The organism is Bradyrhizobium lablabi (assembly GCF_018131005.1).
GTDB lineage: Bacteria > Pseudomonadota > Alphaproteobacteria > Rhizobiales > Xanthobacteraceae > Bradyrhizobium > Bradyrhizobium lablabi_D.
Genome location: NZ_JAFCJK010000006.1, coordinates 399,056 through 456,044 on the forward strand (window position 1 = coordinate 399,056; position 56,989 = coordinate 456,044).

Sequence of the window (56,989 nt, forward strand, 5' to 3'; positions counted from 1 at the left end):
GCAACGATTTGCCCAAGCCGTTGCGAACGGCATACAAGATGGCCTTACCATCGTTGACGAAGAGGTACCTGATCGGATTCGCGGTTTCCTGAACGAGCGAATCGCGCGCCGGAGTCGGCTATCAATAGCGACCACCATCGCGCTTTTGCTGCGTGATCCATTCCGACAAGGTTTTCGGTGCCGATCCTGAAGTCCGACTTGGTGATGCCTTGGGATTGTCTCGGACGACCTTCGCCGAACGGCTTCGCAGAAGCTGCGCTTCCGTATCCGTGACGCCGCCCAAGGCAGCGGTCGATCGTTCTGCAGCTTCCTTCTCGAGACGCAGCTTTTTCAATCGCGCCATCTTGTCGCGCTCTGCTTGTGCTTCGGGGCTTTCGGACAAGAGCGCTCTTTGGTGAGCAAGCTCGGCCGAGACCAGGATCCCGATAATGGTTGTCTCGCCGAGCGCCTTGCAGGCTTCGAGGCGATGGAGTCCGTCGACCAGAACGAAGCGGCCTTCGTCGGCCCGAACGAGAATGGGAGCTTGCTGTCCGATTTCCAGAATACTTCCCGCGATTTCGTCGACGACTTCGGGCTTGATTGCCTTCTTCCTTTTCACGGGAACGTAGATCTTCTCGATTGGGAAGCTTTCCGGTTTGGGCATAGCCTCTACTCCGTCTTCACAGGGCCCGTCGGAAACGCATGCCGGTGGACGGGATTTTAGGGATGAAGTGCTCGACAGCAAGTAATTTCGGGCCGCCGGTTATTGATCAGCATCCAAGCCGGGACCAAGCTGAGCGACCGCCGACAGCGTGTGTTGGTCCGGCGAGCGGCTGCAATGAGGATGTGCCATGCCCCTTGTTTCCACTGAAGATTGCGGCGCGGTTCGTGTCATCACTTATGCCAATGCCCCGTTCGGCACCATGACGGCCGCCGGCTCGGCGGAGATGTTTGGCGCAGTCATGGCTGCAGGCGAAGACCCGTCGGTGCGGGTCATTGTCATCACAGGGGGTATACCCGGCATCTTCATTCGTCACTACGACGTCCGGGAACTCTCCGACGCCGCAGACGCGATTGAGCGCGGAGCAGCGCCCGCGCCATCGCCGCCTGGTCCTCGACCGCCGGGCTTCCACGCGCTCACGGACATGATTGCAGCCGTCGAGAAGCCGGTCATCGCGGCGATCAATGGCATGTGCATGGGTGGAGGCTTCGAGCTTTCGCTGGCATGCGACCTGCGCATTGCAGGGAACGCCGTCACCGCAATCGGTCTGCCGGAAACGCGTATTGGCATCTTTCCAGGTGGCGGCGGCACGCAGCGCTTGCCCAGGATCATCGGGGAGGCCAGGGCGCTCGAAATAATCCTGCGGGGCCTGACCGTGACGGGACCGCGTGCTCACGAAATCGGGATTGTGCATGAGGTCGTCCCTGACCCGCTCGCGCGTGCCCTGGAGATCGGCGCCGAACTATCGAGCCGAGGGGCCGAGGGCCTGGCATTCGCCAAGCGCCTCACCCGAGCAGCCCTCGACCGTCCTCTGGCCGAAGGGCTCGCCGACGAGCGCAAGAGTTTTGCCGCGGTGATGAGGACGGCCTCGGCCCGTGAGGGCTTGCAGGCCGGCCGCCCGCCGGCCGAAATCCAGAAGCTCTAACGTCGCTGCTCCTGAGGTCGGCGGACGTCGGAATTCGGGGCTAACTTTCGTCGCCCACGGAACACGCAAAACCCTGGAATATTCGCTACTCTCCCCTAGCGAGACCATCTGAGCCGCAGCGTTGGAGCAAATTTCTTCCAGTTTCTCTCCCTCCGCCAACCCGGGCTATCACAAGGACGAATATCTCGAAACGTTCGACTAGTCAGGGGCACACTTGATATTGCTGAGTACGGTTCTTCGCTCCCGCCACCCAACCAGGCTCAATTCTGCAGCCCTTTGCGATGGGCCGACATCCCTGATTGTCGCAAATAATCCTTCCCGCGGCTTGAAGCCTGGGTGGAGCGGTTTCCGTTCTGGCATCTAGTGGAGGTTGCCGCTTCAACTTGAGGCGATCGTGCTTCTCCGGTACGCTTCGTGCGGCAACCCTTGCGCACAAGCCGCTCTCGTTGAGCTGTTGTCCCTTCGGACAGGTAATCTTCAAACAGCCATTGCCTTCAGCGCGATAACCAAAATCGCAGACTAGTGGACAAATTCGGCCGACTTTGCTTTTGACGGCATCAAGAGCAGCGACACTGGCTGTTCGTGTGTCAAGCTGGGCTCCAGTATGTTTATTGAAGAGTTCGATCGCGCGTTGAGATGATGCGCCCCACTCGCCGTCGACGGCACCGGTGTTGCAGCCGACGCGACGAAGCTCGTCCTGAAGAGCGACCGTCAGCTTCGGTTCAATTCCCTGCTCCGAAACGGATGGCAACGCTGCAAGTTGGGTCTTCTTGTCTACCGCCGCCCCGGCGGCTTCGGTCTGCGCCAGGCTTGGGAGCAGAGGTGCCGAGAACTTTGTATCGTCCGTAGCTGTACCAATTGCCTCTTCAGCGGCTCTCCGAAATCGACTTTCAGGAAACTGACGAACGAAACGTTGCAGCTCGCTGATCTTCGTGCGGTCCAAGAAGTTCCAGGCAACTTCGTCCGTCGCGGAGGGCTCTCCGTCGCCATTCAGGTAGATTCGCTCCGATCCCAAGGAGCCATACGTATAAGGCTCTTGCCTCATGTTGGTGCTCCTTAGCACGTCATCCCGAACAGCCCGGAACAGGAAATTGATTTCGAGACCAGGCTGTTCGAGCCGAGTCAGCAAAGACGATGCAAATGGGCTATTCCTGCCCGAACCGTCCTCGGCCAAGGTGCCTTGCTTTGCCGAATAAGCGACTATGGTCGATCCTGCCGGCTGTAGATTATTCAACCCGCGGCCGACCGCTCGGGTCGCAAAGGTTCTCTTCATTCGGGTTTCGAAGGAATTTGCCCGGCAGGCGTCAACAAAGACGAGCCTCAAGCGCTTTGCGTCGCGCACGGCTTGCAAAACCCTCGTAAGGGGAACGGCTTCATCCTCTACATCGATATCCCTCGCGAGATTTGCATCCACAGGAATAAGAAAATTGCTGCCTTCGACTTCTATTCCATGGCCGGCGTAGAATATGACGGCGATATCGGCCGTAGCGACCTTGTCCTCAAATGCTCTGAGTGCTCGCAAAAAGGCTGAACGATCGACGTCAGAGACTCGAGTGACATCAAACCCGATGCGCAAGAAGGTTCGCTCAAGATCGATCGCATCGTTTGGTGGATTGGTCAGGGCAGCCACATGATGGTATGCCCCGTTGCCAATTATAAGCGCCACGCGCTGTAGCGAGTTGACTTGCGCCGAAGCCGTCGTGAACAACAACAGGCATGTCGCGGCGGTCATCAGAGCCGCAAGGTAAGCGAGCTTCCGGTTGGGTGTTATGCGATCGTCCATTGTTGGACCTGTCAAAATGCCGCAGATTACTTCAATCCTCACGGTGGATATAAACCTTCTGTCGCACGATTCAGGGCACGATCTGGACTTCGACACGCCGGAGCAGCTGCTTGATCTGATCGGCGTCGAAGCTCTCTGCATTTTCCAGCTTGATAGGCTCGTGATAGCCTTTGCCAATTGTCTTTATGCGATTGGTGCCATATCCGCGGGCCATCAAGAATGATTTTACGGCGTCGGCTCTTCGCTTGGATAGCGCTAGATTGTAGCTGTTTGGTCCGTCATGATCAGTATGACCAATGATGAGAAGCTTCGGAAGCTCCTTCGCGCGCAAGAACTCGATGAGTTCGTCCGCATACTTCGCGCCGAGCGTGGTCATGGCATCGCTGTCACGAACGAACTGGATCGGCAGGATTGTGGATTGAACTGCGATCCCGCGTGTCATGATACCGAGGCCTGTTCCACGAACGAATACTGGCGAGAAGAACCGGGATTGCTGTGCGAGCCGAAAAATCCTGAGAAGATCCTCATCGCTTGCTTGGGCGTGCTTCTTCTGGGCGTCCAGTAGAGCCTCTTGGAAGAGAAGACCGGCCGCCGAGAAGTCTTGTTCGCCGCCTTCGCGCCTTGTCTGAAGCAGCACGGCCATGGCCTCAAGAAGCTGCCATGGCCGTCCGAAACGAGCCGCTCGCTCATACACCTGTAGGCGTTGATCCAGAGGAAGGCGCGATGCCGCGTCGATATGCGCGAGGATCGCCTCTCGCGAAATCGTCTGGCGTTGCTCTTGCGAGCACGAGGGATTGTCTAGAACTTCGACTACGCGTCGCCGGAAGGATGCGAGGTCGAGGGCGGCTTGCGCGTTGCGAGTTTCATTCCAGGTCTTGTCGCAGTCCTCCGACCCGTATGACGGGCCACCGGTCCAAGCCGTGAGAAGGAAACAAATCAGCAGCGAGTAAACCTTCTGTTTGCCGGGACGCTCATTGGGGAAGAGGCGAGGCATCCCAGCCTCCATCATTTCTTATCTGCTGCCACTGTTACGAGCAGATAGGCAGCCCCCTTTGAATCAGCGGGCACCGCAGCGAGGTCGCGCAATAGCTCGTCGTCCGATCTATTGAGATCGGCGAACTGTTTTCCGTTCCGCCATTGCGCCAGCAATGCATTCTTTTCTTTTTCAGCCAGCGGAGAGCTCGCGGCGTGAATATAAAGAACGTCGGTGCCGGCGGGGCCTCTTACATCAATCGTCCACTGCTCCGAACTTGCTGGAATTTGTGTCTTGCCGGCCTTGATAAACGGCTCCTTATGGAAAGCGTTCGGGAACAGCCACGTGGTGGCCTTGCTCGTGCCTTTGTTCAAAATGTATACGTAAGCATTCTTATCGATGCTCACGGAGAGCTTCATCTTGTCCCCGATTTTGTAGGTCGCATTTGGTCGGTCGGTTTGGAGAGCAACCTTGATCGTTTGCTTTTGTGTTTTGGTGGCCTCGATGAATATCTTTTGAGAGGCGACCAGGTCTCTTTCGAGATCTTTGTCTTCCGCAAGTACCGATGACGAAACCGCTGCAGATGCACAAAGGCCGATGACGGCAGAAGTCATGCGAATAAGATTCATCTAAATCTCCAAAGTCAGCTACTTCACGAGTTCATACGTCAAATATGCGGTTGCTCGATTCGTAGGGGCCGCCGGTTCGACTTTGATCCCCCGTGTCTTCACCTCGCGATCAGCAAGCGAATCGAACAGCGCCTTTGGGTCGGTGATCTCTGCCAAGCCATCGTTAAGCTTCGTGAGATCATCGATCGGCGTATCGGGCGGAAAAACGACAGCGATGATGGTGTTCTTGCCGAGGGGAGGAGTGGCGCGAAGACGAAAGCCATCCGAACCTTCAGGTATCACGAGCGGAGTGCCCGAACGAATTCTGCCAGCTTGAGCGCTCCTGACAAACTTGTTCGGAAAGATCTGGTAGGTGCGGCCGTCCGGATCGCGGTTGAAAACCACCAGGGAGCCGTCGATGGAACTGGTGATTTGCAGCCGGATCAAGTCATCAAGCTGGACTTTGGGGCCTGAAACAATTTCCACCGCCAACTGCGCCAGTGAGCTTGGTTTGGATGCTTGGGCGTTGCCGACAATGTTGGAGAGCGCTTGAGTGATGTAGCTCGGAAGGGCGGAGAGTGCTCCGCCGATGCTGGAAGTCGGATTGTTCGAGGTGTCAACGAATTTAGCTGCTGGCACAAGTTCTCGAATCCAATTTTCTGCGCTCGCGACTGAAGCATATACTCCGTAAGATTGCGGTTGCGCGCACCCGGCGCCCCAACTCACCACGCCAATCTGGATCGTTTCGGCCAGTGGACCTCGGTAGAGCAGAGGACCTCCACTGTCTCCCTGGCACGCATCTGATTGTCCCTCCTCAAATCCGGCGCAGACGTTGGCTGGCGTCACGCGGCTTTCGCCATAGCGATTCTGGCACCTTTCGGTCCCGACGATGGGAACATCAGCCTGAAGCAGGCGATCTGATGAGCTGCCAGCTTGCGCCTGTGGCCCCGTTCTTGCCGGTCGCGCGCGAATTCTTCCAAATCCCACTATTGTGGCGAGCTCGCCTTCCTTTACGGTGGACCCGTCAGTTTGACGCAGCAACGCCTGTCTCGGTGCGAGCGAGCCAGTCTTCAATTTCAGGAGTGCCGTATCGTTGCTCGGAGGGCCGCCGCGGTATCGTGGATTGACAAGGATATCTGCTATCGAGATGCGCCGACCACCATTGTTGAGTTCAATGGTGCCTTCTTCGATCTCGAACTCTGCGATGTCTCTGTTGACGACACAGTGAGCAGCCGTGAGCACCCAATACTTGTCGATAACGGTGCCGCCGCAAATCGGACGGTTCCTGAAAATCAGTGAAACCATGCTTGGCCAGGCTCCGGGACGAGCCGGCTTTCCACCTACGATTCGATAGATAGGATCTCCGCCACGAGTCATGGATTCTGTCGCGGGCAATGAACTTCGATAGCTGGCGTCGAAATCAATCTCGTCGCTTCCTCCCATGGCATTATCGGCCGTGGCAATCGTGACGCCGCTGGCAAGGAAGAAGAGTGTTGAAAGAAAGTATGATCGGCGAAACATAGATCTATCAAAAGCTGAGACCTGCTCCAATGAGCAGGTCTCAGGGTATTGCAACCGGGATGAAAGTCAAAGTCGATACCTTCACTTGGCAGTCACGACAGTGGCTTCGGCAACGGTCCACTCGTTCTTGCCCATGCGGTCCGTTTTGGCTCTGAGCGCCCGCCGGAAAGCGGACTCATCAATGTCCAGTGGGTACTGCTTTCGGATCGAGGCGTCTCCTGCGAAGCCGCTGATCTTGGAATGGGTAGTCACAAAGATCACGCGGTCCTTGCCGAACGATTGGCTTCCGGTAGACGGTCCCGTGACGTTCCACTCAATGCTCTTCTTCGGCGTGATCGGCACGTTTTCCCTCACGACGAACGCCTTGCCCGAGGCGGAAACCAGGTAAAGATGGCCGTAGCCGTTGCGGTCGGCCTTGCCGTGAATCTTGATCTGGTTGTCGACGTTCAGGCTGGTGGAATGCACGGTCGCCTTCGAGTAGGCGGCGCCGGTACCCAGGTACGCGGCACAGAGGGTGAAGACGGCGAGGCCAGCAGCGCCGGTCAGGTTCTTCGCGGTGATATTCATGTCTGTCTCCTGTATGTTTGAATGTCGTCGTTTGACGATGGGTGGATTATGCTTGAGCCGCGCTCGGCAAAAAGAGACGAGCGTTTTGGAGAGCCTCCACCTGATTTTTAGGCTCCAAATGGTTTGGAGGGGGGAGTGCCGTCGGACCGACGCGGAAAAGGGACGGGATCTTCGCTGGACTGGGCGGCGGATCGACAAATCGCGGCCGACCTGGAACTGATCGGTGAATTGCGCAGGGCGCGCCAGGAATTTCAGCAGGAGATCTGTTCGGCCAGCGAAGACCAGAACGAGGACCTGCAGGAACTCCTCCGTAGCGACCCGATGTATGAGTTCAGCGAATTCTTTTATTTGTTGAAGGCGAGGGGGATCGAAACGGCGGACCACATCAAGATACTGGCTGAGGCCCACAACGAGTATCTCGCCGAGCTGACAAACGACGATCTAAAAATGCAGCGTATCGGATTGAAACGGGACCGATTGCTGCTAGCGATCTTCACGTCGGATACCTTGCCGAGGCTTATCCAGAATTGGCGTGACCAACCCGGAGCAATCGACCAATCCAACCTCGGTCGACTGTTGGTCACCATCATGTCGGTGGAGACTACCCGGAAGCTCGTTGTCGGCGCCTCCAGAGCAGGCTTTCTGCATCGTGACAAAACGCCCTATGGCACGTTTGTTGTAAGGTCGACCGGAAAGATGGAAGATGTTTATGGAAGAGTGATGCGAGGTTTACGGCTCAATCTCACAAAGCTGAAAGAAGCATGAGAAAGCTATTTGTCTTATTATCCTTCATAAGCTCCTTGTTATTGCAGGCGCCCTGTGACGCAAAGTCGTCGCTTGGTCCATCATTTTCAAAGGCGGAACTGAGCATCATCAATCGCAATCAGACATTGCGTAGTCTCGTCAAAACGGATCCGAAGACGGTACGGAAGGCCCTCGACCTCATGCAACGCAATCACATTGGATCGCGTTCCGAAGTGCCGGGCGGCGATGGTGATCTTCAGTCACGGGACGAGTTAACCGCCGATCCAGATCTCGACGAACTCGAGCGGTCCAATCCAGAGGCCGCGCGGGATCTCTTTTTGCTCATCAAGCGCGTTGCGACGGAGAAGAACAAGAAATAGCAGGGACCTTCATGCCGTCTGTTCTTCGAGTCGTTGGTTTCGGGCTGCTATTCGCGCTGCAGCTTGTCGTTGAGAGCGCTTGGGCTCAGGGCAGCGCTACAAAGCGGGTTGCACTGATCGTTGGCAACGGCAGCTATAGGTACGTTGCGTCTCTTTCAAATCCACCGAACGACGCTTCGGATATTGGCGACGCCTTCAAGCGTGTGGGCTTTAAGGTTTCGCGGCTCCTGAATGTCGATCGACTGGAGTTCCTCAGGGCTCTTCGCGCGTTTGAAGATGAGGCGCTGGAGGCAGACATTGCGATCGTGTTCTACGCTGGCCACGGCATCGAGATTGATGGCAGCAATTTTCTAATTCCGATCGATGCCAAGCTCGAACGCGATACGCATGTGGAAGATGAGGCCATTCCTCTGAACAGAGTTTTACAGGCAGTTGCCGGCGCGAAAACGCTAAGACTTGTGTTCCTGGACGCCTGCCGCGCCAACAATTTTGAGAGTACGATGAAGCGGACCATTGCATCAAGAGCTGTCGGGCGAGGGCTAAACAACCTTCAACCGGTCGGTTCGACGGTTGTTGCTTATTCCGCCAAGCAAGGCACGCTGGCAGAAGACGGCATTGGGCGAAATAGCCCTTTTGCGAGTTCACTGCTCGCCCACATTGAGCAACAAAACCTGGAGATCAATTTTCTGCTTCGAGCAATTCGCGACGACGTCCTCAAGGCTACGAATCGCCGTCAAGAACCCTATACATACGGCTCTCTCGGAGCCGAGCGCATCTTTCTAAACGGCCAGACGGATACCACCAACACCGCAGACGAGGCCGCCTGGAATTTCCTCGATAAGTCGAGCGTCAAGGACCTTCAGAAATTCATCCGCCAGTTTCCGACGAGTGACTATCGATCCAAAGCAGAGGCTGCGATTAGTGCGCTTGGAGAAGAACGCTGTCCGGACGGCAGCGTTCGCTCCCCGACAGGTGAGTGCAAACCTTCTCCATCGCGGGCGCCGGCAAGCACGGGTTCTCTCATGGTGCCGGGCAAGTGCTTCGAGATGAAAGGGAAACGTTACTGCTGACTTGAGAGGTGGGATTTTGAAGTGCCTTTGCAGAGGGACGGGGCAGTATGCCGTTCTGATATCAATTGCTGTCATCTCGTTCAGTCAGGAAGTCTTCGCCATAACGCGCGAGGAAGCCATTGAAACATGCCGCATGCGTGTCGGGCGGCCGATCGTTACGGCATGCATGAAGCGTGGGCTGGACACCTTTGAGGGTTGCCGTGCCACAGCCTTCCCGTCGGTTAGGCAGTGCGTCATGAATACGATGGGCGTCGGCGGTGCGCCTCCGCAAGAGCGAGCGCCTCCGGCAGAGCGAACGGTGCCGACAAAGAGAAAGCCTCCGCAGGAAATCCCTCAGAAGGAGGTTGCCAAAAGATCGAATTCCGAAGCGGAAATTGCCGCGGCGCGCGGTTCAATTTCCGACATCTCGCCACTCGCGCCGGACGAGAGCCGTCAACCGATTGAACTTCGCGATCTGGGAGACGCCATCGTCACATCGAAATCCAAATACGAGAACACCGTTAAACTGAAGAACGGCTCATTGTTCATCGCCCGCGTTACCGAGGCCTTGAAGATCAAAGTTGTTGCCGACGATGCGATAGAAGTTGAACGCGAGCAGAGACGCTACGACGAGAATGAAAATTTGATTAGCGCGCCGATCAAAGGCACCACGACGATCGAGTTGGGCAAAGAGAGAAAGTTTCGGGACTTCGATCTCGTCTGGAAATTCGAGGGTAGCACCTTGTTCTATCAATTGGCCTTAGTTCAAGGCGGATATCGCACGGTCATTCCACTGTTCCGACAGAACGAAGCTCTCAAATGCGTTGTCATGTCGGGTTTTTCACGAGAGGACGGTGCCGGGCCTGTTAAGACCATCGGCGGTGACGGATCTGTCGTTGAGATCCTTAGCTCCAAAAAAATCAGCAGCAGCTGCGAGGTCGCCAAGCCATGAAAGCGCTCGTTCACCAAGAGCGCGGCCTGGGTTAACTGCTCACTTGAAGCGATTCCGCAGCCTCCAACGGGCTTGGAGGCATGCAAATGGCTGGCGGTTTTACGCCATCGTCAAACTCCCCAGAACGCTGTTGGATCAAGCCATCAGATAGTTCGGCAAATGGCCGGGCTGCAGGGCGGGGAGGGTAAGATGCTTGATCTGTATAGAATGCTGTTCCTGCGCATCAACGTTGCGATCATTCACTTGGTCTGTTCGCTTTCGGGCGCATCGGTCCCGATGACGGGATTGATTACCGTTGCGCTGGTCGCGGCGATTAACTTCCTGTTGCGACGGTTCACTCGATCAACATCGAAACGACTTGTGAAATGACATCCGCGAGGCCGGCAAATTGAAACAAGAATTTTCAAATCCGGCTGTCCGTCAAAAATGCCTGGCGGCAAGAAGCCCGAGCAGAATCGAACCCGAGACGGCGGATACCGCGGCCATGTTAATCAGGTTTTGCGTGGCTACAGACAACGTCGATGCCGCAGAGGCCGACGACAAGTTCGCTTTCGATTTCTTGCGGTTTGGCCGTTGTGGCGTCGTCTTTGCAAGCATTACATTCCCCGAGATGGCGGGTCAGGCCGCCTTGCAGCCTGACCCTGACGCTTTCCCTGTCGAGATTTGTGCCCCGATCTGCAGCCACCATTGCATGCGGGCGGACGAGAAAGCTTAAGGGGTCTGGTAAACCAAAGCTGATCAGAACTGATGGTTTATGAATTCGCCAGCCTATCGTGCGCCCCCGGGGGGATGACCGCCAATGAGCAGAACGGCACTTAACAGGATCTTCAGGCTCCCGAAGAGCTGCAGCCGTCAGCCCCATACTTTCCATCGTACGGCCACGCTTTGGTCAAAACTGCATTGAGTGTTTGGCAGCTCGTGGTCTGGCGCAAATCCGGCCGCCTCCCGCAGGTGACGTTGGACGGGGAAAGGAGCTCCAATGAATTCCACGCCGAATCCCAAAGCAACTGAACCCGACGAACTCTTGGTCACGCGCGCAGACGAACGGCTCGCCCACGCATATGAACAGATCGCGCGCGCGGACGAACAGCTCGCGCGTCTAAATGAAAAGCTTTCGAAGCTGGAGCAGGACGCCACGCGCCATCCTTCGGCTGTCCCGGGCCGCCGGCCACCCCGCGGCAGGCCGCCGCTACGCGGCTTTATCGGCTTGCTGTTGGCAGCTTCAATCTTTGCCGCTGCCTTCGTTTCGCAGTCGTCTGTTGGCGATGCAGCCAAACTGGCTGTCGCCGGGTGGGCGTCGCAGGTCATTTCGGTTTCATCGCGTCCGTCGGGAAAACCGGGGCTTCCCGCGCAGCAGGAGAGTCCGTCTGTTACTCAGGTGGCCGCGGCAGAGCCTGTGGCTCCGCAACCAACGCCTTCGGCGCAGGCCGCACCGCAAGACGTCGCGGCGACTGCCGCCCCGGTGCCTCCCGAGTTAGCGCAGATGCTTCAGACGATGGCGCGCGATCTGGCAAACGTGCAGCAAGGGATCGAGCAACTCAAGGCCAGCCAGGAACAAACCGCCCAAGAAAATGCGAAGGTCGCCGAGCAGCTCAAGGTGAACCAAGAACAAATGACACGTCTTATCGCCAAGGCTTCCGAGCAGGATCTGCCCAGGACATCAGCGCCTCCGCCGCGGCCTGTTGCCACCTCGACACGTAAGCCCGTGTCGACGCTTCCGTCGCCGCAAGCCAGAGCACAGTCTCGGGCCCCACTGCAATTGCGGTCCGAAGAACAGTAATGGTCGTCGGCGCCATGGCCGCCAATGCCCGAGCGTCAGCTGCGCATGCCGGAGCGCAGCGCTAATTCGCGCGGCGCGGCTAAGGGGCCGCCAGCTGGTTGGCGCAAGGCAGACTTCCATCGTGCGGTGTGCGCTCAATGGCGGGTCGCACATTTTGCCGCTCAATGAACGCCATCAGGTCGTGCGGCTGAGGCACGATCGTAGACCACGCCTGTAGGCGACCCCGGCAACAGCAGCCGCGATGGTGCCGAGGCGTGTCTGATTGCCGGCAAAGCCCGAGTTGTGCCGCGGGCGGGCGATCGAGATATCACCCAAAATTGTATCAAAGCGGAATAGGACGCCAACACAACGCATATTGCCGCAGCGCAATAGCCGCTTTAGGTATCTTCGACGGGTTCGATACTCCAGCCGGCGCCCTATAATCTTGCTTGGCGAGTCTTTGGACCATTTGAAGAGCGTTAACCCGGGGCGCTTCGCGCAAGCTTGCTGCTGCCTCAACCGGTCAATGCGTCGCGTATGCGCATGGTCTAACGGCGGCTACGCTCTCCTCATTAGAGCCGTAGCAGCCTTGGGAACGGAAATTGAAGTCCATCGCGCACAATTGGGTTGCCCGCGAAGCCGGGCCACGCAAAGCTGGAATCCTTCGATAGTTGGGATTAGGTTCCGATCATTGCAGAAAAAACAGATCGACCGTCGGGAGGAAGTCATGCTCGATACTACGCTCAACGCGCGCGTCCAGGTCTTTCTTGACAAATTCGAAGCGGCGCTTGCCGCAGGTGATCTCGACGCCGCCTTGGCAATGTTCGCACCGGAATCCTACTGGCGCGACCTCGTTGCCTTCACCTGGAACATCAAGACCATGGAAGGCCGCGATCAGGTTCGCCAGATGCTCACCTCTTGCCTGGCGCGCGCGAGGCCGCGCAACTGGAAAATCGCCGAGGGGGAAAGCGCAACCGAAACCGGTGGTGTGACCGAGTGCTGGATTACGTTCGAGACCGACGTCGGGCGCGGCTACGGCCTGATGCGCCTCCAGAATGGCCTCATCTGGACCCTTCTGACGACGCTGGTCGAACTGAAAGGTCACGAGGAAAAGGCAGGCTTTACCCGACCGCTCGGCGCCCGGCACGGCGTCAACCCCGGCGCCAAAACCTGGAAGGAATTGCGCGACGAGGAAACCGAGCAACTCGGCGTCAAGACGCAGCCCTATGTGCTCATCATCGGCGGTGGCCAGGGCGGCATCGCGCTCGGAGCGCGGCTGCGCCAGCTCGGCGTGCCCACCATTCTCGTCGAGAAGAATAACCGCGCCGGCGATTCCTGGCGCAACCGCTACAAGTCGCTCTGCCTGCACGACCCGGTTTGGTACGATCATTTGCCGTACATCGACTTCCCGAAGAACTGGCCGGTATTTTCGCCCAAGGACAAGATCGGCGACTGGCTGGAGATGTACACCAAGGTCATGGAGTTGAACTACTGGACCGGCACCACGGCCAAACACGCCGACTGGGACGAGGCCAAAAAGCAATGGACTGTCGTCGTCGAGCGCGATGGCAAGGAGATCACGCTGAGGCCGAAGCAGCTGGTGTTTGCGACGGGTATGTCCGCCAAGCCGAACATGCCGCAATTCAGGGGTATGGACAGTTTCAAGGGCGAGCAACACCACTCCTCGCGCCATCCCGGTGCAGACCGCTACAAGGGCAAGAAGGTGGTCGTGATCGGCTCGAACAATTCCGCGCATGATATCTGCGCCGCGCTGTACGAGGCCGGCGTCGACGTGACCATGGTGCAGCGCTCGACCACCCATATCGTGCGCTCGGATTCGCTGATGGAATCGATAGCGGATCTCTATTCCGAGCGCGCCGTCCGCGGCGGCATGACGACGGCGAAGGCCGATCTGATCTTCGCCTCGCTGCCATACAAGATCCTGGCTGGGCTCCAGAAGCCGGTCTACGACAAGATCCGCGAGGACGACGCCGATTTCTACGCGGGGCTGACGAAGGCCGGTTTCCGGCTCGACTTTGGCGACGACGATTCCGGGCTGTTCATGAAGTACCTGCGCCGCGGCTCGGGCTATTACATCGACGTCGGCGCCTCGCAGCTCATCATTGACGGCAAGGTCAAGCTGGTCGCGGGCCAGGTCGAGGAAATTACGCCGAACGGCGTGAGGCTCGACAACGGCAAGGAACTGCCCGCCGATGTGCTCGTTTACGCCACCGGCTACAGTTCGATGAACGGATTTGTCGCCGACCTCATCAGCCCGGAAATGGCCGACAAGGTCGGCAAAGTGTGGGGGCTCGGCTCGGATACGACCAAAGATCCCGGCCCATGGGAAGGCGAACAGCGCAACATGTGGAAGCCGACGCAGCAGGAAGGCCTATGGTTCCACGGCGGCAATCTGCACCAGTCGCGCCACTACTCGCAATTTCTTTCCCTGCAGTTGAAGGCGCGATATGAGGGTATCCCGACGCCGGTCTATGACCTGCAACCCGTCCATCACAAGGCCTAGCTCATGCAGGCTGCTCGCGGGTCAAGGGACGCAGCGTCGAAAGCGCGATGGGGTTTACCTCACTCGATGGTCGCGCCGCATACGATTTCACTGTCGAATGGGGCAAAGTAGCCGGCCTTATGGATGATGCAGCTTTTTAGATGAACAAACTGAATGGAGAGCGCCATGGAAGCCGAAAAGAATCCCCTTGAAGCCGTTCGCGCCATGATGATCGACACTCTCGAGAAATCGAGGAGCGCGACGCAGAGCTACCTCGATCTTGTAGAGAGGACGATGCGAGGTTTTCCTAATATCAAGGAAGAGCAAGTAAACGAGTTCAAGGCGTATGTTGAACGACAGGTTGCCGCTAACCATGCCTTCGTTGACCGGCTATTGCGCGCCAAAGACTTCCAAGAAGCTTTCCGCATCCAGGGCGAGCACTTTCAATCACAGTTGAAGGCCGCGGCCGAGGATGCGGCCAGACTTGGCGCCAAAATGGCTGGCTCCTTCAATCGCCCAACGAGCTGAGATTCGTCGAGACATCCGGCGCCGCAATGGGAGGTCAGGCGACCGCTTTCGTCGCCCTCTAGTCCCGCTGAACCACCTTGCCTGCGCCCGCCAGCCGTGAAAGTCCGACCTGGAGCATGATCGGACAAGCTAAAGCGCGATGATGGTTCGTCCTGACATCATCGCGCTTTAGTGCACCACCAACACCGGGACGCTTCCGTCCACCACGACCTCCGATGTTTGACTCCCCAACAACAGCTTCCTGAGGCCGCGACGCCCATGAGAGGCCATGACGATCAAGTCGCAGCCTCTGGACTTTGCTGTTTCGATAATCGCAGTGGCCGGGTGCGCATTCGGAATATGCAAGAGTTCTGCAGATATCCCGATCTGCGCCGCCATAGCTCGAGCTTCATCGAGGACTTTGCCCGCACGATCCTTGCTGGCTGCGTCAAAGCTATCGACTTCTTCCTGCGAGGGAATCCATCCCGAGGCGTGTCCGCTCCCAAAGTCGATCGGCAGCGGCTCCGTCACGGTGATGACTGTCACTTTCGCATTCAAGGCCTTTGCCAAAGCAACCCCGTGCTTGACGCCTTTTCTCGCGACATCCGATCCATCCGTGCTCAAGAGAATATTGGCGTACATTCGAGGGCTCCGTTGCTCGTTGAACATTTCCTTAAATGAGTGATCCTTGCTTATATGGTCCGATCGTCGCCGTCCGTCCACCGGCGAGTCTCTAAGCTCATTCGTGGATCAACGAGCGTCCTGTGATGGCCTCAAGCCGAAATGGCGACTGGAGCCGCTGCGATTGTCGGTAGTTCGGATGCACCTTGCGGAATTCAGCCGGGCACCATCCGTTCGAATTTCTGCAACGAGGGATCAATCGGGTCCCATGCATAGCCACGGATGCTGTATGTGAGCGCTTGCGGGCTGAATTGGCTTGGGTCGTCAAGGCTGGTCGCGTGGACCGAAATCAATTCCGGCATTGCAGCGAATCTCAGGTAGACCGGTGTTCCGCATGTGGGGCAGAAGGCGTGGATCTTGTCATTCCCGCTATCCGCGGCCACGCTCCATTGTGACGCCTTGCCGGTGATTCTTACGTCGGCTTGCTGCGGGAAGGTCAGATAAGAGCCGTGCCCGGTGCCGCTTCGTTTCTGGCAATCTCTGCATTGGCAGTGGTTCTCGAAGATGGGTTCACTGCTCGTTTCATAGCGGATCGCGCCACATGCGCATCCACCCGTATAAGACTTAGTCATGATTGTGCTTCCTCGGGATTTTCAGGTTTGACGCCGCACTGGATCAGGCCGCCTTTGGCTTGGCGAAGACGTCGAGCCCACGGCCGGTTTCCAGAAAGGATTTCAGGCTGGAGAGAACCACCGGCCAGCCTTTTTTGACGCCGTTTGCCATCCCGCTGTCGGCTTCGAGCTCGTCATGGGTGACGGTCAGCCGGACCATGTTCTCGTATTCTTCGATATCGAACGTTACCCGGCTGCAGCTTGCCGGGTCGGAGGCCTTCGAAGGGCTCGCCCAAGTGATGACCAGGCGGGTCGGCGGCGAGGCCTCGACGACCTTGCCGACAATTTGGACCGTCCGTTTATCGTCGGCACGGACATGTTCCCATTTTGATCCGGGTCTCCAGTCGGAGACGTTCTCATGGCCCCAGTACCGTCTTGCGACGTCCGGTCTCGTTATGGCCTCGAACACCTTTTCCGGCGTCGAGAGAATATAGGTCACATAAAGAAAACTGGTCGTCTCTTTGGTCATGATCACTCTCCTTCGAGCTCTTTCTTCAGATCGTGCAGCAGGCTGAGCCGCTCACGTTCGAACTTCCGCACCCACCGCTCGTAGACTTCGTGGAGTGGCACCGGATTGATGAAATGCAGCTTTTCCCGACCGCGCCAAACGGTGCTCACCAGATTGGCCTCCTCCAATATCCCGAGGTGCTGCGTGGCAGACTGCCGGGCCATTTTCAGGTTCTCGCAGAGCTGGCCGAGAGGCTGCCCGTTCCTCTCACAAAGAAGGTCAAGCAGTTTTCTGCGCGTAGGGTCGGCCAGCGCCTTGAAAACCTTGTCAGCATCCATCGGTCTCACTCGTATGCGAGAACATTATGCAGGCAATTACCTGCATGTCAAGCGCGGGTATTTGCCTGTTGAGCCGCCAGCGCAGAACTGACGGGCCAACCGTGAGCGATACTCATACGGGCGCGGATGTCCTGACGGACAAGCGGAGATCTTGCGATCGGTTAGAGCGCTACGGAAGGAACCCTTACTCTTCCTTTGTGGGACCGGGCTTGGGCCTTGCGGCCAAGGAAAATGTCGGGACAAATTGTGGTCGTGGGAATGACAGGGGCGGGAGCAACGCCCGCGTAGTTCCGAAACCGAGCGTCAGCTTGCCGGACTGGCGGAACGAATAGTGCCGAGCCCGATTGCGGGGGCCACTTTCATGGCCGTCTCGAAACCTGACAGGTGGCCGGAGCAGAACCAATGGACGACAATGCGACTTCGCCGACGGCGGTCACTTCGCGCACTTATCTAGTCCTTAGCGTTGTTGTCATCGCTATCGGGACCTTCATCTTCGACGCAATCACCCCATCCAAGTTCGTGATCGCCGTGTTGTACGTCGGCGTTGTGCTGCTGTCCGCCCGGTTTCTTCAAACGCGTGGGATCGTGCTCGTATCGTTCGGCTGCATGGCGCTGACGTTGCTCGCTCATTTTCTGACGCCATACGGCGACTATTTGGAAACCATCTCCATTTCGAACCGCGTCATCAGTCTTGCGGCGATCGGCGTTGCGGCATTGCTCGCCGTGCAAAGCCGATCACAAGAGATGATATTGCGCGAGCAGGCAGGGCTCCTAGACCTTACCCACGACACAATCTTCGTGCGCGACATGAAGGATGTCATCACCTACTGGAATCGCGGCGCCGAGGAGCTGTACGGGTGGAAGAAGGCGGAGGCCATCGGTAGGATCTCTCACCACCTCATGCATACGATCTTCCCTCAGCCGCTCGAAGCGATCATGGGGGAGTTGCGCCGCATCGGCCGCTGGGAAGGAGAGCTCGTCCACACGAGGAAGGACGGCACGCAGGCAATCGTGGCCAGCCGGTGGTCCCTGCAAAAGGACGCACATGACGTTCCGGTCGCGATCCTGGAGACCAACAATGACATCAGCGATCGCAAGCGCGCGGAGGATGCGCTGCGCGAGAGCGAGAGGCGATACAGGAGCATCTTCCGGACGGCGGGCGTGTCGATCTGGGAGGAGGACTTCTCTCAGATCAAAGCGGCCATCGACGAACTGAGAGCTCAAGGGGTTGAAGACTTCCGCGCGTATTTTGCAGCGCATCCGGAGTTCGTACGAAAGTCCATCTCGTGTGCGAAGGTTGTGGACGTAAACGATGCAACGGTCGAGCTGTTCAAAGCGCAGAGCAAGGACGAGCTCCTGCACTCGCTGGATACCGTATTCACCTCCGAAACATTGGAAGCGTTTGCCGGGGAGTTGATCGCCGTCGCAGAAGAGCGCCCGCACTTTTCAGCCGAAACCAATCTGCAAACCCTGAAGGGGGACAAACTGACAGTCCTGTTTGCGATTACCTTCCCACCCCGACCCTCCAGGCTCGATCGCGTATTGGTGACGATCACTGACATTACCGAGCGCAAGCGGGCCGAGGAGGCGCTGCACGAGGCGCAGGCCGAGCTCGCCCACGTTACGCGCGTCACGACGATGAACGCACTGACCTCCTCCATTGCCCACGAGGTCAGCCAGCCGCTTAGCGCCATTGTCAGCAACGGTTATACGGGCCTGCGCTGGCTTGACCGCCAGCCGCCCAATCTCGAGGGGGCGCGGAGGAAATTCGAGCAAATGGTCGGAGACGGGCATCGGGCTGGGGAGGTCATCGGGCGGGTGCGCGCGCTCCTCAAGAAGACCGCGACCGTCAGGGAATGTGTCGATGTGACCGAACTCATCCGCGATACGGCGGCCGTGGTCCATAATGAAATGCTCCGGAATGGGATCCTGCTGCGAACCGAGTTAGCTCGCGAGCTTCCACCCGTCGTGGGCGACCGGGTACAGGTGCAGCAGGTGCTGCTCAACCTGATGATGAACGGCATCGACGCCATGAAAGAGGTTACGGAGCGGCCGCGCGAGCTGTGGATCCGGTCTTATCTCGATGAATCCGGGGCCGTGGGCGTGGCGGTGCAGGACACCGGGGTCGGGCTGGACCCGAACAATGTGGACCGCCTGTTCGAGGCGTTCTATACGACCAAGCCCGAGGGCATGGGCATGGGCCTGGCGATCTGCCACTCGATTATCAAGGCGCACGGCGGACGATTGGGGGCGTCTCCGAACCAACCCTGTGGGGCTGTGTTTGAATTCAGCCTGCCGCCCCAGCGGGACGAGACCGCTCCCGCTGGGAACACCCGTCCAATGCCGGTGCTGTGAAGGTGCCACATTCTCACTTTTGGTGCCTCAGATGTCCGAAGGCGTGCGGGGCGCTCACGAACTTGACGGCAAACGGACCCTTGCCGCCAGCGTCTTGAGGAATGAATGATGATTGTGCATCCACTCGTGTCGGTTGTTGATGACGACGAATCTGTGCGAGAGTCGTTGCCAGACCTTTTGAGGGAGTTTGGTTATTCCGCTCAGGTATTCTCTTCCGCCGAAGAGTTTCTTTCGTCCGAGTACCTGGATCGAACAAGCTGTCTGATCCTGGATGTTGCGATGCCGGGCATGACTGGCCCCGAACTTCAAGAGGAGTTAACGCGACGGAGCTACCGGATTCCTGTCGTTTTCATCACGGCGCAGGGAACCGAATCGACGCGTCCAAACATGCTGGCCCACGGGGCCGTGGAGTGCCTGTCCAAGCCGTTCAGCGATGTGGCTTTGCTTGGCGCTCTCAATTTGGCGTTCGGCGTGAGTTGAGGAAACGAGTCGCCTCGGCGCTTGAGGCTTAATGACGAAATCAGTGGCGTAAGGGTGATCGTCATGTCGCACGCAACCCCAACCGTATTCGTCGCTGACGACGACATTTCCGTGCGAGAGTCACTCGAGACTGAAGTACTCGCATTGCGTGGCCGGTTCGCGCCGCTCAGCCCCCGTGAATATGGTGATGGCCCTGATCGTTCGCGGGTTCCTAGACAAGCAGATCGGCTTCAAACTCGGCACTGGCGAGATAGCGGTGAAGGCACATCGTGGCCAGGTGATGCGAAAGATGAATGTCACGTTCTCCGCGGAACGGGTCAACGCTGCAGATCTCTTGGATGTTGATCTATCTCAAGGCAGCTATTGAGAGTTGGGCAGACGGTCGATGGTCGATTTTTGCACTCTGGAGCCTCAGGTAGGACAACGACCTGTTGCGGCGGTCTGGCTCGCGCAAGGCAGGACGATCGGGAGGTGAGTAGCCATGGCTGGGACAATCTACCTTCTTATCCTTATCGCTGCATTCATAGGCATCGTAATCTGGGTGTTTGGCCGCAAGCGCAAGGCGCGCTTCGAGGCGAACGCCCGGATTCCCCTCGACGGTGACAAAGGTAGTCATGACGATGGCACACGTCGGTGACTTCGATCCGGGGCAGATTGGCCATCCAGCACTGCTCGGCTATGATCAAACTGATCTGGACGGGCCCTTCTGCCTGAACTTCAGGAACTCAAAATGGAGGAATGGTGATGTCCGTCCCTTGCAAGTTCGAACGCAGCCTCCTCAGCCACGAAGAACATGAGACGATCCGCCTGACCCACCATCCCGCCATCTACGACGTCGAGGTGGCCGATCTAGAAGCGATGCGACCCCGCTTGCGCAAGATGCGCGACAAGGAGCGAACGCTTGGCCGGCACAAGCGACGAGAGGGGCGCGGAAAAGCCGAAGCTCGCGGAACAAGCTTTCCAGGAACCGCCGAGCATGCATCAAAACGGAAGCAGGTGTTCGCCGCGGCGCTGAAGCGGGTGAACACGGAGCTTAGGCGTCTTCATAACCTCGCAACTCGGACCGCACATGTCGAAGCGGCTCGAAAAGCTCTCGCGCTGCATCGAGCAGCGAACTTCATCACTTATCCCCCTGCCGGAGCTACCGCGGACGAAGGCATGGTGCCGAAGGCGAGCAAACGCCGAAGAAAGATCGTTGCAGGCGCAAAAATCGGACGCGTGTCGCAGGCGACGAAAGTCGCGCAGGCGGTCCGTGACGCGCGAGGTGTGGGCTGACCGATGCACCTGCACTGTGGGAGGATGCAGCCGCCATGCCGCGGCGGAAGTAGCTTGACGGCGGTGCCGTCTCGTCGGACTGAACAGGGACACAAGCCCGCTCGATCACCAATCAGATAATAAAGGCGCCGGGAGGAGAATGTTCGCGCTCACCTTCCTGGGGACCTCGGCAAGTGTTCCATCGGCCGAACGCAACCATCCGGGACTTCTCGTTGAGGCAGGAAATCAACGCATTCTGATAGATTGCGGAGAGGGAACGCAACGTCAGCTGCTGCGCGGCGGCGCCGGCTTTCGAAGACTCGACCGGCTGCTGTTGACTCATGGCCATCTTGACCATGTGCTCGGAATTCCAGGTCTCTTTTCGACCCTGAGGCTGCAGCAGAGTGCCGATGTCATGACGATTCACGGCGGCTCAGGCACGCTCGAAGTTGTGGTCAGGATGCTCGCGGGCCTATGGGGTGAGGGAAGGGTACCCATATCATTGCAACTCATTCCGCTGACGGCAGGTCAAGTCATGGAGGCCGGCGAGTTCGCAATCTCCTGCTTTCCGGTGCGCCACCGTGATACTGACAGCTTCGGCTTCTCCTTTGAAAGCCATGCCCGCCGTCATCTTCGCTCAGATCGCCTGGCGTCCCTCGGCGTGCCTGACGGCCCGGTGCGCAAGCGGTTGGCGCAAGGAAGGCGGGTGACACTGGCGGACGGCAGGACGATCGATCCCGAAGACGTCCTCGGGCAGCCAGAGGGCCGCAAGAAGCTGGTGATCGTGGGCGATACCGAAACCACCGATGGCTTGGCCGAGTACGTTCGCGACGCCGACGTACTGGTGATCGAGGCCACGTTCTTGAGTCGCGACGCGGTCATCGCGCGCGACTATGGACATCTCACCGCATCGGAAGCGGCCGCTCTTGCTGCCATGAACAACGTCAAGCTGCTCGTCTTGACTCACATTTCCGGCCGTTACTCAGATGAGGAAATACTGGCCGAGGCAACGAAGACGTTCCCGAATAGTCGGGTTGCGATGGATTTCGACCACATCGCCATTTAAACGGTCGCGCTGCCAGAGTCCTGCACGCTCCTCGTTTGACGCGAGACGCAAAGGACTTGCCACGCTTCAATTCGACAAGATCGTCCTAGTTGCAGCAATGTGCCCAAAGTCATTTCCGCCCAGAATGATATGTGAAGCACCCGCTCGCAGTTGATCTTGCGTCGTATCGTCGTGTGAGCGCAACCCTTGGACTTGGTCGAGATTGAACGATGATGAGCGAGCGTTGGAATATGAGCCGGCGTGACTGCATAGCCGCTACCGGTATCGCACTGGCCGGACTTGGTCGTACGTCGCAGAGCGCGGGCGGCGCGGGTGGATCGCTTCCTCGTGCGCGATTGTCGCTCAACGAAAACCCATTCGGTCCGTCGGACTTCGCCGTCGCGGCGATCCGAAAGGAGCTGCACCAGATTTCGCGATATGCAGATCGGGAAAGCGGTGGACTGGCGCAAGCCCTCGCCATGCGCGAGGGAGTCGCATTGGATCAGATCTTGTTTGGCGAGATCCTCGATGCCTTGGGCTTTCAGCTGGCTCTCAATGGCCCCACCGGAGGAGAGTTCATTTACTCGGAGCCGGGCTATACCGCCCCGGTAGACGCGGCTGTGCTAGCCGGAGCGCGCGCTCTGGGCGTTCCGCTCGACCAACAGCTTGAGAACGATCTTCCCGCCATTGCCGCGAAGGTGAGTGCGAAGACGCAGGCGATCTACCTCGTCAACCCTCATAATCCGAGTGGAACGGTAACCGACGGAGTTCAGTTCCGACGCTTCGTTCAGAAAATGTCAACTCTTGCCACGGTCATTGTGGACGAGGCGTACCTGGAGTTTGAGCCGGATTTCGACGAGAGGACGGTTGTCGGTCTGACGCGGGCCGGCGACAACGTGATCGTATTCCGGACTTTCTCCAAGATGTTTGGCTTGGCTGGCCTTTCATTTGGCTATGCGGTTGCACCGCGAGCGCATGCTGCGTCCCTCAGGCGTGCCGGGGTTGGCACTTCCGAATCAATCAACCGATTGGTGATCGCAGCAGTCACTGGCAGTCTGGGGGATACCGATTATGTCACTACAACTCGATCCAAGGTGGTGGCCGAACGGAAGAAGTGGCATCGCCTGTTCGAGGCGATGAACGTTCGTCACTCGGAGTCCCGGGCAAACTTCGTGTTTTTTGAAACCGGCCGACCACACGCCGAGTTCGCGGCCGCGCTCCGCGCCGAGGGCGTTGACATCGGTCGCGCATTTCCACCGCTCGACAGTTGGGCAAGGATCTCGATTGGTCTACCCGAAGAGAATGATATCGCTCGGAAGACAGTCGCAAAACTGCTCGGCTAGTTCATGGTGTTGTAGTTGCCGCACTCCTAGCAGGAATCTAGCAAACCCGCTTGCCGGTGCTGGCTACCGGCTACCAGTCGGACGCGAATGCCGAGATCGAAGGCCATGATCAGTTTGGCGACAGGCGATTCGCACGGCTTCTCACGTCGACCGCAATGATACGGATAGATAGTTGGCGAAGGCTCTCGCCTTGCTTGATTGCTGGCGGCCGCCAGGAAATACCGCGAAGGCTTCAACGGGATCGAGTGCGTGATCAGTCAGGATCGGCAGAAGTCGCCCGGTCTCCAGCTCAGCCCGACACATCCATATCGAGACCAACGCAATGCCGAGACCCTCGACCGCGCAGGCAACCATCCCGATCGCGGAGCTAACGCGGACGCGGCCGTCGATCTTGACCACGCCTTCCGCTCCCATCTGTCCGTACGACCACTCCACCGCATCAAAGTTCGTTGGACCGCGAATAAAGCTATGTCGAGCAATATCTCCAACCTTGGCTGGATTGCCATGGCGCGCAAGGTAGTCTGGAGAGGCAACCAACAGCCGTTTGGCCCGTCCGAGTTTTCGAGTCAGATAAGTCGAACTTGGCAGTTTTCCCAGGCGAAGTGCGACGTCGACGCCCTTGGCCACGAGGTCCTCAAACTGATCGGCCATGAGCAGGTCGAGCCTAAGCAGAGGATGCTGGTCCAGGAATGGACGCAGCAGAGGAGCAATTTCTCGCACGCCGAACGTGACCGGCAGTGCAACCCGCAAACTCCCAGAAAGGTTGTCTGCTCCACGTGCGGCGCTTTCAGCTTCGTCCAAGCCATCCAAAATGTCTTTGGTGCGTTTGAAGAAAGCACGACCAGCGTCCGTCAGGGCCACCTTCCTGGTCGTTCGCAAAAGCAATTTCACCCCGAGCCGGTTTTCCAACTCGGCGATGTTTCGTGAGACCGAGGGCTGCGAAACGCCAGATTGCCGCGCTGCCTCCGAGAAGTTCCCGGTTTCAACCGCTCGGATAAACAGGGACAATTGCTGAAGACGATCGCTCATACACAGTGCGTATAAATCATATAAGCCCGGGCTGGATACCCCTGCCTGCTAATATCGAGCATTATGGCTCGCGACTGAGGAGCCGCCGAGGAGACCTGCGCGTACTACGCCGCACGCACCCTGTGCGTGGAATAGATTTCGTGCAAAATCTCTGGGTGAAAGGCTCGCAACAACCCTTCCGAAAAACCTCGAACCTCGAATGTTCACTCGTGCCGGGCGCCGAGTGATGCAATGCACATTCGCTCCCGATGACCGCACAAGGGTCCAGGTCATGCAGTTCACATTACCTTGTGACCTGGGTCACTCCCGATGCAGGCGAGTGGTATCCTTGATAGATAAGCACCGCGCTTCTGTGATCTCATGATCAAGAGCCGAAGACCAGAGATTGAATACAATGTCGATGACACGCACTGTGACATTTGGTCAATTTCAACTGGTGCCACGACACAGGGCCCTGCTGCATCAGGGCAAGCCCATTCCACTCGGAAGCCGAGCTCTCGATATTCTGATCGCGCTTGTCGAGAACGCCGGCGAGGTTGTCCCAAAGGATGTGCTTCTAGCCCAAGTCTGGCCGGGACTCTCGGTCGAAGAGAGCAGTCTAAGGGTCCACATTGCCGCCATTAGACGGGCTCTACGCGACGGCGTTGATGGCGCGAGGTTCATATCCAATGTCCCTAACCGCGGTTACTCTTTCATCGCTCCATTGCAGGTTCGCGACGAAAATCCCCATGTTGTAGCGCAGGAGCCTGCCGGCGTAGCTGGGTTCAGCGGACTGCCGCTGCAGACTGGCGCGGTGATCGGACGCGACGAGCTTATCCGAGTCCTTGTTGCACAGCAGAGCGAACGGCGCTTGATCACAATTGCTGGTCCGGGAGGCATCGGGAAGACGACCGTTGCGCTCGCCGCCGCTCGGATGCTGACGTCTACATACGCAGACGGGGTCTTCTTTGTGGATTTCTCCGCCATATCAGACAATTCGTTCGTACCAAGCACGCTGTCCACTGCTGCGGGCATTGCTCTACATCCGGAAGAGCCGGTGGCGCACCTCGTGGCAACACTTCGGGGCAAGCGGATGCTTCTCGTCCTGGACTGCTGCGAGCATGTGATCACTGCCGTCGCCGAAATCGTCAGCGCAATCCTGCGGTACACGCAGAACACCAGTGTCCTGTGCACCAGCCGAGAAGCTTTGCGGATAGACAGCGAATGGGTACAGAGAATTCCGCCATTGAGTGTGCCGCCGGCTCTGAGGACACTTACCGCCAGTGATGCGATGCGATCGCCCGCCGTGCAGCTATTCGTCGAACGCGCGGCGGAGCGGCTGGGTGGATACTCATTGTCCGACGCCGATGCGCCGTTCGTTGCCGCGATTTGCCGCAAACTCGACGGGATCGCGTTGGCCATCGAGCTCGCGGCCGGCCGCCTCGACACGGTCGGAATTCACGATCTGGCATGGCAAATCGACGATCGCCTGAGATTGCTGCGCAACGGACGACGCACCGCGCTGCCGCGGCACCAGACGCTAAGGGCGACGCTCGACTGGAGCTATAATCGGCTCGCCTCCCCCGAACAACTTCTGCTCAATCGGCTCTCCATCTTCAGCGGCGCCTTTTGTTCAACAGCGGCGTCGGCGGTTTGCACCGGCGACGAGCTCGACGAAACGAACATTCCTGAACTCGTTTCGGACTTGGTGGAGAAATCGCTCGTTGCTGCGACCCTGGACAGGCCCCGCGTTTCATACAAACTGCTCGAAACGACACGCAGTTATGCTTCCGAGAAGCTTGCGCAGGGCGGGGAAAGCGCCGCGCTCTCAAGGCGACACGCCGAGTATATCCGTAACGTATTTCAAAAGGCGGCGGACGAGTGGGAAGCTAAGCCCACTGACAGCTGGATTACGAGATATATGCCTCAGATCGAAAACGTCAGGGCCGCGTTGACGTGGGCATTTTCCCCTGACGGCGATCCGGAGCTCGGAATTACCCTCACAATGTCGGCTGCACCGCTGTGGGCCCAACTCTCGCTTGCGGACGAGTTTCTGGAATGGGTGAACATCTCCTTGTCGGAGGTTGACGCTTTCTCCGACGACGACCCGAGACGCAAGATGACGCTTTACGCAGCACTCGGCGGATTGCAGATGTATGCGATTTCCAGCGTGAAGCAATCCAATGATGCTTGGGCAAGGGCGCTCGCCCTGGCAACGGAATTGCAAGACACCGACTACCAACTTCGTTCGTTGCGCGCACTTTGGGCCGAAGGCATCAACAGCGGCCGGTTCAATCAGGCTTTAGTTCGAGCCGAGCAGTTCCGGAATCTCGCGCTCGGTGCAGGGACCATATCCGATCAGGCGATTTCGGACAGGCTGGTCGGTACTGCGCTTCACTTTATGGGAGATCACGACAAGGCGCTTGAGGCAATCGACGGCATGCTGTCAAGGCATGACACGTCGTTTTCGGCATCACAACTGGTCAGATACCAATTCAATCAGAAGGTGTCAGCCAGAATCATTCGCGAGCGCATCCTTTGGCTAAGGGGACACATTGATGCTGCCTTGAGAGATATCGAACAGAACGTCGAGGAAGCTCTCACTCTCGACCACACCATGTCCCTATGCAACGTCCTGACGCAGGCTGCCTGTCCCATCTCAATTCTTGCAAAGGAGTATGAACTCGCTCGGCGTTATGTATCGCTTCTGCACGAACGCACCGCTCCCCGCGCGTTCGATATTTGGCACACGTATGCCATTTGCTTCGACGCCGAAATGCAGATCGACCATGGAGATGTGCAGGTGGGGTTGAGCCAACTGAACTCAAGCATCAAGGATCTCCGCAACAGCGATTTTGGCCATAATCTGACGATGTTCACGATCGCTGCCGCAAGAGGTCTGGCCAAGTTGAACAAGCTTGCCGAGGCTCAAGCCGCTGTCGACGGCGCGATTGATGTTTGCGAGCGCAATGGCGAGCGCTGGAGCCTGCCGGAGCTCTTTCGAGCGAAAGGTGAGCTTCTGGTCCAGCAGGGAACATGTGCGGCTCTGGATGCCGCGCAGAGAATGTTTCTTCAATCATTGGACGTCGCTCGGGCGCAGAATGCGCCAATGCTGGAGCTGCGAACCGCCGTGAGCCTGGCTCGCTCCACCAGTCATCCGGAGGTGAAGACGACGACCATCAATTTGATCGCATCTCTACTCGAGAGGTTCGATGCGGAAAGTCGATGCCCTGCTCTTGCCGAAGCCAACGCCCTGCTCGACGCACATCCGCAATCAAAGAGAAAAAAGCTCAGCGTCAAGGGCGGTAAAGTGCCCCCCTCAGCGCTTCAATAGCCTGCGACAGGGCGCTTCGTGCTGCAGGGGATTCTGCCAGGACGTTGAGAAGCATGAAATCGTGGATTGCGCCATTGTAGCGGACGCAAATCACCGAAACTCCCGCCTCCCGCAACCTTCGGGCATACTCTTCCCCGTCTTCGCAAGCCACGTCGCATTCGGCGACTAGTACCATGGCTTCGGGCAGATCATTCAGCTGAAGGGGCGTTGCGTAGAGTGGACATACAATCGGGTCTTGGTGCGGCATTCCCGGCGGGAACGCCTGATTGACACGCTTGCTGAGGGCGTCGCCGGTGAACCACCAACGATCCTTCGCACCGGAGCCGGCGTTACCAAGCGGAGGTCTTACGACCGGATAAAGAAGAAGCTGGAACGCAAGCTCGGGCCCGCGGCGCCGCTTGGCCAGCAGGGCAAGTGAGGTTGCGGCACCCGCTCCAGTGCAATCACCGGCCAGAGCAATACGCGATGCATCCAGGCCGAGTTGGCCGGCGTTTCCGGCCATGAAGGTCAACGCCGCATACGCTTGTTCCAGCTGCTCGAAGTACGGCAACTCGGGTACAAGGCCGAATTCCGTAAAGACGACGGCGGCTCTCACGCCAGTGGCCAACTCGCGCAAAAGCCGATCGTACGTTCTCGCATCGCCCATCACCCAGCATCCGCCATGGAGATAGAATATGACTGGGAGGCACCCTTCCTCGTCAGCCGGTCTGACGATGTGCATCCCGACTTCCTGCGACGGACCAACATTTATCCTGAGCGTATCGACCCTCGCCGGCTTTACGATCGGCTGTCGGGCTTGGAGCTGGCGTAGAGCCGTTCGACATTGGGGAACGGCGAGGCCATGTGGCGAAAGGTGCCCCGCCCGAGCCTCGCCGTCGAGAAAAAATTGAATGATAGGGTCCAGCACCGCGTTTTCTGTCGATATGTAGTGATTTCGAGAGCGTCTCGGCTTACGGCGGCTTCGTCGTATTGGCTGATCGCCGCGACGTAACGCATTCCATAATGAATCTTGGGCGTTCGCTTGGCATGTTAAGACTTGTGAATCGATGCTGTCGACTGACCGTGGGTGATCTCGAACCAACTCGTACGATACAGAAGCCTCACGATTGTACCGGATGGAGAGGCCGATCGATGACCGGTCTTCGACCTGTGGAACGCTTGCTCATTGCTGGATCTCTCGCCTGTATTCGCTAGGGCTCCATCCCGTTATTCTGCGGAAGGTAAGGCTGAACGAACTCGTCTGTGAATAGCCCAAGGCTAACCCGACGTCCGTAACGGACGCGTCTCGATCCGCCAACAGCAACTTGGCTTGTTCGACACGTCGCATGACCTGATATTGGTGTGGCGGCACACCGAACGACCGCTTGAATGCTCGGCAAAAATGATGCGGGCTCAATCTGACCAACCGCGCGAGTGTCGCGAGACAAAAATGGTCGGCAAGGTGATCCTCGATGTATGATGAGACAACGCGCCTCTGCCAGCTTGCAAGACCACCACGACAGACAATCGCTACGCGGCTGTTTTCAGAATCCGCTCGTGTCAGTTCATGTGCCAGCACGTTGGAAAGAGCATCAAGATAGTGGAGCGGCTTTTGTTGGCCGCTCTCAAGGGCTCGATACAGCTTGGATGCGGTTTCCCAAGCCTGCATGTCCTCGAAGTGGAGCTTGGCGATCAGCTCGTTTGCTCCTTCCGCAAACTGTTCCTTCGGAAGGTACAGGAACGTCATCCTCGTTCGAGAATTCGCTTCGCATACTTCGCTGAAAGGATGACCAGCCGGAACGAAAGTCAGCCTCCCGGCTACACTGCGCATGGTCGAAGGGGAGAGCCCCGAGATCGTGGCTTGCCCTTCTCTCCGAGATCCTTCCTGGTAAAGAATGAGAAGATGCACCGAGCCGGCAAAGGAAACCGTGATCCTTGCACCCGCGGGCAGAAATATTGATTCGACAAAGCGACCGTGGAAGCCCGAGCTGTAGCGTGTAACAGTTCTATCGGGCGCAATGCTTGCGAGTTGGCCAAGCCGACACGATCTGGAAGCGACCTTTACGCGGTGCTGAGCCCGCGGGGCGTTCAGTTCGTCCGAACCGGAACAACCGTCGTCCGTTCGATTCGTGCCTAAAAGCTCCGTCATGACACCATCCGAATCCAATGATGCAACTGGACGCTGCTGGCACTTCGACCCACGTGGCCGACAGCAGCGCGCGGCCCGTCTACGCGGATCGTTGTACCGCAATCCGCTTGAGATCTCGGTGAATCCGGCAAAGTTTCTCGTGAAAAGATGTAAAGCGGAATGCCGATCGCGGTGACGTCTGTGGTCGGTGCTATCTCGCCAATTCCAACAGCCGACGACAATCCGCCGGCAGCCGCCGTTCAATGAGGTTGGTTACGCCGAGCAGCAATCCCTGCTGCCGGGGAGATTGCATATACCACGGTGACAGGGGTGCCGGCGCCAAGCCGAACTGCAGGGCGCGCAAAGCGATGTCGACGTCTGATGCTCGCTCGGGAAGCGAGAGAACCACTGCCAGACCGGCGGTCGCCTGCACCTTTATCGAGTCTGACGCCATCTCTCCCAGGCAACGAATCAGGGTCTCGCGTCGGGCGGCGTAAAGCCGCTTCATGCGGCGCAGATGACGAAGATAACACCCGTCCCGCAGGAATTCCGCCACCGCGCGCTGCACGGCCGCAGCCGGCGCCGGCGCCAAGCAAGCGGCGAGCTCACCGAACCGACGATAAAGTTCCGGCGGCACCACCATGAAACCGAGGCGCAGCGCCGGGCTGATCGTCTTGCTGAAGCTGCCGATGTGCAGCACCCGTCCGCCATGATCGAGGGATGCAAGAGCCGGAGCCGCGCGTCCTTTTAGCTGCAGTTCACTCAGGTAATCGTCCTCAATGATCCAGGCCTCGTTTCGCCGAGCCCAATCGAGCAGTGCAAAACGCCGCGGCAGCGACATTGTCATCCCGAGCGGCGCCTGCTGGCCCGGTGTCACAACGGCCAGCGCCGCTCCCGCGGCCTTTCGCACACCGGTGGCGACATCCAGTCCTTCCGCATCGACCGGGACAGCTGTCACATGCATGCCAGCCAGGTCGAGAGCAGTGCGCGTCAGTGGAAAGCCTGGATCCTCGATCCAAGCTCCCGTCCTTCCAAGTTGAAGCCCTTGGATCGCCAGACCGAGAGCGCCGGAAAATCCGCCTGTTATGAGGACCTGAGAGGGACTGCACCGAATGCCGCGGGCCAGTCCCAAGTGAGCCGCGATCTCCTTTCGCAACTCCGGATCGCCACGCGGATCGGGATACGTTACAGGCACCGCCGCAGCCCGCCTGGTCTCACGCGTCAGGAGGCGTGACCACAGCTTGAACGGGAAGGCCCCTTGAGAGGGCACGCCCATCTGAAAGACCAGCGGCGCGCTTCCGAAATCATAGAAGAGCTCCGGCAGAAGCGGGGCTTCCTGTGACCGGTCGGGCATTGAAGACCGGGGCTGGCGCTCGGCAACGCGAGTTCCTGCCGGCCCGAGACCAATCGCGAATTGCTCCGCGATGAGACGTGCGTAGGCCAGACGCACGGTGCCGCGAGAGACGCCGAGCTGAGCGGCCAGATCTTGCCAAGATGGCAGCCGCGCGCCCGAGGCGAGCCGTCCGGTCTCGATGCCCTCTCGGATCGCGCAATAAATCTGGGCAGCCAGCGGGGTCCTTCTAGCACGATCGAGATCGATGGGGAGTGCAGCCATCACGCGATGGTACAGCCAAAATCGACAATCTTGGTACTGTTTTATGGTCGCGGCGGTCCGATCTATTCGCCAGAGACACAGACACAGGAGTTGACGATGGCCGATATCATTTCTGGCATCAAGATCCCCGATAGCAAGATCGCACGCGAAGCCGCCGAACTCGTGCGGCAACACGAAACTGAGATGTTGTTCAACCACTCGGTTCGGGTGTTTGTGTTCGGTGCGATGCAGGGAATCCGGCAGAACCTGAAATTCGACTCTGAACTGCTTTATGTCGCTGCGCTGTTTCACGATCTGGGCCTTGTCGATCACTACCACACGGAGTCAAAGCGATTTGAAGTAGATGGTGCCGACGCCGCTCGCGAATTTCTCAGGGGTCACGGCATTGCACAGCCACAAGCTGATCTCGTGTGGGAGGCGATTGCCCTACACACCACGCCTGGAATTCCTCGATACATGCGGCCAGAAATCGCTCTCACGAACGCAGGCGTTTTAGTGGACGTCGTCGGCATTGGATATGACGAGTACACGCCAGAGCAACGCGACGAAGTGGTCGCCGCATTTCCGCGCGGTGATTTTAAGAACGAGTTTCTTCAGATGCAGACTTGCTCGGCCCTGAAGAAGCCTCAGACGACGTTTGGGACAGTCAACTTCGATTACATCGAAAATCACGATCCCACATTTCGCAAGCCAAACGCGTGCACTCTCATCCGCGGCACTCCCTGGCGTAGCTGAGCCGTCATGGGCATTTCGTCCGAGTGCGACGGTACGGGACCCGTAATTCGTCGCCACCGCTTCTTGATATTGGCATCATGTCTAGCTCGCTCAGCTCGCTCCGCTGGTTAACCCTCGGCGCCTTTTCGATTGGTACCGAGGGCTTCATGATCGCCGGGCTGTTGCCCGGCCTCGCGCAAGACCTGAACGTCAGCCTGCCCGCCGCCGGTCATCTGGTCACCGCCTTTTCCCTCGCTTACGCCGTCGGAGCTCCCGTCATGGCGGTGGTGACGGCCGGACTGGAGCGCCGCCGCCTGCTGGCCTTCGCGATCGCCGGCATCAGCCTTGCCAATCTGCTCGCAGCGCTCGCGCCGGGCTACGCCGGGCTGTTGGCGGCCCGGCTGCTGTTGGCCTTGTCGGCCGCGAGTTTTATGCCGGCGGCCAGCGGATATGCAGCCGCGTCGGGCGGGCCGGAACGGCGTGGCCGCGCCTTATCCATGGTGACCAACGGGCTGTCGTTCGCAATCACCGCCGGCGTGCCGCTCGGGGTACTGGTTGGTCAGAGGCTCGGCTGGCGCGCCACCTTTCTCGTCGTGGGAGGATTGGCGGCGCTCTCGCTTGTCGGGATCCTTTCCGGAATGCCGAGGCAACCGCCCGGCATCACCGCAGGTTTGGGTGAGCGCCTGGCGTTGGCGAGGCGCCCTGACGTGCTGGCGGTCCTCTCCACTAGCGCGCTGACCGTTGCCGGCACCTTCACGCTGTACACGTATTTGGGTGTCTTCTTGGCCAAGGTCGCCGAGATCGGGCCAGAAGGGCTGGCTATGGTGCTACTCGGATTCGGGATTGCCAGTGCCGTTGGCACCCGGCTTGGAGGCGCCGCCGCGGACCACTGGGGCGCGCGCCACACCGTGATCGTTGGTTGTGGGCTCACCCTTTTGGCGTACCTTGTTCTCTCGCTCGGCGCTTCGCTCGGGCCGGCGCAAGCGCTGCTGGCCCTGCTGCCGGCTATCCTGCTTTGGGGCCTGGCCAGCTGGGGATTGATGACGGCGCAGCAGGCGCGGCTGGTCGCGCTAGCTCCAGCTTTGGCCTCGGTAAGCCTATCCCTGAATTCATCGGCTATCTATCTCGGCAGCGCCATGGGCGCGGCAGTTGGCGCGTTGGTCGTCGCCGATAACGGAGTAAGAGAGCTTGGCTGGGTGGCCGCGGGATTCAGCATGGCCGCGCTGCTGACCGTTCACGTCTGCGCCCGCCGCTTCAGATCGAGGTTGACGCGCCGCGAGGGCGATTGATGTGGACACGCTTTACGCGATCGGCGGATCGATCTCATGAGACGCATAGTCGCGCATTGGACGCATGTCGCTGTCGACGCACGGGAGCAAACGTTCCTCCGCCGGACGAGGGAGTTGAAAGATGATCGACGCTTCCGCGTTGTTGATCATCCAGCGCCGGCCGGCAAAACACGCAGACAGATTTGCGAATTCGTTGCTCAAATCGCATCCTTGGCTGTCAGTCAGCGGTTCGCCCGAAGTTTCGGGGGGCGTCCCTGCAGCAGCTGATCGAGGGTGATGCCCAGCGGTTCCTCGACATAGGTCTTCAGGAGATCGCGCACCTCCTCGGTCAGTGCGGCCTCGATGTCGTTCTCGACCGTTTTCTGCAATACCGGCTCGACCAGTTGGGATCGATGCCCGCGAACGCCGGCCGCCAGCACCGGTGCGAGAATCTCGGGCTGCTGGCGTGCCGCCTCCTGAAGCAACTTCGGATCCGGTACGCGATTTGCCAACGCAAGGAACGCCAGGCCGGCCGCAAGAATCGCCGACAGGGACTGGTCCGCGGCGATGATGTCAATGCCCGCAGCCTGCGCGACCATCTCTTGCAGTTTCGGCGTTAGCGTAATCTGGGAGACGTCCACAGTGCCATCGGGCGTAACGCTGATCCTGCCAAAGGATGCCAGGTGCCCCTCGTCCTTCAGGATCACGTCGAACGTGCCTTCGAGTGTAAGCTGCTTAAGGTGCAGGATTGGGGCGACAGATGTCGCGGCATTCAACAGGGTTGTTTCTCCCGTCTTCACGCGCGGCGCCAGGGCGCTAACTTGGTCAAACAATATCGCAAGACTCGCAGAAAGCTGGGCCGTCGCTGTCAGCGATGAGCCGCCGATGATGCGGAGAGTCTTGGTGCCCTTTTTATTGACTTGGCTGATCTGAGCTCCGAGCTGGAATTTGGCTCCCGCGCCCTGCAGGACGATATCACGCAGCTGGATTCGCGGAGTTGCCGGATTAAGCAGCTCCTGCGTAAGAGCTTCCTCGATCTGCCCGAGCACAAATGTGCTTCCCGCGCGCTCCGGCTCAACGGTGATTTGGGCAAACACATTGGCTAGCGTCGCAGCGGGGTCAGGGTCGAGAAAGAGGGAATAGCGAGGGTCACCAAGCTGGGTTGCACTGATGCGCTCGGCGATTGCTTGCTCGAGCGCGCTTTGTATCTTGTCGGCGAGTTCGGAAGCCGCTTCCCTGTCATCCGGATTGGTCACATCCCGCAGGAACACAGGCCATCTCGCGACGCCACGCTTCAAATCGTATACCAGGTCATTTACCTGGTACGTCGCGCTGACGACGCCGATGATCTTCAGCAGCAGCCCTCTTGCCGGCACAGCGGCGGGATCGATTTTCACCAGCAGCGCCCCGGAGAACGACACGCTCAGTGTCGTATCGTCAATGCCGGCGGTGACTGTGTTGAAGGCCGCGTTCTCGACCGTGCCTAGCGGGAAGCTCACCAAAATCTGTCCCGCCGGCAGAGCGACGCTCAGGCTGATGCCCTTAAGCAACAGCTGATATTCCGGAACCGCGCGCGGTACGAGCGTGCGCAGCGGAAACGGTGATGAAGGGTTGGCCGGCCGCGCACCGGTCACAGACCGAGCGACGGGTTGGGTTACCGCGTCCGGGCGTGAACTCATGGCTGTGTCGCCGGTGGACCGGAATGCGTGGTCATATCAACGCCAATCTGGGGAAGGGCCAAGGGCGAAGGATCGGTGAGGTCGCCGGCGGCAAGCATAGCCTTGCGGCGATCTGACTCGGTTTGCGCCTGCACGCCCTCGCTCTCGAGCTTGGTGACCTCTGCTGTGCGGGCACGCAAGTCGAGGTCGCGATGAGCCATGACAAAGCCGTCGGCTCCCAAACAGCTCCCGAGCAGAGGCTCAACCACGAGGCCGGGCGTCGGCACGAGGATGGTTTTTATGAATTGGTCGTCCTTCTTTGCGGCCGCCTCGGCGACCTTCTCGCGCAGCGCCGCGATATTGATTCCACCCTGCTTCAAGAGCTGAACATTGGTGACCCGACAAGCTCCGAAGTGCCCGCGGAAACAGGCGAAATGCGGATCGACGAGCCCCTCCGGAATGCCGAACTTCTGAAGGAATTCCGAGACGATAACCTCCGGCCATGACGACCAGATCGCCTGATAGTAGAACAGGAGATGGTCGATGACGTGGCTCTTGAGCCTTTGCAGCTCGACCTGGGCCTCTGCGCGCTCCTGTAGCGCATTCTCGGAAAGAAGAAGCTGCTGAAGAAGGTCCGCCGTCGTCGGGGCTGCGGCGGCGCCAGATTGTCCCGACGCAGGCGATGGCGGCGTGGCTGCCTCGGATGGCGCGATCAGCGCCTCGTATTTCTGATTGAGGGTGATGACCCTGGAACGAAGATTTTCGTCGTCCGGCAAGGCATCGATGCCCGCGAGTTCGAGAATTGCGAGTAATCCGATGACAATCGGCTCGACAACGACGCCGAACGGAACGGTCGCCGCAACTGTCCCGGCGGCAATCGCAATTGCGGCGTCAACCTTGAGGAATGCGCCATCGATGTCGCCGATCTTCGTAAAGAATTGCGTGAGCACGTCACTGAGAAATGACAAGTCGCTCTTTTGCTGCGTCGATGCGGCTTTCATACGATCATGCAAGATGCCGAGCGCATCGCGCAGTTCAGGCGCGAGCCGGTCGACGAGCTGCCAATAGAGCCAGCTTCCAGGTCCGCTATCCTGGTCGGATCCAGAGAGCAGCGAATAGCTCTTCAAGACGTTCGCGATTGCGTCGGCGACCTCGGACGAACTTGCGGCGCTGTCGCCGCCTGCGCCCTGACGCTCGGACGCCTTTTCTCTCGCCTTGCGCAATACTGCCATCTTCTGCATGACTGCAACCTTCTTGGCAGCGTCAAAACCGGCCTGCAATTTTTCGCAAGCGATGAGAGGTCGCAATATGCATTCGTATTCGAGCAGCCAGGCGGTTGTCACATTCTTTTCGACCGGGAGGGGGATGAGCAAGTAAAGATCGACACGAGAGAGCCTGGTGAAAATCTCGAGTTCCTCGAGCACCTCGAAATAGAGGTAGTTGAGCGTGTTACAATGGTTTGGATTGGAGATTGTTTCCTTCGTGGTGGTTTCTGTTCCAGTCTCTATCGTCTCCTCCACCGTGCTATTTCGAGCAATCTTCAAGCTCTGCGTCGCCTTGATGGTCGCGTCGTGAACGAAGTCACGTCCGTTTTCCAGCGAACGCGTCACGTGATTGTCGATCTGGCCGGCGATACCGAGCGCTCCGCTTGCGCCAACCGGTATCGGTCCTTTGACGGGTATCGATACCTGATTGATGGTCGCGCTTGGGTTGAAGGAGCTATTGTTCTGGTTCGTGAAGGCTTTTTTTGCGGATAGGGACCACTTCTCCTCATCCGTGAGCTCCGAGGTCATGAGGCTTTCGGATGATTCGGAGACCGTCGATTTTATCGTTTTGCGTGCCCAGGAGCGCACTGAGATTTCCTTGGTGCCGGGATACAGCGTTAGCGGGACGCTACTCACCAGGCGACCGCGCTTGTAACCCCGCGAAGTCCACGTCTGGGCATACTCCAATCCCACAGCCCATTGGGCGTTCTCAACCGCCTTTCCAGTGAGATACCAGGCGCTGCCGAGCGCGCTCGCGCCTTCACGGATCAAGTCGTTGAATTGCTTTCGATTCCGGATCTCGCGGTGGCTCAGGGCCTGACGCACATCATCCAAGTGGCCGGCGATGCCATCCTTCGAGATAATCTCGGCGCCTCGACCTTTGATCCTTGCAGGCAGAATGGCCGCGCGCCCCAGGTCGAACTCGTAGACCATGGGCGCAATCTGCACAAAATACGTGGTCTCGAAATCCTGGACCGGCTCAGGCGCGGCGCACCTGCCATCGGTCTCGTCGCCGGCATCTCCGTTCTCGCCGGCTATGGGCTCGCCGTCGATGGCGGGATCGTTGCTAATGGAATCAATGCTGGCCAAAGCACCCTCCAAGTTTCAGATGAATGTCACAAGGAGTTCGCAGCAAAAAAGCAAAATGCGAGGCAGTCACAGACCTGCAGCTCGGAACGGCGTCGCCGCTGCAATAAAAATGTCTCTAGGAGCGAGCCTCGAGCAAATTGAATGGTGACACGGAACCCGGCAGCGATCAATGAAATAGTGGCGGCAAGTTCAGCGACAGAAGCGGATGTCTTTCCGCAAATCTGCTTTCAGCTTTTGATCAAGCGCTCGTTAGAGAACTGTCACGACAAGTCTGAGGGGCAGGTCGAGCAAGCAAAGAAAGTGACCCGCGAAGTCCGACTGAAACGCGCGCCATCTCATTCGAGCTCTCGTTGAGCCGTTCATCTCACGGTGTCACAATCGCGAGAGGTGTTAGCCATTTCTCTCCGTGAGCAGTCCGAGTGCGGTGCTGAGCAAGTTTGCCAAACACACATCAATTGGGCGGCTTCAACGAGCCCGTCGATAACCGTTATATTACTTTATGGCAGCGCAGCACGCGGTTAGGAGATGTGTGCTGAACTGTCACCGACTGTCGCCGCCCAAGTGAGTTGCTATCGCAAAGCCGCGCCATCCGCGCGCGTACCGGCCTGCCGCATCGGATTGTCTCTCATGCAAATTGACGCGTGAGTCGAAGCAGCCGGTTCAACGCCAGGCCTACCATCCAAGGGAATCACCATGGCTCAATCTGAAACGTTCGACATCGTCATCCTTGGCAGCGGTCAGGGGGGAAAGAAGCTCGCTTGGCATCTGGGCCGATCGGGCAAGAAGGTTGCCGTCGTCGAACGGCAATGGGTTGGCGGTTCGTGTCCTGCTGTTGCATGCCTGCCCTCAAAGAATGAAATTTGGGGCGCCCGGGTGGCGCACCTTGTTCACAATTCGGCTCACTTCGGCATCGTCGCCGACCGCGCAAGAACGGACATGGCCGCGGTGCGACTTCGCAAACAGAGGATGGTCGAGTTCGAGATCGATGCGCACCTGAACCTCTACAAGCAGACCGGCGCAGAACTCATCATGGGAACTGGCCGCTTCATTGGCGCGAAGACGATCGATGTCCGGTTGAACAAGGGCGGCACGCGCGTACTCGCGGGCAACGAGGTCGTAATCAATGTCGGCACGCATGCAGCGATGCCTGACATTCCCGGCCTGCGCGAGGCGCAACCGCTCACCCATATCGAAGCGCTCGAACTCGATATCGCGCCGGAGCATCTGATCATTCTCGGCGGTGGCTATATCGGGGTCGAGATGGCGCAAGCCTACCGCCGCTTCGGCAGCCGCGTCACGATCATTGAGCCTGCGTCGAGGATCATGGGACGCGAGGACAGCGAAGTGGCTACCGAGATCAGCAAAGTCCTGACCGGCGAAGGCATCGATATTATCCTGGGCGGCAAGCCTCTCCGTGTCGACGGGCGCAGCGGCCAATCTGTTTCAGTCACCATTGCGACCGAGCCGGAGCAGCGGACTGTCGAGGGCAGCCATTTGCTCGTGGCGGTCGGGCGGATCGCGAATACGGCTGATATCGGCCTCGACAAGGCCGGCGTTGCATTGACGCCACGCGGATTTATCCAGGTCGACGAACGGCTCCGGACGACCGCTCCGGGCGTCTGGGCGATCGGAGAATGCGCCGGCAGCCCGCACTTCACCCATGTATCGGTCGACGACTTCAGGATCGTCCGGGACAACATGGCCGGCGGCAATCGCAGCACGGATGACAGGCTCATTCCGCACGTGATGTTCACCGACCCGCCTCTCGCTCGCGTCGGCCTGTCCGAGGGCGAAGCGCAACGCCAGGGCATGCCCTTCCGCGCGGCAACGCTGCCGATGCGCAACGTGCTGCGGACATTAGCGACCGACGAGCCCGAGGGATTCATGAAAGTGCTGGTCGGCGCCAAGGATGATCGAATCCTCGGATTCACGATGATCGGCTCCGAGGCCGGCGAAGTCATGACCACGGTGCAGGCGGCGATGCTCGCCGAAATGCCCTACACGAAGCTGCGCGATGCCGTGATCGCGCATCTCACCATTGCCGAGGGCTTGGGCTCTCTGTTTGAGGGCATTCCCGTGAAGTCGGCCTGACCGCGGCCAGAGATGCTTCATGGGGCGCGAGCCCTATGCAGCATCTGTATTCCGGCTACGGCGAAGACCAAGCTCGCAAGAGTGGCTGCAATGCCGGAGACGCTCTGGACAAGTCCACGGGCTGTTGGAGGATGAGTCTCGCAACCGCGCCGGTCGTTGCGTTGGGTATGGTCATGCTGCTGGCCTAATGCTCACCGATGACATCGCGGTTAATCTTCCCGGTCACCTCGAGATTGACTAGATATTCGTCCATGTCGACCACATGAAGCCATGGTCGCCTTGTAATGCCTGATGCCTTGAGTATGCGCCGTGGATCTCATTGCTGCACTTCGGACTTTCCTTCGTGTCGCCGAAGTCGGCTCGTTTTCGGCTGTGGCGGAGGAGCGCGGCGTTACGCAGCCGGCAGTGTCGAGACAAGTGAGCGCGCTTGAAGAGCATTTTGGAACCCGCCTGGTTCAGCGCAGCACACATGCCGTCACCCTCACGGACGAAGGACGCGAGTTTGTCCCAGCGGCTCAGCAGCTGGTCGATTCGGCGGACGCGCTGGAGGAACGAACGGGGCGTCGCCGCACTAAGCCGGTCGGCCGTGTCCGCCTGAGCGTTCCGGTCTCGCTGGGGCTCTATTTCAGCAGCAAGCTCGGTTCGCTGATCAAGAAGTACGACGAATTGTCGATCGAACTCCTCCTGCACGACAGTTTGCGCGATCTCATCGAAGAGGGCATCGATCTCCAGGTGTGTGTCGGCGAGGTCAGCGATTCCGCGCTGATCTCCCGTCGGATCGGTGCGGGCACCTTATTCCTTGTCGCGGCGCCGGCTTATCTGAAGGGCCGCGCGGCGCCGAAAGAGCCTGCCGATCTGCGACAGCACGACTGCATCGTCTATCGAGGCGATGAGTGGTGGTTCGCCGGTCCCCAAGGCGCCGTGTCGGTGTCCGTGCACGGCCGATTTCGCGCCAACAATTCCGAGGCCGTGCGCCTCGCGGCGCTGAATGGCCATGGGGTTGCGCTCCTATCACATCTGTTGGTCGCTGATGATATCGCCACAGGCCGGTTGCGCGCCCTGATGCCGGAGTTTCCGCCCGCGCGCGTGCCTTTGACACTGGTCTATCCTTCACGCCGCAACCTGCCGCCGCGCATCCGTGCCGTGATCGAATTCTTAAGCGAAACAGTTCAAGCGGACCCCGCATTGAGGGATGACGGCAGCGTGGTGACCTTATCCCAAAGTGACGTGTCCGGCCCGCATTGATCTTGCACACGCCGTGCGCGGCGCCGCTTTTTCGCTGCTCATACCAATCGTAACAAGCGATATGAGCACGACCTAAATTCCGGCATCCTGAAGCTCTTGCTATGTCTTGTTGCAACAGGCTGGTCACGGCCTGTGGCCAGGAGAACAGCAATGACCAAGAACCTTGTAGGGCTGCTCGCGGTAGCCGTAATCCTTTCGATGGGCGCTCCGGCGCAGGCAAAAGAAACCAGCGTCAAGCGCATACCGTACGTGACGCCCGCCTGGGGTGCCGACCGCATGACAGTGCGTCGGCCTGGCAACTTCGAGGACACCACCCCGATGCCCTTCGTCGACGAAGCTGCACGCAACCATTCGTCGATCTTTGGGCCGATCAGATGGCATTGATCAGACCTCGATCTGTGTCGCGAACATTCAACGGAGAGCCCTTCATCGTTCGAACGCATTGTGAAACCTTCGACAGTACGACAAAGCTCTTGGTGAAGCTCGGATGCCTCGCAGATAGTCTACAGGACGGATCAGGACGATCGTGCTCCTGGATTGGCGGGAGCTGGCATGGGCGTCGCGCTCATGCTGGCGATGTTCGATGCGCCCAACGTGAAGCGAGTCCCGGTTCGCGATCTCGACATATCGTCCCAAGCCGAAGACTTCGAGACTCCCCACCGGTTAGCCCGCCGCGTCGCCGCCGCAAAATTTGAAGATCAACAAGGCGGGCGCCCTCGGGTGGCCGCTAACATCCGTCCTGCCTTGGCCAGTCGCTGCGGAAATGCCGGCGTCAGGCGCCGTCGCGCTCCGACCTGACCGTATTGCAGCGGTAGCAACGAAAGATGCGAACCGCATGGTGCTTCGGCGTGGACGGCAAGGCGGCCAGCAGCGTCATGTGATTTCCGCAGACATCACACGCACAGGTTGTCTCTTCGGGTGACGACTTGGCGCCCGCTTGCATCACGAAATCCCCACGCTTGTCCCGGGGCAGAGAAGAAGCCGCTCAATGCGGCGCAAGCATGATGCGGGGCTACCGTAGGACTACGGACCGGGAAGGGCACGATGTCGAGCGGGCCATCAGCCGACACGAACTCGCCATGATGGGCAGGCGTGGCGAGCCGGGAACAAGCCCGGCCATGACGAGGTGGAGACGTCGGCGCCGAAGCCCTATTGCCGCTTCCTCGTGCAAATCCGCGAAAACCCCGGCGGCGTTAACCCTCGGTTAACCATGCGTGACGATTGTTAACTATTCAACATGCAAGCCGAGTCAGTGTCGATGGACGCCAGTACGCAAACAGCACGTCAACCGGTCCGCATGCGCGGCCGCTCCTATGTTGCGTTCGTCTTCACCCCTGTCGTGCCGATCGTGACCTGGCTTGCGGATATCGATGCGACGCTGGCCCGTTCCCCCGGCTTCTTTACCGGCAAGCCTGTGGTGCTCGACCTGTCCTCGGTGGACCTCAGCCCGACTGCCATTGCCCATCTGCTCGCAAGCCTCGATCAGCGCAACATCCGCGTCCTCGGCGTCGAAGGCGTGAACGGCGACAAGCTCACCCCCAACATGCCGCCGCTGCTGACCGGAGGACGGCCCTCCGGTTTGACCGCGGCCGAGGCGGAGAACTACCCGCAGACGAAAACGAAGACGAGGACCAGGACCAAGTCGGCGTCCCTGTTGCTCGACAGCCCGGTCCGCTCCGGCCAATCGATCGTGTTTCCCGATGGCGACGTCACCGTGCTCGGCTCGGTCGGTTCCGGCGCCGAGATCGTGGCCGGCGGCTCGATCCATGTCTACGGAACGCTGCGGGGCCGCGCGATGGCCGGAATCAATGGCAATTCGTCGGCGCGAATCTTCTGCCAAAGGATCGAGGCCGAGCTGTTGGCCATCGATGGATACTATCAGACCGCCGAGCAAATCGGCGAAGCCCTGCGCAATCAGCCCGCCCAGGCGTGGCTCGAAGGCGAAGAACTGCGAATCACACCGTTGAACTGATCGACCGCGAGGAGATGAGAATGGCGAAAGTATTGGTCGTGACGTCTGGGAAGGGCGGGGTTGGCAAGACGACGTCGACCGCCGCATTGGGCGCGGCACTCGCGCAAATAGGACAAACCGTTGTCGTCATTGACTTCGATGTCGGCCTGCGCAACCTCGACCTTGTCATGGGCGCGGAGCGGCGGGTCGTATTCGACCTGATCAACGTCACGCAGGGGGTTGCAAAGCTCCAGCAGGCGCTGATTCGCGACAAGCGGCTGGAGAATCTCTGGCTGCTGCCGGCATCGCAGACCCGCGACAAGGATGCGCTGACGGACGACGGAGTCAAGCGGGTGATCGCCGAACTCAAGACCAAGTTCGACTGGATCCTGTGCGACAGCCCGGCCGGCATCGAACGTGGCGCGACGCTCGCGATGCGCTATGCCGACGAGGCCATCATCGTCACCAATCCCGAGGTCTCCTCGGTCCGCGACTCCGACCGCATTATCGGCATGCTGGATTCGAAGACGGTGCGCGCCGAACGCGGGGAGCGGGTCGAGAAGCATCTCCTTATCACCCGATACGACAGCGCTCGCGCCGCGCGCGGCGAGATGTTGTCGATCGACGACGTGCTCGAAATCCTCGCGACGCCGCTGCTTGGCATCGTGCCGGAAAGCCAGGATGTGCTGAAGGCCTCGAACGTAGGAAGTCCGGTGACGCTGAACAATGCGGCAAGCGCGCCGGCCCGGGCCTATATCGACGCCGTGCGCCGCCTGATGGGCGAGACGGTGCCGATGACGGTGCCGGTCGCGCGCAAGAGCCTGATGAACCGACTGCTGCGACGGAGGGCGGCATGATGAACCTGATTCGGCTTTTTGGCAGTCGCGCTGCATCCGCTCCCGTGGCGCGGGAGCGGCTGCAGATCCTGCTTTCGCATGAGCGAGGCCGGAACGGCGCGCCCGATCTCCTGGAACTTCTGCGCTCGGAGATCCTCGGGGTGGTGTCCAGGCATGTCGAACTCGATCCGGAGAAGATCGTGGTCCGGATGGACCGGGGCAAGTTCGTCTCGATGCTGGAAGTCGACATCGAGGTGCCGAACGGCGTGCAACGATCAAAGATGGCGGCTGCCACATGACCGCAGACAGCAACAGTCACATCGCCTGGCAACGCGCGCAGCTCCGCAGGCACCGCGCCGCGCTGAAAGACCTCGAGGCCAGTCAGCAGTCGGGCCCGAATTGCAGCCGCGCGGTGCAGATGACGATCGCCGAATTGCGGCGCAAGATCGGCGAATCCGGCCGATGCATCGCCGAGTATGAGCGGCGGACCCGCCGGCCGCTGGCAACCGATCTCGGCAGCCTTGCGAGCGTGAGCTGGACGCACTGGAACGCCAACACGCCGGTTAAGCCCCAGCGCCGCCGCGCGTGAGCTGTTGTCGGCGCATGCAACCGTCATTGTGAGGAGCGATAGCGACGAAGCAATCCATGCCGCCACACGCGCGGTTGGATGGATTGATTCGCTTCACTCGCACGACAGCGCACAGAGCGAATTGCGGCCCCGTCATCGGCGCGCGGCGCGACCTGCTCGCCCGCGGCGGCCAGCCTTACAGCAGGAACGAAAGCGCCGCCGCGCACTGGTCCTCCACCTTGAGCGTGAGAAGCTCGTCGGCGCGGGTTCGGCCGAGATTGACGGCAGCGATCGGCAGCCCCCTTCGTTCCGCCATCTGCACGAAGCGAAAGCCGGAATAGACCATCAGCGACGATCCGACGACCAGCATGGCGTCGGCCTGCTCCAGATGGCTCCGGGCTGAAGCGACCACATCGCGCGGCACGTTCTCGCCGAAGAACACCACGTCGGGTTTGAGGATGCCGCCGCCACAGGACCGGCAAGCAGGCACGACGAAGCACGAAAAGTCCTGGTGTTCGAGATCGGCGTCGCCGTCGGGCGCATCCGCGGCATCGAGGCCAAGCCAGCAGGGGTTCAGGCGCGCCAGCTCGCCCTGATACGCCTCGCGCGTCGTCGTGGCGGCGCACCCGAGACAGCGGACGACGTCGAGGCGTCCGTGCAGGTCGATAACCCGCCTGCTGCCGGCGGCCTGGTGCAGCCGGTCGACATTCTGGGTCAGGAGCAGCTCGCATCGGCCTCGCTCTTCGAGGCTTGCCAACGCGCGATGCGCGTCATTCGGCGCGGCGCGGCCGAACCGCCGCCAGCCGACCATGCTCCGTGCCCAATAGCGCTGCCTTGTGCCGGCCTCGTTGAGAAACGCCTGGATGGTGACCGGCCGCGTCCGCTTCCAGTTGCCGTCGCTGTCGCGATAATCGGGAATGCCGGAATTCGTACTGCAGCCAGCCCCGGTCAGGACGAACAGGCGTCGGTGCCTGTCGACGAAATCCTCGAGGGCGCGATGTGGCATGGCGCCACATGTAGTGCACTTGCAGCGCTTGCACCAGATGCAGAGGCGTCCGCAGTGGCGGAGGACCCTTCATGCGGTCTCCGCGTTGACGCGTGGTGCAGGTGCGCCGTCGAAGAGGTGATCTCATGCAGCCAAGGTTCGTCGTCATCTGCGGGATGACGTCCCTGATGTTGTCGCCGTCCCATGGACAGGGTGGAGGTTCCACGGCGGAGCAGGCGTTCAACAATTCCTGCCGGACCTGCCACACCATCAAGGAGGGTGACAACCGCGCCGGCCCGAACCTGCACAATATCATCGGCCGCAAGGCCGGATCGGTGGCGAACTTTCGCTATTCCGACGCGATGAAGTCAGCCGACTTCGTCTGGGACGATGACAAGCTTGCGCGCTTTATCGAGAATCCCGATGCCCTGGTGTCCGGCAACGGGATGAAACCGTACACCGGCGTGCGATCGTCCGACGACCGCTCGAAGATCGTGGAGTTCCTGAAATCTCCGGGCAAGTAGCGGTCCGCCTGAGGCGCCGCCTCACCGGGTCGGCATCACGAACACCTGGCCCGGATGAATCAGATTGGGATTACGGATTTGCGTCTTGTTCGCGCGGTAGATCACCACGTAGCGCTGTCCCGCGCCCAAGGCGCGCTGGCTGATGCGCCAGAGGCTGTCGCCGCGGGAAACGGTGGCCGTCATGACTTTCGGGACGATCACGGATGACTGCGAAGGTTTGTTCGGGACAGCGGCCGAGTCGGCGGCCGCCAGTCGCGGCCGCGGGGCAACGGCGGCTTGTGACTCGCTCGAGGTTGAAGTCTGCGGCTGAAGCGAGCCGGCAGCGATGGTGTCGGGAACGTTGAACGGCACTTCGGCGCGACCGCGGACGGCGCCGGAATCCGAATCGACCTCGTCCAGCCTGACGCGATAGCCGCCGGGCTTCACGCCCGCGTTGATCGTCACCGAGAGACGCCCATCGTCGCCGGCGGTCGCCGACGCCACGAAGCTGTCGTTGAGATAGAGCCGCGCGCTGGCGCCCGGGCGGGCCCGGCCACTGACATGGAGTTTTCCGTTCGCCTCGGTCTCGACCGCCTCGACAACCACCTTGCCTGCCACCGGCCCTGACGTGGGAGGCGTGGATAGCACCCGGGTCGGCTTGTCGGGGCTCATCAGCGCCACGATCGGCCGCTCATTCGGCGTGGGCTCGAGCGCGACCGCTACGCTTTGCCGGGACACGACTTCGCTGCCGTCTCCCTTCCGGGCACGCAGGGTCAGGTCATAGTTCCCCGGAGGAAGCGCGCGGGGGATCATTGCGAATTGTCCGGATTGATCGGCGACTACCCGGTCGTGTGGCTCGCCATTGCGCAGCAACTCGACCGTTGCGCCTGGTGCCGCTCGGCCGGCGACCACCGCCTCGCCGTTCGGCTCGATACGGACGACGTCGAACTCGGGTAGCTGGTCGCCGCCCGGTGCCGGCGGCGGCCCTGCAATCGCTGCCGCCAGCTTGCCCGCCTCCGACTGAGCCGCGGAGACGTCGGCCGCGCCCTGATCGCGCGCCTCTGCCGGCGGTGCGGCGGTTGCAACGCCCTTCGCATCGACAGTTGCCGTACCGGCTGACGGAATCTGCAAGGTGCGCGGGACAGCGAACATCAACGCCGCGACTCCGCCGGCGGCAAGTGCGATGAATGGCAAAACCATTCGGTTCATCGATATCGCGCTCATGATGCCTGTTCGTTGACCATCCCGCCTGACTGGCCGAAGCTTTTCGAATCTCTGGGTGGAGCCTGCGCCGATTTGTTTGGTCCATCAAGTGGACTCAATGGGTACGCCGTCGGTCAACCGGGCTGACCGACGCGCCGTCAGCGGCGCTCCTGGCTCGGCACAGCGCTCTCACGGGATCGTCAGATACGCGTTTCGGCTACACGTCAGGATTGACAGCATGGGAACAAAATGGGAACATAGTTTTCAGATCCGAGGGTGTCGTTTACCAACGCAGCCGCGCATGCACACGGCGAAATAGATCATACTGGCTACTTATGGATGTGCCATAAACGTCACCTTTAGTCGGTCGAGGCGGGGGTAAAGTGCGTCATGAGAGTTGCAATGTGGGCGGTCGTTGCGGCCGCGTGGTTGATTCTGTCCGCAACAGCTTCGAGCGCCCGTGGCCCATATGGGTCGATCACCGTCGGCAACTGGAAAGGCGGCGCCTTCACCGACGATAAGAACGGCGGGTTCAGCCATTGCTCGGCGACAACGATCTATCAGAGCGGAATCTACTTCTCGGTCTCGATCGCCGCGAATGGAAACTGGTGGCTGGGGTTCGCTCACGAGGACTGGCGGCTGACGCCGGGGCAAGCATTCCCACTCGCACTGACATTCGACGCCCAGCCTGCGTTCAATGTCTACGGCATGCCGAGGGACGCGCACATCGTCAGCGTCGACCTGCCGGTGAACTCGGCCCTGATCAGCCAGTTCCGCAAGGCGCGGCAGATGACGGCCTTTGCGCAAGGGCAGTTGTTTCAATTCAACCTGAGTCAGACCGCGCAATTGCTGCCCGCGTTGGTCAATTGCGTTGCTTCGATCAAGAAGAACGGCATCGCCAACGCCGGCGAGTTCGCGCTGGTCGCGCGGCCCGCAGCCGCCTCGCCGCCACAGCAAGCCGCACTAAGCGCGGCGCCCGGATCAACCAGGTCCGCGACCCAGACCGGTACCGGCTTTGTCGTCAGCAGCAGCGGGCACGTCGTGACCAACCAGCACGTCGTCGGCGGTTGCGGCGAGATATCGGGCAATTTGAGCGGCGAGGCGCCGGCAAAGCTGCGGCTGGTGTCGAGCGACGAGACCAATGACCTCGCGCTGTTGCAGGCACCAAGTCCCTTCAAGGAGGTCGCCAGCATCCGGCAAAACTCCATTCAGGTCGGCAACGGCGTGGTGGCGATCGGCTTTCCCTATCATGGGCTGCTGACATCCGATTTCACCGTGACCACGGGCATCGTCAGTTCGCTGAGCGGCATCCTCAACGACACCCGTCACCTCCAGATCAGCGCGGCGGTACAGCCGGGCAACAGCGGCGGGCCGCTGTTGGACCTTGGTGGCGCCGTCGTCGGCGTGGTGGCTGCGAAGCTCGACGCGGTCAAGGTTGCCCGGGCGACCGGGACCATTCCCGAAAACATCAATTTCGCCATCAAGACCGGCGCGCTTCGCGACTTCCTCGACAACAGCGCCGTGACATATCGGGCCTCCGAGTGGCGAGACGGGGCCAAGAAGGAAACGGCCGATATCGCCAGGGAGGCGCGTGGCTTCACATTGTTGATCACGTGTACCGTGAACGAGCAGAGCGCTAAAAAGCCGGGCAATTGAGCTGGAGCGTCCTGATCCAATCCGAACCGATAGCGCTCTCGCCGCGTCGCCTTACGCCGCGCGCTTCAGCGTATGCAGCGTGACCTCAGCCGGGCAGTTGAGTCGTACCGGCGAGAGGCTGGTGCCGGCGCCTCGCGAGGTGTAGCCGGCCAGTTGTTCGTGGCGCCAGGCGCCGGCGCCCATCCGGCGCGGCAGTCGCGCCTCGAGCTTGATCGCGATGCCGCCGGGCAGGCAGAGCTGGCCGCCATGGGTGTGGCCGCTCAGCATGAGGTCGAAGCCAGCTTGCGCCGCCGCGTGGTAGGATTCGGGCGTATGGGCGAGCAGGATCGAGAAGGCCTCACGCGGAATCGCTGCCGCGGCCTTCGTGATATCGTCGATGCGATAGAAATGCGCGTCGTCGATGCCGGCGAGATGGATCGTCTCGCCGCCGCGCGCGATCGCCTCGGATTCGTTGAACAGCATGCGAATTCCCATCGCCTCGAGTGCGGGCGCCATGCGGATGCTGTCATGATTGCCGAGGATGCCGTACAGCGGCGGTTTCAGCCGTGTGCACAAATCCTTCATCAGCAACAGGCTCTTGCCGAACGGACCGAACGTGGCGCCGCGATAGTCGCCGGTCAGCACGCAGGCGTCGTAGGCGAGGTCGGCGACGAGGCTCAGGACGTGCTGCATGGCGCCGACGCTGATATCGGTGTGGAGATCGCTGAGGTGGAGGATGGTGAAGCCGTCGAAGGCGTTCGGCAGATGCGCCGACATCACAATATTGCGCTTCACCTCCACATGGTCGGCGTTGCGGCGCGCGCGGCCATAGAGGCCGGCCAGTTTCAGCGCACCCTCGACGATCATCGGGGCGACGCGCCAGTTCTCGAAATTGAAGACCAGCGTCCCCTGGCCGAACAACTGCGCCTCGTGCTCGGTCTCGATCGCGAGCCGGCGTGCGACATGATCGTCGCCGATCCGCGCGATCAGTCGTTCGAGATTTACTTCCGTCATCGCCCGCCGTCGGGACCGCGCGCTCCGGCGGAAGCGCGTGCGGTTCGACGCGAACATAACACGGCCGATGTCTGCGCGGACAGAGTGCGACGGGTCCGCTCAGACCACGGGCACGCGTTTGGCCGCGACCGCCGCCGGCGAGATCACCTCGATGTCGAGCGGCACCTGCCAGCGCCCTGTGAAGCGCACCTGGGGTGGCGCGTTGCTGTTGCGCGCGCCTTTGAGCACGAAGCCGTCGTATCCTGAGTTCATCACCGCGTTGCATTTCTGCACATAGACCGGGAAGCCGCCAATATAAGGCATGAACACGCGCGGACGGCCGGGGATGTTGGCGCCGACATACCAGGAGCTGCAGGTCGAGCGCAGCGACACTGTCGAAACGTCGTTGACATGGCTGACCCAGGCCTCCTCGTCCTCGTGTGTCGGCTCGATCGTGGCGGCGCCGACGTCGCGCATGTGGCCGAGGCAATCCGCCAGCCAGTCCACATGCTGTTCGATTGCCTGGATCATGCTCGCCAGCACCGACGGGCTGCCGGGACCGGTGATCATAAACAGGTTCGGGAAGCCCTCGGAAGCGATCCCGAGATAGGCGCGGGGGCCCGCCCGCCACTTCTCGGCAAGCGTCCGGCCGCCACGGCCGGTGATCGCAATCCTGTCGAACGAGCCGGTCATGGCGGCAAAGCCGGTTGCCGAGACGATCGCATCGAACCCGTGCTCGGTGCCGTCGACCACGATTCCCTCGGCCGTGAAACGTTCGATCGGCGTCGTCGATACGTCGACCAGCTTGACGTGCGGCAGGTTGTAGGTCTCGAAGTAATTGGTATCGACACAGAGCCGCTTGCAGCCGAATACGTTTCGCGGGCACAGCAACTCGGCAGTTCCGGGATCCTTGACGATGCTGCGGATCTTCTTCCGCGCGAATTCGGCGATGGTGTCGTTGGCGGCCTTCTCGAACAGAAGGTCGCCATAGGCGCCGAGGAAGGGAAGGCCGCCGCGCTGCCACGCCGCCTCGTATTGCTCCTCGCGCTCCTCTGCGCTCGCCTGCAAGGCGGGTTGGATGTTGAATGGGAAATAGAAGCCGGTTGGGCGCGCGCGCGCTTTCGCGCGCAGCTCCGGGTAGTGCGCCTTGGCCTCCTTCAGATATTCCTCCGAAAGCGCCGCGTTCCACGCCGGCACCGACCAGGTTGCGGTGCGCTGGAACACCGTGAGCTGCGTGGCCTGCCGTGCGATGATCGGGATCGACTGGATCGCGGACGAGCCGGTGCCGATGACGCCGACGCGCAAGCCGGTGAAGTCGACACCCTCATGCGGCCACTCGCCGGTGTGATAGATCGGTCCCCGGAACTGGTCCGTGCCGGGGAAGGCGGGACGATTCGGTGCCGACAGGCAGCCGACCGCCATGATGCAGAACTTCGCCGTGACCTTGTCGCCGCGGTCAGTCTCGATCAGCCACGCGCCCGCCGTCTCGTCGAAGCTCGCCGCGGTGACGCGGGTGTCGAACGCGATCTGACTGCGCAGGTCGAATCGGTCGGCGACATGGTTGGCATAGGCGAGGATTTCCGGCTGCGGCGAATATTTCTCCGACCAGCTCCACTCCTGGTCGAGGTCTTCGGAGAACGAGAAGGAGTATTGCAGGCTCTCGACGTCGCAGCGCGCGCCGGGATAGCGGTTCCAGTACCAGGTTCCGCCGACGCCGCCGCCCGCCTCATAAACCCGCGCGGTGAGGCCGAGCCCGCGCAGGCGGTGCAGCATGTACATCCCGGCGAAGCCCGCGCCGACCACAACGGCGTCGACCGTTCCGGTTTCGGCAGGGCGCGCAGTCACGCGCGCAGCGCTCTCTTGAACCATAGTTCGTCTCTTCCCCGTCTTTGTCTTGGCCGGCGCCTCGTTGGACGCGGCAACGGAAAGATTAGGGCTGATGCGGCGAGGCCTGCAAGCAAGCGCGTTGCCGCGCCGGGTATGGCTCCTATGCTGCCGTGGCGATCGCCGCGGTATCGGAGCGCCTCTTAACTCGATCGAGCTAGTTCTCGGTCGTCCTCACCAGCCTGATCAGCTCGTCGCCGTAATGTTCGAGTTTCTTGTCGCCGATCCCGGCGATGCAGCGAAGCTCGGTCAGGGTTTCCGGGCGCACGGCGGCGATGCCGTCGATGGTGGAATCATGCAGCACGACATAGGCCGGCACGCCGCGCTGCCGCGCCACCTCCGCGCGCCACGCACGCAAGGCGGCATGCAGCGCGGGGCTTGCGGCCTCCTTGCCATTGGCTGCGGTCGCCAACTCGCCGCGGCGAGACTTGTCGCGGATCGCACGGTTGCGCGCGCCTTCAGGCTGCTCGCGCAGCATCACGGGGGTCTCGCCCCTCAGCACGCCGCGCGCAGCGTCGGTCAGTTTCAGCGCGCCATAGGCATCGCTGTCGGCACGCAGGTGCCCCATCGCCACGAGCTGGCGCAGCACCGCGCGCCACTGCTTCTCATTGAGCTCGCGGCCGATGCCGAACACCGACAACTGGTCGTGGTTGAACTGTTTGACGCGTTCGGTCAGCCGGCCGACCAGCACGTCGATCAAATGCATCGCACCAAAGCGCTGCCCGGTGCGATAGGCGCAGGAGAGTAATTTCTGCGCCAACACCTTGCCGTCGCGGACGCGGGGCGGCGACAGGCAGTTGTCGCAATTGCCGCACCTCTCGGCCCTGTCGGTCTCGCCGAAATAGCCGAGCAGCCGGTGGCGGCGGCAATGCACGGTCTCGGCCAGCGCGACCAGCGCATCGAGCTTGCCGATCGAGACGCGCTTGAAGGCGTCGGAACCGGTCGACTCGTCGATCATGCGGCGCTGCTGCACGATGTCGGAGAGACCGTAGGCCATCCATGCGGTGGACGGCTTGCCGTCCCGGCCGGCGCGGCCGGTTTCCTGGTAATAGGCCTCGATGCTCTTCGGCAGGTCGAGATGCGCGACAAAACGCACGTCCGGCTTGTCGATGCCCATGCCGAAGGCGATCGTGGCGACGATCACGATGCCGTCTTCGTTGATGAAGCGGTCCTGATGCCGCGCACGCACGGCAGCATCGAGCCCGGCGTGATAGGGCAGCGCGGGAATGCCCGCATCCTTGAGCGTGGCCGCGACGTCGTCGACCTTGGCGCGGGACAGACAATAGACGACGCCGGCTTCACCTGAGTGCCGCTTGGCGATGAAGTTCTTCAGTTGCGTGACCGCGTTCTGCTTGTCTACGATCTCGTAGCGGATGTTGGGTCGGTCGAAGCTCGCGACAAAATGCGGCGCGTCAGTCAGCGAAAGACGTTCGGCGATTTCCTGGCGCGTCAACGCATCGGCGGTCGCGGTCAGCGCGATGCGCGGCACGTCGGGAAAGCGCTCGGCGAGCACGGAGAGACCGATATATTCCGGGCGGAAGTCGTGCCCCCATTGCGACACGCAATGCGCTTCGTCGATCGCGAACAGCGCGATCCGCGCCTGGCCGAGCAGACTGAGGCAGCGCGGCGTCAACAGGCGCTCGGGCGCGACATAGAGCAGGTCGAGATTGCCCGCGAGCAGCCGCCGCTCGACCTCGGAGGCCTCCCCATACGACAGCGTCGAGTTCAAGACCGCTGCATTGACGCCGGCCTCGACGAGCCCTGCGACCTGGTCGCGCATCAGCGCGATCAGCGGCGATACCACGATGCCGCAACCGTCGCGCAGCAGTGACGGCAACTGGTAGCACAGAGACTTGCCGCCACCGGTTGGCATCAGCACCAGGCAATTGCCGCCATCGGCGACGTGGCGTACAATCTGTGCTTGCGCGCCGCGGAAGCCTGGTAGCCCGAATATGGAATTGAGGACGGAAAGCGGATCGCGGGTCGGATTCGGAGTGCGATCGAGGGCTGGCTGGGCGGTCATGTTTCGACGGTCAAAAGGCGGTGATTGGGGTCGTGGGGCCGAACGATACCGGAGGCATGGCGTTAACACACGGTCCCATCATCGTTCAATTCACAGGCATGGCTGGTAAGTCGCCGATTATCACAGGCGTTGTCGTTGCCGTGCTGATCGCCGGGGCGGCCGCGGCCTTCGCCGCCACCTGGCGGCCGTCGATTGCCACGGTCGAGCCGCCGCGGCCGGACTCGTTCGATCCGGCGCTCGTCAAGCGCGGCCGCGCTCTCGCCGCGATCGGCAACTGCAACACCTGCCATACTATACGCGGCGGCGGGAATTACGCCGGCGGCGTGCCGGTTCCGACGCCGTTCGGCACGGTTTTCTCATCCAACATCACGCCGGATGCCGAGACCGGCATCGGGCGCTGGCCGGAAGAGGCATTTGTCCGCGCGATGCGCACGGGCGTCAGCCGCGACGGCCATCATCTCTACCCGACCTTTCCATACGACCACTTCACCCATATCTCCGACGCGGACGACCGGGCGCTTTATGCGTTTCTGATGACCCGGCAACCGGTTCACGCGTCGCTGCCGGAAAACCAATTGTCCTTCCCGGTCAGCCAGCGGCCCGCCATCGCCGGATGGAAATTGCTGTACCTTCGACGCGACGGCGTTCACTTGGACGGGACGAAGAGCGCGGAGTGGAACCGCGGCGCCTATCTGGTCAAGGGGCTCGCGCATTGCGGCGCCTGCCATACGCCGCGCAATGCGCTCGGCGCCGAACGCGTCAACGCGCAATTCGCCGGTGGCGACGTCGACAATTGGCACGCCTATGCCCTGAACGACTCATCTCACTCGCCGTTGCCGTGGGATGCGGATGCGCTCTACGCCTATTTGCGCCGCGGCTGGCACCCTGACCACGGCACTGCGCGCGGGCCGATGGCCGATGTCGTCAGCAATTTGTCATCGGTCCCGGACAACGATGTGCGCGCCATTGCCGTCTACATGGCGGACATGTCGGGCGGCGTACCGGCGCCTGACCGCGAACGGCCTGCCAGGGCCTCAGTGGCGCAGGCGCAATCGCCCTCGACGGGGCAGGGCGCAGCCGCGGGCGCGACGATCTACGCCGCCGCCTGCGCGTCCTGCCATGAGACCGGCCGGCCGCTGCCCTATGGCGGCGTCAACCTGGCGCTCAGTACCGCGATCGCAAGTCCCGATCCGCGCAACCTCATCAACATCGTGCTGTCGGGCATCGATGCGGTCGAGGGAGAACGCGGTCCGATCATGCCGGGATTTTCCGACAGCATGGATGACACGCAAATGGTTGCGTTGCTGAGCTTCCTGCGGGCACGCTTCGGCAAACAGCCGGCCTGGAGCGATCTCGACAAGACCGTGCGCGAGGCGCGTTCGACGCAAGCCGCTTCGCTGTCGACATCGCCGCAACTGCGCACGGTCCCCGACGATTCCAAATGATCGAGGCAAGCCATGATGACATTGAAAGTCAATGGTCGCGACCATCAGGTCGACGCCGATCCAGACACACCGTTACTCTACGTGCTGCGCGACGATATCAAGCTCAACGCGGCGAAGTTCGGCTGCGGGCTCGGTCAATGCGGGTCCTGCACCGTGATCGTAGACGGCAGGGCGGTGCTGTCCTGCGTCACGCCAGTGGTCCTGCTTGGGGGTAAACAGGTGACGACCCTCGAAGGGCTCGGCACCGTGGCCGAGCCGGCGCCGATCCAGCGCGCCTTTATGGAGGAGCAGGCGGCGCAGTGCGGTTACTGCATCGCCGGAATGATGATGCGAGCGCAGGCGCTGCTGCTGCGAAACCCGAAACCGACCGACGCGCAAATTCGCGCCGAGCTGGAGCCGAATCTCTGCCGCTGCGGCACCCATATGCGCATCCTCCGCGCAGTGCATCGCGCCGCCCGGTTGATGGATACGGCCGATGCCTCATCCGTGACCGACAGGAGCGTCCCATGAACGCGCCTGTGGTTATCGACCGCCGAACCGTGCTGGCTGGCGCCGGTGCGCTGATTGTCAGTTTTTCGCTGCGCCGCGCCCTGGCGCAGCAGCCGAAGCCGGACCAAGGGCCGAAGCTGCCGGGCAGCCTGGCAAGGTCGCCCTATCTGGATTCCTGGATCCGCATCGATGCCGACGGGACCATCACCGTGTTCACCGGTAAGGTCGAACTCGGCCAGGGATTCAAGACCGCGTTTCGCCAGATCGCCGCGGAGGAGCTTGATGTTGACTTCGACGCGTTGAACGTCGTCACCGCCGATACAAAGCTCACGGCAAACGAGGGCTATACCTCCGGCAGCCATTCGATGCAGGACAGCGGCACCGCGATCCAGCACGCGGCCGCGCAGGCGCGAGCCTTGCTGGTTGCGGAAGCCGCGAAGCGGTTCGAACTGCCGGCGGAAACCCTGCGGACGGAGAACGCCGCGGTCAGCGCGCCAGATGGAAGGCGCTTGACCTATCGCGAGCTCGTCGCCGGCGACCTGCTGCATGTCCAGGCGCAGTCGACGTCCAATTTGAAAGACCCGGCGGCCTTCAGGGTGATGGGCCATAAGGTGCCGCGCGTCGACATCCCCGCCAAGGTCACCGGTGGAGCGGCCTACGTGCAGGACATGCGCCTTCCCGGCATGGTGCATGCGCGCGTGGTGCGGCCGCCGAGTTATGGCGCGCAACTGACCGAATGCGACACCGCCGCGGTCGAGAAAATGCCCGGCGTCGTCAAGATCGTGCGGGACGGCAATTTTCTCGCCGTGGTCGCGGAGAAGGAGTTTCCAGCAGTCAAGGCGATGAACGCGCTTGCCGCCGCGGCGAAGTGGAAGGAAAGCGCGAAGCTGCCGAAACAGGATGATCTGACGAGGGTGCTGACCGGCCTGCCTTCACAGGACTCCACGATCTTCGAGCGCAGCGATCCCTCGGCGACCGGGGCCAAGACGCTCGAGGCAAGCTATTCGCGGCCGTACCAATCACACGGCTCGATCGGGCCATCCTGTGCCGTCGCGCAATTGGTGGATGGTGCCATGACGGTGTGGACGCACACGCAAGGCGTCTATCCCGATCGCCAGGGCATCGCGGAGATGCTGAGCATGCCGCCGGCGAGCGTGCGCCTGATCCATGTCGAAGGCTCCGGCTGCTACGGCCACAACGGCGCCGACGATGCCGCGGCCGACGCCGCACTGATTGCGCGCGCCATTCCCGGACGTCCAGTCCGCGTGCAGTGGATGCGCGAGCAGGAGCACGCCTGGGAACCCTATGGCCCGGCGATGGTGACGAAGCTGAAGGCCTCGCTCGACGCCAACGGCAAGATTGCCGATTGGAGCTTTGCCGTCTGGAGCAACACCCATTCGATGCGGCCGGGCGGAGCCGGCGCGCTGCTCGCGGCCCAGCACATGGCGCAGTCGTTTGCGGTGCCTGCGCCAAAGCCGTTGCCGCTGCCGGAAGGCGGCGGCGATCGCAACGCGATTCCGATCTACACGTTTCCGAACGCGCATGTGGTCCATC

54 protein-coding genes and 1 pseudogene (2 of these 55 cut by a window edge) are annotated in these 56,989 nt (G+C 60.5%); 33 read left to right on the forward strand and 22 right to left on the reverse strand.

Annotated elements, in window-relative coordinates; genetic code table 11:
- Positions 1–85: pseudogene (locus JQ553_RS35295) on the reverse strand (LysR substrate-binding domain-containing protein) (its annotated part extends 197 nt beyond the left edge of the window); the annotation flags it as partial.
- 36 nt (positions 86–121) lie between these two features.
- Entirely contained in the window at positions 122–643 is a 522-nt protein-coding gene (locus JQ553_RS20545) for a ParB N-terminal domain-containing protein (protein WP_212501816.1), read from the reverse strand.
- A gap of 187 nt (positions 644–830) precedes the next feature.
- On the opposite strand from JQ553_RS20545, the gene JQ553_RS20550 reads away from it, so the two are divergent.
- Complete coding sequence (locus tag JQ553_RS20550; protein WP_212501817.1) at positions 831–1,625, forward strand: enoyl-CoA hydratase/isomerase family protein; 795 nt, start codon at positions 831–833, stop codon at positions 1,623–1,625.
- A 202-nt stretch (positions 1,626–1,827) separates the two neighbouring features.
- Here the strand turns inward: JQ553_RS20550 and JQ553_RS20555 are convergent, their stop codons facing one another.
- From JQ553_RS20555 to JQ553_RS20575, 5 genes are all read right to left on the reverse strand, one after another.
- Complete coding sequence (locus tag JQ553_RS20555) at positions 1,828–3,408, reverse strand: caspase family protein (protein ID WP_212501818.1); 1,581 nt, start codon at positions 3,406–3,408, stop codon at positions 1,828–1,830.
- 70 nt (positions 3,409–3,478) lie between these two features.
- Positions 3,479–4,402: an OmpA family protein gene (locus tag JQ553_RS20560; RefSeq protein WP_212501819.1), complete on the reverse strand. Its 924-nt coding sequence runs from the start codon at positions 4,400–4,402 to the stop codon at positions 3,479–3,481.
- An 11-nt stretch (positions 4,403–4,413) separates the two neighbouring features.
- Positions 4,414–5,010, reverse strand: a complete 597-nt coding sequence (locus JQ553_RS20565) for a DUF4384 domain-containing protein (RefSeq protein ID WP_212501820.1) — start codon at positions 5,008–5,010, stop codon at positions 4,414–4,416.
- Between the two features lie 18 nt (positions 5,011–5,028).
- Complete coding sequence (locus JQ553_RS20570) at positions 5,029–6,510, reverse strand: trypsin-like serine protease (protein ID WP_212501821.1); 1,482 nt, start codon at positions 6,508–6,510, stop codon at positions 5,029–5,031.
- Between the two features lie 81 nt (positions 6,511–6,591).
- Positions 6,592–7,077 carry a hypothetical protein gene (locus JQ553_RS20575; protein WP_212501822.1) on the reverse strand — a complete coding sequence of 162 codons (486 nt, stop codon included), beginning with the start codon at positions 7,075–7,077 and terminating at the stop codon, positions 6,592–6,594.
- A gap of 135 nt (positions 7,078–7,212) precedes the next feature.
- On the opposite strand from JQ553_RS20575, the gene JQ553_RS20580 reads away from it, so the two are divergent.
- The 9 genes from JQ553_RS20580 to JQ553_RS20620 all read left to right on the forward strand — a co-directional run bounded on the left by JQ553_RS20580 (position 7,213) and on the right by JQ553_RS20620 (position 14,992).
- On the forward strand, positions 7,213–7,842 hold the full coding sequence (locus JQ553_RS20580; protein WP_212501823.1) for a hypothetical protein: 630 nt from the start codon (positions 7,213–7,215) through the stop codon (positions 7,840–7,842).
- Positions 7,839–8,201 carry a hypothetical protein gene (locus JQ553_RS20585; protein ID WP_212501824.1) on the forward strand — a complete coding sequence of 121 codons (363 nt, stop codon included), beginning with the start codon at positions 7,839–7,841 and terminating at the stop codon, positions 8,199–8,201. Before JQ553_RS20580 ends, JQ553_RS20585 begins: the two co-directional genes overlap by 4 nt.
- 11 nt (positions 8,202–8,212) lie before the next feature.
- Positions 8,213–9,271, forward strand: a complete 1,059-nt coding sequence (locus JQ553_RS20590) for a caspase family protein (protein WP_212501825.1) — start codon at positions 8,213–8,215, stop codon at positions 9,269–9,271.
- 235 nt (positions 9,272–9,506) lie between these two features.
- Complete coding sequence (locus JQ553_RS20595) at positions 9,507–10,202, forward strand: hypothetical protein (protein ID WP_212501826.1); 696 nt, start codon at positions 9,507–9,509, stop codon at positions 10,200–10,202.
- Between the two features lie 189 nt (positions 10,203–10,391).
- Entirely contained in the window at positions 10,392–10,571 is a 180-nt protein-coding gene (locus JQ553_RS20600) for a hypothetical protein (RefSeq protein WP_212501827.1), read from the forward strand.
- A gap of 19 nt (positions 10,572–10,590) precedes the next feature.
- A complete protein-coding gene (locus JQ553_RS20605) occupies positions 10,591–10,917 on the forward strand; it encodes a hypothetical protein (protein WP_212501828.1) in 327 nt (108 codons plus the stop codon).
- A 264-nt stretch (positions 10,918–11,181) separates the two neighbouring features.
- Positions 11,182–11,982 (forward strand): hypothetical protein, encoded by an 801-nt coding sequence (locus tag JQ553_RS20610; protein WP_212501829.1) that lies wholly within the window; start codon positions 11,182–11,184, stop codon positions 11,980–11,982.
- A 706-nt stretch (positions 11,983–12,688) separates the two neighbouring features.
- A complete protein-coding gene (locus JQ553_RS20615) occupies positions 12,689–14,485 on the forward strand; it encodes an NAD(P)/FAD-dependent oxidoreductase (RefSeq protein ID WP_212501830.1) in 1,797 nt (598 codons plus the stop codon).
- 165 nt (positions 14,486–14,650) lie between these two features.
- Positions 14,651–14,992, forward strand: coding sequence for a phasin family protein (locus JQ553_RS20620; protein ID WP_212501831.1), 342 nt, complete (start codon positions 14,651–14,653; stop codon positions 14,990–14,992).
- Between the two features lie 168 nt (positions 14,993–15,160).
- Here the strand turns inward: JQ553_RS20620 and JQ553_RS20625 are convergent, their stop codons facing one another.
- From JQ553_RS20625 to JQ553_RS20640, 4 genes are all read right to left on the reverse strand, one after another.
- Complete coding sequence (locus JQ553_RS20625; protein ID WP_212501832.1) at positions 15,161–15,613, reverse strand: universal stress protein; 453 nt, start codon at positions 15,611–15,613, stop codon at positions 15,161–15,163.
- A 194-nt stretch (positions 15,614–15,807) separates the two neighbouring features.
- Positions 15,808–16,224, reverse strand: coding sequence for a GFA family protein (locus JQ553_RS20630; RefSeq protein ID WP_212501833.1), 417 nt, complete (start codon positions 16,222–16,224; stop codon positions 15,808–15,810).
- A 43-nt stretch (positions 16,225–16,267) separates the two neighbouring features.
- Entirely contained in the window at positions 16,268–16,732 is a 465-nt protein-coding gene (locus tag JQ553_RS20635) for an SRPBCC family protein (RefSeq protein ID WP_212501834.1), read from the reverse strand.
- A gap of 2 nt (positions 16,733–16,734) precedes the next feature.
- Entirely contained in the window at positions 16,735–17,049 is a 315-nt protein-coding gene (locus tag JQ553_RS20640; protein WP_212501835.1) for a helix-turn-helix transcriptional regulator, read from the reverse strand.
- A 402-nt stretch (positions 17,050–17,451) separates the two neighbouring features.
- On the opposite strand from JQ553_RS20640, the gene JQ553_RS20645 reads away from it, so the two are divergent.
- The 7 genes from JQ553_RS20645 to JQ553_RS20675 all read left to right on the forward strand — a co-directional run bounded on the left by JQ553_RS20645 (position 17,452) and on the right by JQ553_RS20675 (position 23,526).
- Positions 17,452–19,404, forward strand: a complete 1,953-nt coding sequence (locus JQ553_RS20645) for a PAS domain-containing sensor histidine kinase (protein WP_212501836.1) — start codon at positions 17,452–17,454, stop codon at positions 19,402–19,404.
- A 105-nt stretch (positions 19,405–19,509) separates the two neighbouring features.
- Positions 19,510–19,884: a response regulator transcription factor gene (locus JQ553_RS20650; protein WP_212501837.1), complete on the forward strand. Its 375-nt coding sequence runs from the start codon at positions 19,510–19,512 to the stop codon at positions 19,882–19,884.
- Between the two features lie 187 nt (positions 19,885–20,071).
- The gene (locus JQ553_RS20655; protein ID WP_249144448.1) at positions 20,072–20,251 is read left to right on the forward strand and encodes a LuxR C-terminal-related transcriptional regulator; all 180 of its coding nucleotides are present in this window, start codon (positions 20,072–20,074) and stop codon (positions 20,249–20,251) included.
- A gap of 114 nt (positions 20,252–20,365) precedes the next feature.
- Positions 20,366–20,521 (forward strand): cbb3-type cytochrome c oxidase subunit 3, encoded by a 156-nt coding sequence (locus JQ553_RS35300; protein ID WP_212501838.1) that lies wholly within the window; start codon positions 20,366–20,368, stop codon positions 20,519–20,521.
- 107 nt (positions 20,522–20,628) lie between these two features.
- A complete protein-coding gene (locus tag JQ553_RS20665; RefSeq protein ID WP_212501985.1) occupies positions 20,629–21,159 on the forward strand; it encodes a hypothetical protein in 531 nt (176 codons plus the stop codon).
- 139 nt (positions 21,160–21,298) lie between these two features.
- Positions 21,299–22,204 carry a ribonuclease Z gene (gene rnz / locus JQ553_RS20670; protein ID WP_212501839.1) on the forward strand — a complete coding sequence of 302 codons (906 nt, stop codon included), beginning with the start codon at positions 21,299–21,301 and terminating at the stop codon, positions 22,202–22,204.
- A gap of 209 nt (positions 22,205–22,413) precedes the next feature.
- On the forward strand, positions 22,414–23,526 hold the full coding sequence (locus JQ553_RS20675) for a histidinol-phosphate transaminase (RefSeq protein WP_249144449.1): 1,113 nt from the start codon (positions 22,414–22,416) through the stop codon (positions 23,524–23,526).
- A gap of 141 nt (positions 23,527–23,667) precedes the next feature.
- Here the strand turns inward: JQ553_RS20675 and JQ553_RS20680 are convergent, their stop codons facing one another.
- A complete protein-coding gene (locus JQ553_RS20680) occupies positions 23,668–24,555 on the reverse strand; it encodes a LysR family transcriptional regulator (RefSeq protein ID WP_212501840.1) in 888 nt (295 codons plus the stop codon).
- Positions 24,556–24,949: 394 nt separating this feature from the next.
- On the opposite strand from JQ553_RS20680, the gene JQ553_RS20685 reads away from it, so the two are divergent.
- Positions 24,950–27,868 carry a winged helix-turn-helix domain-containing protein gene (locus tag JQ553_RS20685; protein WP_212501841.1) on the forward strand — a complete coding sequence of 973 codons (2,919 nt, stop codon included), beginning with the start codon at positions 24,950–24,952 and terminating at the stop codon, positions 27,866–27,868.
- Here the strand turns inward: JQ553_RS20685 and JQ553_RS20690 are convergent.
- The 3 genes from JQ553_RS20690 to JQ553_RS20700 all read right to left on the reverse strand — a co-directional run bounded on the left by JQ553_RS20690 (position 27,831) and on the right by JQ553_RS20700 (position 31,590).
- A complete protein-coding gene (locus tag JQ553_RS20690; protein ID WP_283817271.1) occupies positions 27,831–28,589 on the reverse strand; it encodes an alpha/beta hydrolase in 759 nt (252 codons plus the stop codon). The two genes, JQ553_RS20685 and JQ553_RS20690, sit on opposite strands and share 38 nt — an antisense overlap.
- A gap of 441 nt (positions 28,590–29,030) precedes the next feature.
- Positions 29,031–29,594 (reverse strand): helix-turn-helix transcriptional regulator, encoded by a 564-nt coding sequence (locus JQ553_RS34545; protein WP_249144450.1) that lies wholly within the window; start codon positions 29,592–29,594, stop codon positions 29,031–29,033.
- A gap of 592 nt (positions 29,595–30,186) precedes the next feature.
- The gene (locus JQ553_RS20700; protein ID WP_249144487.1) at positions 30,187–31,590 is read right to left on the reverse strand and encodes a PLP-dependent aminotransferase family protein; all 1,404 of its coding nucleotides are present in this window, start codon (positions 31,588–31,590) and stop codon (positions 30,187–30,189) included.
- A gap of 96 nt (positions 31,591–31,686) precedes the next feature.
- Between JQ553_RS20700 and JQ553_RS20705 the strand changes: the two genes are divergently transcribed.
- Entirely contained in the window at positions 31,687–32,325 is a 639-nt protein-coding gene (locus JQ553_RS20705) for an HD domain-containing protein (RefSeq protein WP_212501844.1), read from the forward strand.
- A 77-nt stretch (positions 32,326–32,402) separates the two neighbouring features.
- The gene (locus JQ553_RS20710) at positions 32,403–33,593 is read left to right on the forward strand and encodes an MFS transporter (RefSeq protein WP_212501845.1); all 1,191 of its coding nucleotides are present in this window, start codon (positions 32,403–32,405) and stop codon (positions 33,591–33,593) included.
- A gap of 221 nt (positions 33,594–33,814) precedes the next feature.
- Here the strand turns inward: JQ553_RS20710 and JQ553_RS20715 are convergent, their stop codons facing one another.
- Both JQ553_RS20715 and JQ553_RS20720 read right to left on the reverse strand, forming a co-directional pair.
- Positions 33,815–35,251, reverse strand: coding sequence for a hypothetical protein (locus JQ553_RS20715; RefSeq protein WP_212501846.1), 1,437 nt, complete (start codon positions 35,249–35,251; stop codon positions 33,815–33,817).
- Positions 35,248–37,023, reverse strand: coding sequence for a hypothetical protein (locus JQ553_RS20720; RefSeq protein ID WP_212501847.1), 1,776 nt, complete (start codon positions 37,021–37,023; stop codon positions 35,248–35,250). Before JQ553_RS20720 ends, JQ553_RS20715 begins: the two co-directional genes overlap by 4 nt.
- A 171-nt stretch (positions 37,024–37,194) precedes the next feature.
- Here JQ553_RS20720 and JQ553_RS20725 point away from each other — a divergent pair, with 171 nt between their 5' ends.
- The 8 genes from JQ553_RS20725 to JQ553_RS20760 all read left to right on the forward strand — a co-directional run bounded on the left by JQ553_RS20725 (position 37,195) and on the right by JQ553_RS20760 (position 44,296).
- Positions 37,195–37,725, forward strand: a complete 531-nt coding sequence (locus JQ553_RS20725) for a hypothetical protein (protein WP_212501848.1) — start codon at positions 37,195–37,197, stop codon at positions 37,723–37,725.
- A 552-nt stretch (positions 37,726–38,277) separates the two neighbouring features.
- Positions 38,278–39,675 carry an NAD(P)/FAD-dependent oxidoreductase gene (locus JQ553_RS20730; RefSeq protein WP_212501849.1) on the forward strand — a complete coding sequence of 466 codons (1,398 nt, stop codon included), beginning with the start codon at positions 38,278–38,280 and terminating at the stop codon, positions 39,673–39,675.
- Positions 39,676–39,984: 309 nt separating this feature from the next.
- Positions 39,985–40,920, forward strand: coding sequence for a LysR family transcriptional regulator (locus tag JQ553_RS20735; RefSeq protein ID WP_212501850.1), 936 nt, complete (start codon positions 39,985–39,987; stop codon positions 40,918–40,920).
- A gap of 150 nt (positions 40,921–41,070) precedes the next feature.
- A complete protein-coding gene (locus JQ553_RS20740; protein ID WP_212501851.1) occupies positions 41,071–41,304 on the forward strand; it encodes a hypothetical protein in 234 nt (77 codons plus the stop codon).
- 874 nt (positions 41,305–42,178) lie between these two features.
- Entirely contained in the window at positions 42,179–42,892 is a 714-nt protein-coding gene (minC, locus tag JQ553_RS20745) for a septum site-determining protein MinC (RefSeq protein ID WP_212501852.1), read from the forward strand.
- 20 nt (positions 42,893–42,912) lie between these two features.
- On the forward strand, positions 42,913–43,728 hold the full coding sequence (minD, locus tag JQ553_RS20750; RefSeq protein ID WP_212501853.1) for a septum site-determining protein MinD: 816 nt from the start codon (positions 42,913–42,915) through the stop codon (positions 43,726–43,728).
- Positions 43,728–44,006 (forward strand): cell division topological specificity factor MinE, encoded by a 279-nt coding sequence (minE, locus tag JQ553_RS20755; RefSeq protein WP_212501988.1) that lies wholly within the window; start codon positions 43,728–43,730, stop codon positions 44,004–44,006. The genes minD and minE overlap by 1 nt, the downstream gene beginning before the upstream one ends.
- A complete protein-coding gene (locus JQ553_RS20760; RefSeq protein ID WP_212501854.1) occupies positions 44,003–44,296 on the forward strand; it encodes a hypothetical protein in 294 nt (97 codons plus the stop codon). The genes minE and JQ553_RS20760 overlap by 4 nt, the downstream gene beginning before the upstream one ends.
- Positions 44,297–44,471: 175 nt before the next feature.
- On the opposite strand, the gene JQ553_RS20765 is transcribed toward JQ553_RS20760, so the two are convergent.
- Complete coding sequence (locus JQ553_RS20765) at positions 44,472–45,281, reverse strand: NAD-dependent protein deacetylase (RefSeq protein WP_212501855.1); 810 nt, start codon at positions 45,279–45,281, stop codon at positions 44,472–44,474.
- A gap of 125 nt (positions 45,282–45,406) precedes the next feature.
- Here JQ553_RS20765 and JQ553_RS20770 point away from each other — a divergent pair, with 125 nt between their 5' ends.
- Positions 45,407–45,784, forward strand: coding sequence for a cytochrome c family protein (locus JQ553_RS20770; RefSeq protein ID WP_212501856.1), 378 nt, complete (start codon positions 45,407–45,409; stop codon positions 45,782–45,784).
- Between the two features lie 21 nt (positions 45,785–45,805).
- Here the strand turns inward: JQ553_RS20770 and JQ553_RS20775 are convergent, their stop codons facing one another.
- Positions 45,806–46,963 carry a LysM peptidoglycan-binding domain-containing protein gene (locus JQ553_RS20775; protein WP_249144451.1) on the reverse strand — a complete coding sequence of 386 codons (1,158 nt, stop codon included), beginning with the start codon at positions 46,961–46,963 and terminating at the stop codon, positions 45,806–45,808.
- Positions 46,964–47,368: 405 nt separating this feature from the next.
- On the opposite strand from JQ553_RS20775, the gene JQ553_RS20780 reads away from it, so the two are divergent.
- On the forward strand, positions 47,369–48,622 hold the full coding sequence (locus tag JQ553_RS20780; RefSeq protein ID WP_249144452.1) for a S1C family serine protease: 1,254 nt from the start codon (positions 47,369–47,371) through the stop codon (positions 48,620–48,622).
- Positions 48,623–48,673: 51 nt separating this feature from the next.
- On the opposite strand, the gene JQ553_RS20785 is transcribed toward JQ553_RS20780, so the two are convergent.
- From JQ553_RS20785 to recQ, 3 genes are all read right to left on the reverse strand, one after another.
- Entirely contained in the window at positions 48,674–49,615 is a 942-nt protein-coding gene (locus tag JQ553_RS20785) for a metallophosphoesterase (RefSeq protein ID WP_212501859.1), read from the reverse strand.
- Positions 49,616–49,714: 99 nt separating this feature from the next.
- A complete protein-coding gene (locus tag JQ553_RS20790; RefSeq protein ID WP_212501860.1) occupies positions 49,715–51,463 on the reverse strand; it encodes an NAD(P)/FAD-dependent oxidoreductase in 1,749 nt (582 codons plus the stop codon).
- A 172-nt stretch (positions 51,464–51,635) separates the two neighbouring features.
- On the reverse strand, positions 51,636–53,501 hold the full coding sequence (recQ, locus tag JQ553_RS20795; RefSeq protein ID WP_212501861.1) for a DNA helicase RecQ: 1,866 nt from the start codon (positions 53,499–53,501) through the stop codon (positions 51,636–51,638).
- 56 nt (positions 53,502–53,557) lie between these two features.
- On the opposite strand from recQ, the gene JQ553_RS20800 reads away from it, so the two are divergent.
- The 3 genes in view from JQ553_RS20800 to JQ553_RS20810 are tightly spaced (at most 12 nt apart) and all read left to right on the forward strand, a layout consistent with a single transcriptional unit that may run on beyond the window.
- Positions 53,558–54,946 (forward strand): cytochrome c, encoded by a 1,389-nt coding sequence (locus JQ553_RS20800; protein ID WP_249144453.1) that lies wholly within the window; start codon positions 53,558–53,560, stop codon positions 54,944–54,946.
- A 12-nt stretch (positions 54,947–54,958) separates the two neighbouring features.
- Complete coding sequence (locus JQ553_RS20805) at positions 54,959–55,456, forward strand: (2Fe-2S)-binding protein (protein ID WP_249144454.1); 498 nt, start codon at positions 54,959–54,961, stop codon at positions 55,454–55,456.
- A protein-coding gene (locus JQ553_RS20810) for a molybdopterin cofactor-binding domain-containing protein (RefSeq protein WP_212501862.1) crosses the window boundary here: on the forward strand, positions 55,453–56,989 show its 5' portion. The gene runs 689 nt beyond the window's last position; 1,537 of the gene's 2,226 nt are visible here — the first part of the coding sequence; its start codon is at positions 55,453–55,455; the stop codon falls past the right edge of the window. The genes JQ553_RS20805 and JQ553_RS20810 overlap by 4 nt, the downstream gene beginning before the upstream one ends.

Coding starts and splice junctions, on each gene's coding strand:
- JQ553_RS20545 (WP_212501816.1), bottom strand. CDS start 643: ATGCCCAAACCGGAAAGCTTCCCAATCGAGAAGATCTACGTTCCCGTG.
- JQ553_RS20550 (WP_212501817.1), top strand. CDS start 831: ATGCCCCTTGTTTCCACTGAAGATTGCGGCGCGGTTCGTGTCATCACT.
- JQ553_RS20555 (WP_212501818.1), bottom strand. CDS start 3,408: ATGGACGATCGCATAACACCCAACCGGAAGCTCGCTTACCTTGCGGCT.
- JQ553_RS20560 (WP_212501819.1), bottom strand. CDS start 4,402: ATGCCTCGCCTCTTCCCCAATGAGCGTCCCGGCAAACAGAAGGTTTAC.
- JQ553_RS20565 (WP_212501820.1), bottom strand. CDS start 5,010: ATGAATCTTATTCGCATGACTTCTGCCGTCATCGGCCTTTGTGCATCT.
- JQ553_RS20570 (WP_212501821.1), bottom strand. CDS start 6,510: ATGTTTCGCCGATCATACTTTCTTTCAACACTCTTCTTCCTTGCCAGC.
- JQ553_RS20575 (WP_212501822.1), bottom strand. CDS start 7,077: ATGAATATCACCGCGAAGAACCTGACCGGCGCTGCTGGCCTCGCCGTC.
- JQ553_RS20585 (WP_212501824.1), top strand. CDS start 7,839: ATGAGAAAGCTATTTGTCTTATTATCCTTCATAAGCTCCTTGTTATTG.
- JQ553_RS20590 (WP_212501825.1), top strand. CDS start 8,213: ATGCCGTCTGTTCTTCGAGTCGTTGGTTTCGGGCTGCTATTCGCGCTG.
- JQ553_RS20595 (WP_212501826.1), top strand. CDS start 9,507: ATGAATACGATGGGCGTCGGCGGTGCGCCTCCGCAAGAGCGAGCGCCT.
- JQ553_RS20600 (WP_212501827.1), top strand. CDS start 10,392: ATGCTTGATCTGTATAGAATGCTGTTCCTGCGCATCAACGTTGCGATC.
- JQ553_RS20610 (WP_212501829.1), top strand. CDS start 11,182: ATGAATTCCACGCCGAATCCCAAAGCAACTGAACCCGACGAACTCTTG.
- JQ553_RS20615 (WP_212501830.1), top strand. CDS start 12,689: ATGCTCGATACTACGCTCAACGCGCGCGTCCAGGTCTTTCTTGACAAA.
- JQ553_RS20620 (WP_212501831.1), top strand. CDS start 14,651: ATGGAAGCCGAAAAGAATCCCCTTGAAGCCGTTCGCGCCATGATGATC.
- JQ553_RS20625 (WP_212501832.1), bottom strand. CDS start 15,613: ATGTACGCCAATATTCTCTTGAGCACGGATGGATCGGATGTCGCGAGA.
- JQ553_RS20630 (WP_212501833.1), bottom strand. CDS start 16,224: ATGACTAAGTCTTATACGGGTGGATGCGCATGTGGCGCGATCCGCTAT.
- JQ553_RS20635 (WP_212501834.1), bottom strand. CDS start 16,732: ATGACCAAAGAGACGACCAGTTTTCTTTATGTGACCTATATTCTCTCG.
- JQ553_RS20640 (WP_212501835.1), bottom strand. CDS start 17,049: ATGGATGCTGACAAGGTTTTCAAGGCGCTGGCCGACCCTACGCGCAGA.
- JQ553_RS20645 (WP_212501836.1), top strand. CDS start 17,452: ATGGACGACAATGCGACTTCGCCGACGGCGGTCACTTCGCGCACTTAT.
- JQ553_RS20650 (WP_212501837.1), top strand. CDS start 19,510: ATGATGATTGTGCATCCACTCGTGTCGGTTGTTGATGACGACGAATCT.
- JQ553_RS20655 (WP_249144448.1), top strand. CDS start 20,072: ATGGCCCTGATCGTTCGCGGGTTCCTAGACAAGCAGATCGGCTTCAAA.
- JQ553_RS35300 (WP_212501838.1), top strand. CDS start 20,366: ATGGCTGGGACAATCTACCTTCTTATCCTTATCGCTGCATTCATAGGC.
- JQ553_RS20665 (WP_212501985.1), top strand. CDS start 20,629: ATGTCCGTCCCTTGCAAGTTCGAACGCAGCCTCCTCAGCCACGAAGAA.
- rnz (WP_212501839.1), top strand. CDS start 21,299: ATGTTCGCGCTCACCTTCCTGGGGACCTCGGCAAGTGTTCCATCGGCC.
- JQ553_RS20675 (WP_249144449.1), top strand. CDS start 22,414: ATGATGAGCGAGCGTTGGAATATGAGCCGGCGTGACTGCATAGCCGCT.
- JQ553_RS20680 (WP_212501840.1), bottom strand. CDS start 24,555: ATGAGCGATCGTCTTCAGCAATTGTCCCTGTTTATCCGAGCGGTTGAA.
- JQ553_RS20685 (WP_212501841.1), top strand. CDS start 24,950: ATGTCGATGACACGCACTGTGACATTTGGTCAATTTCAACTGGTGCCA.
- JQ553_RS20690 (WP_283817271.1), bottom strand. CDS start 28,589: ATGCACATCGTCAGACCGGCTGACGAGGAAGGGTGCCTCCCAGTCATA.
- JQ553_RS34545 (WP_249144450.1), bottom strand. CDS start 29,594: ATGACGTTCCTGTACCTTCCGAAGGAACAGTTTGCGGAAGGAGCAAAC.
- JQ553_RS20700 (WP_249144487.1), bottom strand. CDS start 31,590: ATGGCTGCACTCCCCATCGATCTCGATCGTGCTAGAAGGACCCCGCTG.
- JQ553_RS20705 (WP_212501844.1), top strand. CDS start 31,687: ATGGCCGATATCATTTCTGGCATCAAGATCCCCGATAGCAAGATCGCA.
- JQ553_RS20710 (WP_212501845.1), top strand. CDS start 32,403: ATGTCTAGCTCGCTCAGCTCGCTCCGCTGGTTAACCCTCGGCGCCTTT.
- JQ553_RS20715 (WP_212501846.1), bottom strand. CDS start 35,251: ATGAGTTCACGCCCGGACGCGGTAACCCAACCCGTCGCTCGGTCTGTG.
- JQ553_RS20720 (WP_212501847.1), bottom strand. CDS start 37,023: ATGACCTCGGAGCTCACGGATGAGGAGAAGTGGTCCCTATCCGCAAAA.
- JQ553_RS20730 (WP_212501849.1), top strand. CDS start 38,278: ATGGCTCAATCTGAAACGTTCGACATCGTCATCCTTGGCAGCGGTCAG.
- JQ553_RS20740 (WP_212501851.1), top strand. CDS start 41,071: ATGACCAAGAACCTTGTAGGGCTGCTCGCGGTAGCCGTAATCCTTTCG.
- minC (WP_212501852.1), top strand. CDS start 42,179: ATGGACGCCAGTACGCAAACAGCACGTCAACCGGTCCGCATGCGCGGC.
- minD (WP_212501853.1), top strand. CDS start 42,913: ATGGCGAAAGTATTGGTCGTGACGTCTGGGAAGGGCGGGGTTGGCAAG.
- minE (WP_212501988.1), top strand. CDS start 43,728: ATGAACCTGATTCGGCTTTTTGGCAGTCGCGCTGCATCCGCTCCCGTG.
- JQ553_RS20760 (WP_212501854.1), top strand. CDS start 44,003: ATGACCGCAGACAGCAACAGTCACATCGCCTGGCAACGCGCGCAGCTC.
- JQ553_RS20765 (WP_212501855.1), bottom strand. CDS start 45,281: ATGCCACATCGCGCCCTCGAGGATTTCGTCGACAGGCACCGACGCCTG.
- JQ553_RS20770 (WP_212501856.1), top strand. CDS start 45,407: ATGCAGCCAAGGTTCGTCGTCATCTGCGGGATGACGTCCCTGATGTTG.
- JQ553_RS20775 (WP_249144451.1), bottom strand. CDS start 46,963: ATGGTTTTGCCATTCATCGCACTTGCCGCCGGCGGAGTCGCGGCGTTG.
- JQ553_RS20780 (WP_249144452.1), top strand. CDS start 47,369: ATGTGGGCGGTCGTTGCGGCCGCGTGGTTGATTCTGTCCGCAACAGCT.
- JQ553_RS20785 (WP_212501859.1), bottom strand. CDS start 49,615: ATGACGGAAGTAAATCTCGAACGACTGATCGCGCGGATCGGCGACGAT.
- JQ553_RS20790 (WP_212501860.1), bottom strand. CDS start 51,463: ATGGTTCAAGAGAGCGCTGCGCGCGTGACTGCGCGCCCTGCCGAAACC.
- recQ (WP_212501861.1), bottom strand. CDS start 53,501: ATGACCGCCCAGCCAGCCCTCGATCGCACTCCGAATCCGACCCGCGAT.
- JQ553_RS20800 (WP_249144453.1), top strand. CDS start 53,558: ATGGCGTTAACACACGGTCCCATCATCGTTCAATTCACAGGCATGGCT.
- JQ553_RS20805 (WP_249144454.1), top strand. CDS start 54,959: ATGATGACATTGAAAGTCAATGGTCGCGACCATCAGGTCGACGCCGAT.